This window comes from Bradyrhizobium vignae, assembly GCF_900324035.1.
Lineage (GTDB): Bacteria > Pseudomonadota > Alphaproteobacteria > Rhizobiales > Xanthobacteraceae > Bradyrhizobium > Bradyrhizobium vignae.
The window spans coordinates 5979626-6033990 of sequence record NZ_LS398110.1 but is presented as its reverse complement, the minus strand read 5'-3'; the positions used below and the strand labels follow the sequence as shown (position 1 = coordinate 6033990).

The window sequence follows — 54365 nt, the reverse complement described above, 5'->3', positions numbered from 1 at the left end:
GCACCTCGATGTCAGGCGACAGCTTCTGCAAGGTTGCGAGCGCCAGCGGCAGCCCGGCGATCACGCCGGACTGGCGCGCGACGAGGATCGCTTGTGCCCTGGTCGTTTCCGGAATCGTCGCAAGCGAGGTGATGTCGCCGGCGCGGCCGAGGTCCTCGTCGAGCGCGCGCTGGACGGCCGCATCGGTCGCGAGCGGAGAGAGAAAGGCATCGGAATTGAGTAGTGAGCTCGGGGTGATCATGGAGTCTCCTCAGGCGATCACGGATTGCGCAATGCGTGGCAGCGAATGCTCGTTCAGGCTCTCCGCGACCTCGCGCGCCGCGGCGAGCGTGGTCATCGTTCTCTGCGCCAGCGCAGAGTTATCGGCCGGATGATCCGAACGGAAATGTGCACCGCGGCTCTCGTGCCGCGTCCAGGCCGCAGCGGCGACGAGCAGGGCGGATGTCGCCATGTTGCGGACAGCGACGTTGCCGGCTTCGTGCTCGAGCGTGGCGAAGTGGCGCACCGCTTGCGCAAGCCCGTCACGGTCGCGGATCACGCCGACATGCGCGCTCATCATCGTGCGCAGCCGCTTCACCGCTGCAGCATCCAGCGTGCCAGAGCGCGGCGTCACCCATGCCTCTGGTAGGCGGGCGGGCGAGGGCACCGTGCGGCCCGCGATGTCGTCGGCAATGCGGGCGGCATAGACGACGGCTTCGAGCAGCGAATTCGAGGCGAGCCGGTTGGCGCCATGCGCCCCGGTCGAGGACACTTCGCCGGCGGCCCAGAGCCCGTCGATCGAGCTGCGGCCGCGCGCGTCCACGGCGATGCCGCCCATGTGGTAGTGCGCGGCGGGCGCAATCGGAATCGGGTGCGTCGCGGGATCGATGCCGGCTGCGATGCAGCTCGCATGCACGGTCGGAAACTTCGTCGCGAAGCGCGCGCCCAGCGCCTGCCGCGCATCGAGGAAGGCGCCGCGTCCGGCCGCGATCTCGGCGAACACGCCACGGGCCACGATATCGCGCGGTGCGAGCTCGGCGAGGGGGTGGCGCGCTCTCATGAATCGCTCGCCATTGCCGTCGATCAGCGTCGCGCCTTCGCCGCGCAGCGCTTCGGTGGCGAGCGGTGCCGGGTCGCGGCCGACCATGATGGCGGTGGGGTGGAACTGCACGAATTCAGGGTCGGCGATCACGGCGCCGGCGCGCGCTGCGATCGCAAGGCCCGAACCGCCCGCTTCCGGCGGGTTGGTGGTGACGGCGTAGAGATGGCCGAGACCGCCGGTCGCCAGCACGACCGTACGTGAGGCGAGCACGACCGGGGCTGCAGCGGGCTTGCCGGCCTCGCGCAATTGGAGGCCGGTGACCGCGCCGTCCTCGGTCAACAGTGCCTCGGCGACAAAACCTTCCATCAGGCGGATCGAGGGCGTGCGACGCACCGCCTCGCTCAGAACCGCGATGATCGCGGCGCCCGCCCCATCGCCGCGCACATGCACGATGCGACGGGCCGAATGCGCAGCTTCGCGTCCGACGGCAAGCCTGCCGTCGAGATCGCGATCGAACGGCACACCATAGGCGAGAAGATCATGGATGCGCGATGCAGCCTCGCGCGCGATCCCGAGTGCGACGGCTTCATCGACAAGTCCGCCGCCGACCGCGATTGTATCGGCGGCGTGCGCCTCCGGCGTATCGCCTTCGGCCACTGCTGCCGCGATGCCGCCTTGTGCCCATGCGGAGGATGCGCCCTGTCCGAGCGGTGCCGCCGAGATCAAGGTCACCGGCCGCGGCGCGAGCTTCAGCGCGCAGAACAGTCCGGCAAGGCCACCGCCGACGATGACGACGTCGTCGCTGCTGCGGATGAGGTTGTGGATGTTGCTTGTTGCCATGGTTTTCTCCAGTCACTCCGCTGTGGTCCCTGCGAAAGCAGGGGCCGATACCTCGCGCCAGAAGTTGCTGGGCGAAGCTCGTTGTTCTTCGCCAAACATCTTCCTGTGGTTATGGGGCCCGGATCTGCGCGCTTGTCCGGGACCACAGCTGCGTTTGTGGCTGCGTCTCAATTCCTGAGATTGATCATGCGCTCGACCGAGTGCCGCGCGCGTTGTGCAAGCGCGGGATCGATCGTCACCTCCTCGCGAAGCGTCAACAGGCTCTGCAGAATGTTCGCGAGCGTGATGCGCTTCATGTGTGGGCAGAGATTGCAGGGGCGGAGCATCTCGACGTCAGGCAGCTCGGCCCGCACATTGTCGGCCATCGAGCATTCGGTGATCATGACGAGCCGGCGCGGCCGCTTCGCGCGCACCCAGTTGATCATGTGCGCGGTCGAACCGGTGAAGTCGGCTTCCGCCAGCACGTCCGGCGGGCACTCCGGATGCGCGATGATTTGGACGGACGGATCGGCCTCGCGAAAGCTCCGCAGCTCCTCGCCCGTGAAGCGCTCATGCACTTCGCAGGCGCCTTTCCAGGCGATGATCTTCACGTCGGTCTTCGAAGCCACGTAAGTGGCGAGGTATCGGTCGGGCAGGAAAATCACGCTCGGCGCGTTCAGACTCTCGACCACCTGCACCGCGTTCGAGGACGTGCAGCAGATATCGACTTCCGCCTTCACCTCTGCCGAGGTGTTGACATAGGCAACGACGGGCACGCCGGGAAATTTCTCGCGGAGCAGCCGCACGTCCGCACCGGTGATGCTCGCGGCAAGTGAGCAGCCCGCGCGCGAATCCGGGATCAAGACGGTCTTGTCCGGATTGAGCAGCTTCGAGGTCTCCGCCATGAAGTGCACGCCGCACTGGACGATGACGTCGGCCTTCACCTTGGTGGCTTCGACCGCGAGCTGGAGCGAGTCGCCGCCGATATCGGCGACGCAGTGGAAGATCTCCGGGGCTTGGTAGTTGTGGGCGAGGATGACCGCGCCCCGCGCGCGCTTCAGCTCGTTGATCGCGTGAATCGTCGGTGCCATCAGCGGCCATTCGATCGGCGGGATCACGTGCTTCACGCGGTCGTAGAGCGGCGCGGTGGCGCGTTCGACCGCCGGTGTCCATTCCAGCGAGGGCATCGGCAATGTCGATCCCGCGGGCACGGGCGCCGCGCGGCGGGAGGTGTCGGGCTGGCCCTGCGGCCGGTTGGCAAAGTCGTCGGGACCGTAAATTCCAGTGATCGGCATTGAAGCCTCCCAAGCATGGTTGTTATGCTCATATTGAGAATATATGGGGTCCGAGAAATCCGGCCGAGAGGCCGGTCAAACGTCGTTGGGACCTAATATGCTCAATATGAGTAAATCCAAGATAGCACGCGCCGCCGCGTGCCGCTAGGTCCTGCCGCACACATTCCCGTCAATTCGCGGCTGATGCGCCAGGCGAGGGCGCATTGAAACGCAATGCTCCCGCGTCAGCTCCTCGTGGAATGCAACCGTTTTTGACTTGGGATTTTCATGCAGATGCATTAAACGGGCTCTCCCGCGGCTGCTGAGTTGCGGATCCGCGAATGACAGACGAGGACAACCATGTCGACACAGATCGGCGAGCTCGCTCCGGCCTCACGTTCCTCCAACTGGCGTAGCCCGGCCGTCATCATCCTTTGCGGTTGCGCGATCGGCATGCTCGGCTTCGGACCACGCTCGGCGCTCGGCTTCTTCGTGCAGCCGATGAGCCACGAATTCAGCTGGGGCCGCGACGTGTTTGGCCTCGCCATCGCCGTGCAGAATCTGTTGTGGGGGCTGGGCCAGCCGTTCGCCGGTGCGGTCGCGGATCGCTTCGGCCTGTTCCGGGTGATGTGCGTCGGCGCTTTGCTCTATGCCGGCGGCCTGCTCTTGATGCGCTACTCCTCGACGCCGCTGTCGCTCGACATCGGCGCCGGCGTGATGGTCGGCTTTGGCCTCGCCGGCTGCTCGTTCAATCTCGTGCTGTCGGCGTTCAGCAAGCTCTTGCCGGCCGAGAAGCGCGGCCTTGCCCTCGGTGCCGGCACGGCGGCGGGATCGTTCGGGCAGTTCCTGTTCGCGCCGATCGGCGTTGCGTTGATCGATAATTTCGGCTGGCAGCAGGCGCTCTCCGTATTCGGCTTCCTGATGCTGCTGATCATTCCGCTGTCGCTGGCGCTCTCGACGCCTCCGGTCGCGAATACGGCAAACGCGACGCCGGCGGATGAGCAGACCTTCACCAGGGCGCTGGCCGAAGCCTTCGGCCACCGCTCCTACGTGCTCCTGGTGCTCGGCTTCTTCACCTGCGGCTTCCAGCTCGCCTTCATCACCGTGCATCTGCCGGCCTTTCTGGTCGACCGCGGTGTCTCGACGCAAACCGGCGGCTGGGTGATCGCCGCGATCGGCCTGTTCAACATCATCGGCTCGCTCAGCGTCGGCTATCTGCAAAACTATCTGCCCAAGCGCTACATCCTCTCGGCCATCTACTTCACGCGCGCGCTTGCGACGCTCGCCTTCATCTCGTTCCCGATCACACCGTTCTCGGCAATCGCATTCGGCGCGATTTCCGGCTTGACCTGGCTGTCGACGGTGCCGCCGACCTCCGCGCTGGTGGCGCTGATGTTCGGTACGCGCTGGCTTGCGACGCTCTACGGCTTTGCCTTCGTCAGCCATCAGGTCGGCGGCTTCCTCGGCGTCTGGCTCGGGGGCATCGTGTTCGAGCGCTTCGGTTCCTACACGCCGATCTGGTGGCTCTCGATCCTGTTCGGCGTGCTCTCGGCGCTGATCAACCTTCCGATCGTGGAGAAACCCGTCGCACGGCTAGTGCCGGCGATTTGAAGTTCCTGCAGAGCAAGCCGCGAAATCGTTCAGGAACTTCAAATCGATAACCGGCACTAGGATATAATGTGTTTGCTGGCGCTCCTCTTAATTCCGAAGTTCGCTCGCGTGGCGCCGACGAGGTTTGCGAACTTCGGAATTGGAGCGCCAGTTGCGCAGCCGGCCTGATCGGTTAAACAATCCCGACAAACAAAGTCAGGGAGCGTAATCGTGGCCACATTCAAGGCGATCCGGATCGACAAGGCGGACAAGGGCACCACCGCGCAGCTCGCGCAGTTCGACGAAGCCGAACTGATGGAGGGCGACGTCACGGTCCGCGTCGAATGGTCGACGTTGAACTACAAGGATGGCCTTGCACTGACCGGCAAGGCGCCGGTGGTGCGCCGCTTCCCCATGATCGCCGGCATCGACTTTGCCGGCACGGTCGAAGCGTCCTCGCATCCGCAGTGGAAGGCGGGCGACAAGGTCGTCTGCACCGGCTGGGGCATGGGCGAGACCCATCTCGGCGCTTATGCCGAGAAGGCGCGGGTGAAGGGCGACTGGCTGGTCGCCTTGCCGCAGGGCCTGTCGGCGCGCGACGCCATGGCGATCGGCACCGCCGGCTTCACCGCGATGCTCTCGGTGCTGGCGCTGGAGAAGCACGGTCTCTCGCCAAAGAGCGGCCCCGTGGTGGTAACGGGCGCGGCCGGCGGCGTCGGCTCGGTCGCCACCGCCGTGTTGTCCAAGCTGGGCTACCACGTCATCGCCTCGACCGGCCGCGCGGCCGAAGCCGACTACCTCAAGCACCTCGGTGCTGCCGAGGTCATCGACCGCAACGAATTGTCGGCACCGGCAAAACCCCTCGCCAAGGAGCGCTGGGCCGGCGGTGTCGACAGCGTCGGCTCGACCACGCTGGCGAATCTCCTGTCGATGACGAAATACGGTGGCGCGATCGCCGCCTGTGGCCTGGCGGCGGGCATGGACCTGCCGTCCTCTGTCGCGCCTTTCATTTTGCGCGGAGTGTGCCTTCTCGGCATCGATTCCGTGATGTGCCCGCTTCCGCCCAGGAAAGCCGCCTGGCAGCGTTTGGCCTCCGATCTGGATCGGACGAAACTCTCTGAAATCACTCAGGAAATTTCGCTCGACGAGGTCCCCGGATGGGGCGCCAAAATCCTCGCCGGCCAGGTCCGCGGCCGCGTCGTGGTAAAAATTGTCTAACGGCGTTCAGACTTTACCAACCAAGCTGCTTCAATGTTGCCTTGGTTAGTATGGTAAGCAGCGGGTAAAGAGATAAGGCATCGCCCGCTGCGGGGGTTGGTTCGGAGTTGAGCATGCTTGCGCGTATTGTGTTGGGGGCTGTCACGGCGGCAGCGACGTTCGCGCCGGCCATTGCCGGAAGCATGAACGCCGACGAGGCGCGCCGCTTCGTGGCCGGCAAGGTGTTTGCCTTCACCTGTTTCGACGGCACCCGCGGTGCAGGCCGCATCCTCGACGATCTCGGCGCCGCCGGTGCAGTGCAGTTCTCGGGCTCAGGCCCGGTGAAGCATCTCCGACTCCCCGGCAATACCCTCCAAATCCGCGGCCAGAACGTCTGCGCCTCGATCAAGGGCATACCGTTCGAGCCCTGCTTCAACCTGGAAAAGACCGACGAGCGCAGCTTCCGCGGCTCGGTGTCGGGCATGGGCTTCGCCTATTGCGACTTCCATCACCAGGGCGGCAATCAGATGCTGATGGCGCGGGCTGCGGCGCGGCCACGCTCGCTGCGCTCCGCAGAGCACACCGGCTCGGTCGCCGCCTCGAACACCGAAGTCGCCGCACGCGTCGAGACGCCGCGTGTCGAGAGCAGCCGGCTCGAGCCGGTGAGGTCCGAAGCCAAGTCCGAGCCAGCGAAGAACGAGGGCCCGCTGGAGCTGCGTCGGTCGACCCAGTGAGCTGGCCTGCGCGGAACAATCCGCGCACTTTGTCGTCGAAGACGTCCATCGACGAAGCCGCCGTGCCGTAGTCATACGGACGGCGGCCTTCATGCGTTGGTAGCTCTTCGCGCTTCAGTTTGCGTGCGGCCGGGGGGCGGTCCCACGCAAGGGTTCAACGATGTCGCTCTATTTCTTCCGCATCAGCACCGGCCGCTATTCCGGCGCCGCCGACCTGCCGTACGAGTTCGAGGATCGCGCAGCCGCCTGGACCGAGATGACCGAGGTGTGCGCCAATCTGCTCGGCGGCATCGCGCGCAGCCTGAAGCCGAACGCCGCGTGGTGCATGGAGCTGCTCGACGAGAACAAGAAGCCGGTCTTTCGAATCAGCCTCGTCGGTGAGGCGGTCGGATGCAAGGCATCCTAGATCCGACTTGAAGCTGCAATTTACAACGATGACGAGATCATTTCCCTTCGCGCACCGCGGCCGTGGAGGAGCAGGGGGCGGCGACTCAGGAGATCTCTCGCAACATCCAGCACGCCGCGCAAGGCACCTCCGAAGTCTCGGCGAACATCAGCGAAATCCAGCGCGGCGCCGGCGAGACCGGAGCTGCGTCGGCACAGGTGCACGTCGTCGAGCTCATCAACACCATCGCGGGCCAGACCAACCTCCTCGCGCTGAACGCGACGATCGAGGCGGCGGGCGCAGGCGAAGCCGGCCGCGGCTTTGCCGTCGTCGCCTCCGAAGTCAAGGCACTGGCCGAGCAGACCGCGTGAAGAGGTGAGCATCTCGCCTGACGTTTACGATCCCGTCTGCGGAGCCGGCGGTGCGACCTGTCGCCGGAACAGGATGCGCTGGTAGAGCCAGCCGATCGCGACCAGCACGACGCCGAGGCACATGAACGAAAGCGCACGATAGACGCCGGTCAGCGTCGACATATCGATGACGAAGGCCTTCAGGATCGTCAGCGCAATGACCGCGGCCGATGCCAGCCGCGCCCGTTCCGAATTGACGAGGATGCCGACGCCGAGCAGCACCACGCCGAAAGCGAGCCAGCCGATCGAATAGGTGTATTGCTCGGCACCCGTGGTCGGTCCGGTAGACAGGATCGGGCCGTGATAGAAGCGGCGGATCTCCAGCGTGACATAAGCGAGCGCGAACACGAGCGCGCAACCAGCAATCGTATTGGCGTAGACCTTGCCACGCTGTTCTACCACGGCATAGGACAGCAGCAGCAGCAGCACCGCCGGCAGCGCGTAGCCGAGCAGCAGCAGATTGAACACCGCGCCGCCGACGTCGGTGCGCCACAGCAGCGGATTTTCAAGGATCAAGAGGCCGAACACGCTGACGAGTCCGGCGATCGCCGTCAGCACGACCGCGCCGACATTGTGCACGATGCTGCGGCTGCGCAGCCGCAGGCGCTCCAGCCCGATCGCCATCGCCAGCGTGACGCAGGCTTGCAGCGCGAACTCGAGCAGCGAGGGCGCCACCATCATGCGGCCACCGGTCGCAAAGTGCCGGATCTCCATGAAAGCAAGCAGTGCAGTGAACAGGATGGCGGCGGTCTCGACCATGCGCAGCGGCGCATCGTCGGCGCGGCGGCGCAGGAAGATGCTCGCGGCCCAGAACGATGCCGCCGGCAGGCCGTAGCCCCACAGCAGCCAATTGAAGATTGGCGTGGTGCCGACGGCATCGCCGACGATGCGGGGATCGTAGGCGATGCGCGCGGTGACGAGGCCGGCGAAGATGGCGGCGAGCCAGCGCAGGAACGGAATCGGCCGCTGCAACGAGATCCAGGCGGTGCCGAGCGACATCAGCGCCAGTGCGATCGTCAGCCAGCCCTTCTCCAGCGCGAAGGTCAGCGCCAGCGCCATTGCGCCGAGCGTGCCGGTCGCGAACAGGGCCGTGGAGATCGCGATACCCGGGCGGGTCTCGCGGCGCGTGAGCGCTTCGGTCGCCGCGCCGAAGGCAGCGGCGAGCAGTACCGCGAGAATTGCAAACGGGATCGAGCGGTCGAGATGAGCGATACGCGCGTAGAGCGCCACCAGGATCGCAATCGGCGTCGCGACTGCAGATGCGGACCACACGACCGGAATGATCGCCGAGTTCGAGCGGCCTTGCGCCAGGAAGCCGGCGATGCCGAAGCCGGCGGCGAAGATCGCGGCCGCCACCAGATGCAGCGTCACCGCGCTGTCGATCGCGGTCGGTCCGATGCCGGGCATGGCGCCGCCCGGCAGCACCAGCATGTCGGGATTGGCGCGCACCGCCCATTCGGCGAACACGATGAAGACGGTCGCCGCGGCGGCGCCGAGGGCGCCCGTGGCCGCTGGCGCACGCCAGGCGACGAACAGCGTGCCCGCGACGAGAAGCGTGAAGGCGATCAGCGCGAGATCCGCATGTGCGCTCGATAGCACGACCAGCATCGCAGCGAACAGATAAGCGCCGAACGCGCCCGACGAGACCGGCTCGATCTCGCCGTCCTCGAAGCTGGGTCCGAACATGAAGCCACACACCACGAGCAGTGCGGCGAGTACGAAGCCCGCGATCACATGGAAGGCGTGTGGCGCGACCTGTAACTCTTCCGTATCGAGACCCGGGAAGATCCAGAGCACAGCGAAGGCAATGGTCGTGACCGCAAGCCAGCGCCAGAGCCGGATGCGGGCGAGACCAAAACTCGCGGCGGTCACAATCGCAAGATAAATATAGAGCGCCCAATAATCCGGCTTGCCGCTGGAGACGAGGATCGGCGTCACGAAGGCGCCGACCACGCCAAGGCCGGCCAGCGCGGGCCCATGCAGCAGCGCTGCGGCCAGCGTGGCCATCGCAACGATGCCGAGCAACACGAAGGCCGTCGCCGGCACGAGCAAGCCGTAGAGCGCGTAGGCCGCGTAGATGGTCGCGAACGCCACTGCCGTGCCGGCTGCGGTGAGGATCGCGGGGATATTGGCGATCGGCAGCGCCTGGACGGTGGAGATGCTCTCCTTGCGCCGCGTCCATTCGCCGGCGCCCAGCAATGCAGCCGCGAACAGGCCGCCGAGGAGCACGCGCACGCCGGGGCCGAGGAGCCCGGCCTCGATCGAATAGCGCACCATGAAGAAGCCGCCGAGCGCGAGCGCAAGTCCGCCGATCCACACCACCCAGCGGGTGCCGAGGCGTTCCTCGAACCCTGGCGCCGCTTCCGTTACGCGAGGCGGCGCGTCGGCGCCCGTGCCCGGTTCAAGCGGAGGCGGTGATACATCTTCGGTGATGGGCGCAGGCGGTGCCGTTTCGGCTTCCGGCGCAAGCGGCGGCGGCTCAGCGGCTGTGGTCGTCGCGGGCGCTTCAGCCTGCACCTGCGCAGGCATCAGCGGCGGCGGTTGCACAGGCCGCAGCGCGTGAAACTTCTCTTCGAGCAAGTTCAGCCGGCGGCGCAGCTCGGTCGCCTGGCTGGACGCCTTGATCGCGATCAGGAAGGCGATGATCGCAATGATCAGCGCCAAGACGTCGAACGGGCCGTCGAACATGAAGCCTCCAGGTAACCGGCGGGCAGGGGCCGGTACCACAAATATCAGGATCTAGCGCCGGGAGCGTACGCGCAAGCCTGGTGCGGGCCGCTCCTGGAGCACCTCGCGGCGGAAGCGGTAGAGCGCCGCCGGCCGTCCGCCCGTCTGTGTCGACATCACCCCGGTCGGTTCGACCAAGGCTTCCATTTCGACCAGGCGGCGGAAATTCTGCTTGTGCAGATGCCGGCCGGAGATCGCCTCCACCGTGTGTTGCAATTCGGTAAGTGTGAATTCAGCTGGCAAAAGTTCAAAGACGACAGGACGATACTTCAGTTTTGCACGCAGCCGAGCGATCGCCGTGGCGAGAATCCGGCGGTGGTCGAACCGCATCGAGGTCCCGAGCGGAGGAAGCGACTTGCGCGCTAATGCCGCAGGACGGCCGTCCCGCCGCGCCTCCTCGATCAACCCGGCCTCGTACAAGAGCTCGTAGCGGTCGAGCACGCGCTCCTCGTCCCAAGGCGCGCCGTCGAGACCGAAATAGAACCTCACGCGGTCCTTCCTCGGCAGCGCGCGTGTCGTCTCCGGCGTCTCCTCCTCGGCCCACTTGGTCAGCGCCGGGATGATGTCGCGGGCGATGATCTCTGGCGGCTGCTCGCGCCAGTCTTCCCAGGGGAAGAAGCGGTACCATGGCGCGAAGCTCGCCGCGTTTGCTGCGAGTTCGCCGTCCACGGGGCGCGTCAGCGCGAGATAGCCGATCGACACCATGTGCGCGCCGGTGTCCCCGGCTTCGGCATGACGGCCGCGGTCGCCGAAGGTGTAGAGCTGCTCGACATAGCCGAGCCGCAGGCCCGCCTGTTGCTCGACCCAGGCGCGCAGGCCCATCTCGAAGGTGCGATGGCTCACTGCGTCGAACGGACCGAACGGCAGGCCGGCAAGCCCGTCAGCACCGCGCGCGGTGAGGATCAGCGGCTCGTGATCCTCGATCGCGACGATCGCGGCGGTGAGGCCAATCTCGATCGGCGTCAGCTGCGTGTCGCTCATGCGGTTAGGCTTGCAGGTGTTGCCACGTCATGCCCTGGCTTGTCCCGGGCATCGACGTTCTTCGGGCCGCGGGAAAGCTCGTGGATGGCCGGGACAAGCCCGGCCATGACGATGTGGATGCATCTGCGCATCAGAACGCGCGCAGTTCCGTTGCGGCTGCTATTCGACTCCCGCCTCATTCGAGCTCGATCACGAAGGGGCGTCCCTCCACCATCATCGCAGCGGGGCCCATCTCGTCGAGCGCGCGCAGCATGCGGCCGTTGCGCCCGAGTGCACGATCGGCGAGGCTGACGATGCGCCGGTTGGGTGAGGCGATCGGCGAGGCCGCGCGGATCTTCCTGGCGATCTCGATCTCGTCGCGATTGGGATTGAGCGCGCACACGGCCGCAAACGCGCTCGCGGTGGAGCGGCTGATGCCGGCATAGCAATGCACCACCAGCGGCGCGCTGCGGTCCCAGCCGCGCACGAAGTTCAGCACTTGCTCGATATGCGTCTCCGATGGCGCGATGAAGCCGTCCATCTCCTCGGTGATGTCGTCCATCGACACTTTGAGGTGGTTGGCGGGGAGCACCGACACCGGGCGCGCGACCTGCTCGACATTGGCCATCACGGTCAGCACATGGCTGGCGCCTGTGGTGCGGACAGTCTCGGGAAGCGCGGCGAGGGAACAGACATGGATCATGGCGGACCTTTTTGCCGGCGATTATAGCGAGCGCTTGTAGAGTGGGCAAAGGCGCATCGCGCCGTGCCCACCATGTCCAGTCGCGCGCATCTAGTTTGGTGGGCACGCTTCCGCTTTGCCCCCTCCAGGAAGGGATGATGCTACGCGAGCACCGCGCCAAAGCGCTCCAGAAACTGCTTCTCGGCCCGCGCCGCGGTCCAGGGCGTGAGATAGTCGCGCCGGACGCTGTCGGGTAGGCCGGGATCCTTGCCGAACAGGCGCCGCGCCTCGCTCTCGCTGAAACCCGCGAGCTCGGTTGCTTCGAGGTAGGCGGCGCCGCGATCGGCAGCCTTGATCGATTGCGTGATCTCCTCCGGCAGCACGGGCGGTAGCCCGAACCGGATATGGATGGCGCCGAGAAGCCGCTTCTCGACCGCCTTGTAATGACCGTCGAGTACGGCCTTGAAGGGCGAGATCATGTCGCCGATCACATATTCGGGCGCATCGTGCAGCAGGGCTGCGAGCCGCACGCGCTGATCGACACGTGGCATCTCGTGCCGCAGCACGGTCTCCACCAGCAACGTATGCTGCGCGACCGAAAAGATGTGCGCGCCAAGGGTCTGCCCGTTCCAGCGCGCCACCCGCGCCAACCCATGGGCGATGTCGGCGATCTCGATGTCGAGCGGAGAGGGATCGAGCAGATCGAGCCGCCGGCCCGACAGCATGCGCTGCCAGGCGCGGGCCTCCTCGTCGCGCGCCGCTTTCTTCGCCGTCATCTGGCCTTGAGGCGGGGCTTGCGCTGCGTCTTGCCGCAGGTCGCGTGACAGTGGCAGTCGACCAGGTGGTCGTTGACCATGCCGGTCGCCTGCATGAAGGCGTAGACGATGGTCGGGCCGACGAATTTGAAGCCGCGCGAGGACAGCTCCTTGGAGATCTGCACCGACAGCGGCGTCGAGGCCGGCACGCTTGCACTGGTCTTGAAATGGTTCACCTTGGGCTGTCCGTCCATGAAGTCCCACAGCAGTTTCGAGAAGCCCGGGCCTTTCTCCATGATGTCGAGATACGACTTCGCGCTCAGGATCGCGCCTTCGATCTTGGCCTTGTTGCGCACGATGCCGGCATCGTTCATCAGTGCGTGAATCTTCTTGGCGTTGTAACGCGCGATCTTCTCCGGCTGGAAATCGTCGAAGGCTTTGCGGAAATTGTCGCGCTTGCGCAGGATCGTGATCCAGGACAGGCCGGCCTGGAAGCCGTCGAGGATCAGCTTCTCGTACAGCGCGCGATCGTCATATTCCGGCACGCCCCATTCGGTGTCGTGATAGGCGACATAAAGCGGATCTTCGCCCGGCCAGGGGCAGCGGGTCAGACCATCCGGATGCAGACGGGGAGCGCGGCTCATGCGATGGGCTGCTTGGCTGGAATTCGAACGGTGTCCGGTTCAGCGAGCGTCAAACTCAGCCCCCCAGCGGTGAGCGGCTGACCCGCGTCGAGCGCATCGGCAACGCGGTCGATCCGCACCAAGGCAATGCCCTTGCCGCCGGCCGTCGAGCCGATCGTGCCGACAGGCTTGTCGCCGGCGAGAATGGTCGCGCCGATTTCGGGTGAAGGACCGTCGAGCAGCACCTTGACGCTGCGGGTGCGCGCGGTGCCGCGATGCTGCATCCGCGAGACGACCTCCTGGCCGACATAGCAGCCCTTGTCGAAATCGACGCCGGCGAGTCGATCCATGTTGGTCTCGTGCGGGAACGCATCGCCATACATGAAATCGAGCCCGCCGCGCGGCACGCCGAGCGCGATACGGTGCGCCTCGTATTCGGCCCCATCGACCAGCGCGGCGCCGATGAGGTCGGACAGCTTCTGCTTGAGATGTTCCGGGATCAGAATGCGGGTGCCGAGCCCGTCGTTCCGTGGATCGACGAAGGCAAGATCGGGCTGGATCGCGGGGCGGCCGTCCCAGGCCGCGAGCACACCGAGATCGTCGGAAAGGTTGTCCACCGTGACCTTGGCGCGCAATTTGTAGAATTTGAGCTTGGTGGCGAGGGTGTCCGCCAGCGCTTTCGGGCAGTCGATCAGGAACCCGCCGCCGTGACCGGCGGGCGCCTCCGTGATCAGGAAGTCAACGATGATCTTGCCCTGCGGCGTCAGCAGCGCGCCGAATCGCCCAAGGCCGGGCTTCAGCCTGTCGACGTCGGTCGTGACCAGGCCGTTGAGGAAGTTGCGCGCATCCTCGCCCGCGACCTTGACCACGCCCCGGTCGGGAAGAAACGCCGATTTCATGCGAAAATCTCTTGCGACATGTTGCTCCGGAACGTAAGCCCGCAACGCATAAACGACAAGACCTCGAGCCCTGCGCTTGGGGATGAGAGAGGCCTTCAGCCATGAGCCAGCGTTTCGATGCGATTCTCAAGGGCGGCACCGTGGTCAACCAGGACGGCGAGGGTGTTCGCGACATCGGAATCGCGGGCGGTCGCATCGCCGAGCTGGGCCCGCTGTCGCAAGGCTCAGCCGCCGAGGTGATCGACTGCAAGGGCCTGCACATCCTGCCCGGTGTAATGGACACGCAGGTGCATTTCCGCGAGCCCGGGCTGACGCACAAGGAAGACCTCGAGACCGGCTCGCGCAGCGCCGTGCTGGGCGGCGTCACCGCGGTGTTCGAAATGCCGAACACCGCGCCGCTGACGGTGACGGAGGCCGAATTCACCGGCAAGGTGAAGCGGGCCCATCACCGCATGCATTGCGATTTCGCCTTCTTCATCGGCGGCACCCGCGAGAACGTGCAGGACCTGCCGGTGCTCGAGCGCGCACCGGGCTGCGCCGGCGTCAAGGTCTTCATCGGCTCGTCCACCGGCGCGCTGCTGGTCGAGGACGACGAGAGCCTGCGCCGCATCTTCCAGGTGATCCGCCGCCGTGCCGCCTTCCACGCCGAGGACGAGTACCGCCTCAACGAGCGCAAATCGCAGCGCATCGAGGGCGATGCCCGTTCGCATCCGGTCTGGCGCGACGAGACCGCGGCGTTGATGGCGACGCAGCGCCTGGTCAAGCTCGCGCACGAGACGGGCAAGCGCATCCACGTGCTGCACATCTCGACCAAGGAAGAGATCGAGTTCCTGCGCGACCACAAGGACGTCGCCTCCTGCGAGGCGACGCCGCACCATCTCACGCTGGTCGCGCCCGAATGCTACGAGCGGCTCGGTACGCTCGCGCAGATGAACCCGCCGGTACGTGGGGCCGATCATCGCGCCGGCATCTGGCGCGGCATCGAGCAGGGCATCATCGATGTGCTCGGCTCCGACCATGCCCCGCATACGCTGGAAGAGAAGCAGAAGACCTATCCGGCCTCGCCTTCGGGCATGACCGGCGTGCAGACGCTGGTGCCAATCATGCTCGATCACGTCAACGCCGGACGCCTGTCGCTGGCAAGATTCGTCGATCTCACCAGCGCCGGTCCAGCACGCCTCTACAACATGGCCTGCAAGGGCCGCATCGCTGCCGGCTACGATGCCGACTTCACCATCGTCGACCTGAAGCGCAGCGAGACCATCACCAACGAATGGGTCGCGTCCAAAGCCGGCTGGACTCCCTATGACGGCGTCCGCGTCACCGGCTGGCCCGTCGGCACCTTCATCCGCGGCCGCCGCGTGATGTGGCAGGGCGAGCTGGTGACGCCCTCGCAGGGCGAGCCGGTGCGGTTTTTGGAGACGCTGAAGCAGTAAGCTTCTGGCGGGGGACGACGCACTATCCCGTCATTGCGAGGAGCCCTTGCGACGAAGCAATCCAGAAACCCGCCGCGGAAAGATTCTGGATGCTTCGCTGCGCTCGCAATGACGAGGGGAGAGACCCGTAGCCCGCACGAGCGCAGCGATATGCGGGACGTCGCCTTGGCGTGATTCTGCTTGAGACGTCCCCGAGTTTCGCTACGCTCACCCGGGCTACGGCTTTGTAATGCGAGGCGACAATGTCCCAGCCAGCCGCCCTCATCACCACCGAGCAACTCGCCGCGATGCTCGACGATCCCGATCTCCGCCTCTACGACTGCACGACGTACAACGAACCAGTTCCGCCGGGCAGCGACGTGCCCTATCGTGCGGTGCCCGGCGACAAGACTTTCGCGGCTGGTCACATCCCCGGCGCCGATTTCCTCGACCTGCAAGGTGAGTTCTCCGACACCTCGTCGCGACACTTCTTCATGATGCCCGATGTGGCCCAGCTGGAGGCTGCCTTCGGCCGCCATGGCCTCGATGCGGGCAAGATCATCGTGCTCTACAGCATCGGGACCATGATGTGGGCAACGCGGTTCTGGTGGATGCTGCGCTCGCTCGGCGTCGATGCCCGTGTGCTCGACGGAGGCTTCGATAAATGGAAGGAGGAGGGGCGGCCGATTGAGACGGGCGCACCGAGGGGCTATCCAGCCACGACCTTCAAGGCCGCGCCGCGCGTGGGCTTTTTCGTCGACAGGAATGTCGTGAAGGGGCGGATCGGCGATCCCTCGACAGTCATCGTCAACGCGCTCGGGCCCCAGTTTCATCGCGGCCTCGAGCCGAGCCGCTACGGCCGGCCGGGCCGCGTTCCCGGCAGCGTCAACGTTCCTGCAGCCATGCTCGTGAATGCCGACAAGACGCTGACGAGCCTTGCAGATGCGCAAGCGAAGTTCGCGGCCCGGGGCATCACGCGCGACAAGACCGTGATTCTCTATTGCGGAGGCGGCATCTCGGCCACGATCGACCTCTTCTTGCTGACGCAACTCGGCTACGACAAGCTGACGCTGTACGATGCCTCGATGGGCGAATGGGCAAGGGACCCGGCGCTGCCGATCGAGACGGATTGAGGGGGTGGCTCTTGGCCTCCGGGTAAGAGCCACGAGTAAACAAAATCGGGAACCTTTCCCCTGGGCCTGCATCCAATGGCCGGAACCAATGGAGACGAGGAAACCGCCATGCCAGGGACCGCAGCCGGCCTGTCGGCCGGCGCCAGGACTTCGGAAGCCGCGCTGGTCGACCGGGCGCGGCGCCGGGACGAGACCGCCTTGCGCGAGATCATGCAGGCCAATAACCGCAGGCTCTACCGCCTCGCGCGAGGCATCCTGCGCAGCGACAGCGAGGCCGAGGATGTGGTGCAGGAAACCTATGTCCGCGCATTCACGCATCTCGACGGCTTTCGCGGCGAGTCCGGACTGTCGACCTGGCTGTCGCGCATTGCCATCAACGAGGCACTTGGCCGGGCACGCAGCGCCAGACCGCATGTCGAGCTCGGCGCGGTGCCGGAACGGGCGCTCGAGGCGCAGATCATCAAATTCCCTGTTTCTCCTCCAGGCGATCCGGAAAGGACCATGGCCCAGCGTGAAATCCAGCGTGTGGTCGAACGCGCCATCGACGAATTGCCGGATGTCTTCCGCATGGTCTTCGTCGCCCGGGTCATGGAGGGGATGACGGTCGATGAGACCGCCGATCTGCTCGGTGTGAAGCCCGAAACTGTGAAGACGCGGCTGCACCGCGCTCGCACCATGCTGCGCGAGAACGTCGAGAAGGAGATCGGCCCGGTGGTTATGGATGCGTTCCCCTTCGCCGGGCGACGATGTGAGCACTTGACCGAGGCTGTGCTGAAGCGGCTCGGGTTCGGAGCCTGAAGTTTTCGGGAACGTTTGCGCGAAATGTCCATCCAACTCCTGTGAAGCAACGTGCCGGCCAAACGTCCGGCACCACAGGAGGATCAAGCCATGTTCATCCGATCGAGCGCGGCAATCGCCGCCGCCGTTCTGCTGTCGAGTCCCGTGCTGCCACAGGGCGCTCGTGCGGCCGATAAGCTCACCGATCCGCAGATCGCGCATATCGCCTACACCGCCGGCGTGATCGACATCAACGCGGCGAAGCAGGCGATGAAGAAAGCCAAGAACAAGGATGTGAAGGCGTTTGCCGAGGACATGGTGCGCGACCACGAGGCCGTGAACAAGCAGGCGCTCGCGCTGGTCAAGAAGCTGAACGTCACGCCTGAAGACAACGACACCAGCAAGGCGCTGTCGAAGCAGGCCAGCGAGAAGCTAGCCGAGCTCGACAAGCTGAGCGGCGCGGCCTTTGACAAGGCCTATGTCGCGAACGAAGTCGCCTACCACAAGACGGTCAACGGCGCCCTCGAAACCCAGCTCATTCCGTCCGCCAGCAATGCCGAGCTGAAGAACCTGCTGCAGACCGGCCTGAAGATCTTCCAGGGACATGAGCAGCACGCCGAACATGTCGCGGCCGAGCTGAAATAGGAGATGGGATGATGCCGGGACGTCTCGCTTCAACCGCGCTTGCAGTCGTCTTCCTGACGATGGTCGTCCCGGCAGACGCCGCGACCATAGAGATCACGATGGAGAATCTCGTGATCTCGCCGGCCGAAATATCGGCGAAGGTGGGCGATACCATTCAATGGGTCAACAAGGACGTCTTCGCTCATACCGCGACCGCGAGGAACGGCGATTTCGACGTGACGCTGCCGCCGAACAAATCGGCGGCGTCGGTTCTGAAGAAGGCTGGAACGGTCGAATATTACTGCCGCTATCATCCCAACATGAAAGCGATGCTCAAGGTCGAGCCTTGAGGAGGAAAGGAGCGCGTTCGCGATTGCAGCGGGAACATCTCCCGGTGATCGCGAGACCAATGCTTGTCCGGGTGATGCGCTAAAGCATGATCCGGAAAAGTGCGAAGCGGTTTTCCGGAAAGATCATGCGTAAACAACAAGCTAGAGCGCGATGACCAAATCTCATCGCGCTTTAGTTCAGCCGGATTTGCTTGAGCGCTGCGCGAACGCCGGGACTGTACGATCGGCTGCGATAGTAGTGCATCAAGGCTTCGTAGAGGCGCCAGGAGCCGGACCATTTTCCCGGTCCCTTGCCAATTCCGCTGGCCCATACTTCGACGTCGCCATAGAGCTGAATGTCATCGCACAGAAATGCTCTTTCCCGTGCCGTAGGCCGGGTCGATGCGCGCTTTGCGATCCATTTGTTGTCCCCGATCCCGTCATCCGGAATCTCGAATGCGACGCTTTTCGTTTCTTTGGGGACCTGCTCCAACCACATCTCCATACAGAGTTCAGGTGTTTTGCCCTTGGTCGCGCGGATGGGGTCGCCATTCTCTTTCGCCATAAGGACGGGGGCGGATGATGCGCGGTCTCGTCCGATGGCGCGTGATTGGTCTCTAAGTGCCTTCTTGATCTTCTCCGCGACCTTGTCGGGATTTTCGTGCTTCACGGCGTGAAATGATCGCAACGGAGTCGGAATTGCCGCGCCTTCCACGAGGATTGCAATCACCGGGATGCCGGCGCCCCTTGCAAGCGAATATTCGTAGGTGACCCATTCCGAACGTCTGCTGGCCTCGGTGACGAGAACGACGACACCACGGGAATCGCGAATACCGTCTTCAATGTCGTCAAACCATTTCGCGCCTGGGCTGATGCTGTGTTCATCCCGCCACACCGGCAATTTGTGGGCCTTCAGGCTGCGCTCAAGATCGCGAGCCAGGTCCTTGTCGTCCGAGGCATAAGACAAGAATAGACGCTTGATCATGGACTCAGCTCGTCGGGAAAAAATTCGATGAAAAACTTATGGTAGCGTATGCAAGTCGGTTCAGCCAGAAAGAATGCATCGCTGAACGCGCTGTATCCACAACGGCCGAATTTCATTTCAACATGAAGGCGACGCTCAAGGATCGCACCGTGATGGAAGGGGAAATTCCTGATCGTATCAAGAACATTTCCCGCTCATTGCAAGACTAATGCTTGTCCGCGGGGAACGGCTTTCATGCGATAAATCGCTGCAGACTTCGCGACGACTTTCGCAAAGTCATTCATCCGCCAACTGGCCCCGCCCACGTGGCGGGGATTTTCGACAGACTTACTGCCTGGAGATGCCGACCGAGAATTCGCCGTTGCGAATGCGGCCGGGAAAGCCCTCGACGAACTTCGCCACCGCGTCCTCGCCATAGGTGCCGACGAGCTCGGCCAATGCCGCGAACAGGCTCGCCTGCGCCAGGCAATCACCGTCGATGCCGTCATGGCGAGCCTCGGCCCAGGCCTCGTTGAGATAGTTCAGGGCAGCCTTTTTCTGCTCGTGATCGGGCAGCGGCGCGCGGGCGGGGGCGTAGGAAATCGGCTGGCTCATGAAACTCGATCAGGGCTGGGGCGCGATCCACGGCGATGCGCTGTGCGAGAGGTGTAGCACGGTCGTTAACGACGGCTAGGCCACATCTTTAAGAACGGTTAACGGCTATGAACAAAATCGATGACAGGGTTCCCGCACTGCGTGATTCCGCGGCGTGCGCCGCGCGAACCCGGAATGACGAGTAGAGAGAGCTCAGTTCGCGTAGCGCGCCGTGAGATCCCGCGAGATCTTCGAGCCTTCCTCGATGTAGCGGCGGATCGCGACCGTCGCGGCCGGCGTGCAGCTGCGGTAGGTCTGCTGAAAACCGTTATAGCCGCGGTTGAAGCCGGCGATCATGCGGGTGCGGCGCTCCCCGGAGGGAGTTTCGGCATCGATCAGCGCCTGCATCTCGTTGCGCCATTTGTTGCCCTCATTGGTCCCGCAGATGCCGCGCAGATAGTGCAGCCCGCCCAGGATCTCGGCCAGCCGCTGCAAATCGGCGTCAAACGGCGCCGCCACGTCCTGGGCCCGGGCAGGCCCGGCGGCGCAGGCAACAATCAGGGCAAAAATGGCCAGAGGTCGCGTCGACATCGGCGGCTGTATGCCCCCTTGGGATGGCCGGCGCAAGGCGGGCCGGTCAGGCGCCAAGCAGCCGGTGAGCGGACTGGATAACCTCCTCCAGCCCCCCGGTCAGCTTGAGGTCGCAGAGACTGCCAAGAGCATCCGGCACGATCCAGCGGTAATCGTCGAGCTCGTCGTTCAAGGCCGGTTCCTTCGCCCTCCAGCGGGCGGCAAAAGACATGATCAGGTAATGCCCGGCGCCGGCTGCGGCCGGCAGCACTTCGCGCCAGCCGGCGAGGCCGATGATCTCGATCTCGAGCCCGGTTTCCTCGTCGACCTCGCGGCTCAGGGCCTGATGCAACGATTCGCCGAACTCGACCCGGCCGCCCGGAAGCGAATAGAATCCCTTGGCCGGCGAGCGGGCGCGGCGGACCAGCAGCACCTTGCCGTCGCGGAAGATGGCCGCGCTGACCGCAAGCTGGGGATGGGTGGGCTGGACGACCGCGGCCAATCTCGTCACCTATCCGGCCGAATTCGCCATGATGGTGTCGACGTCGGCTTCCGCCCCGCCATTGATGATGCCGCCGCAGGCCGCAATCAGAGGCTTGACCCAGAGTGCGGCCTGCTCGGCGAGGCGGACGCGGGTCGTGTCCTTCTCGACCTCGCGCATGGCCGAACCCACCGCGGTCAGGATCGAGGTCATGGTATCCGTAATGTGGTCGAACTGGGCCCGGACGTTGGGATCGGCCTTCTCATAGGCCTCGATGGCGAGGTCCCGCGCCTTGAAATTCGAGGCCGTGAAATGCTCGGCATAGGACAGCGGCGTCCAGGTCAGGAAGTCTTCGGCGCATTCGGGCATATCAGGGACCATTTCGAGCAGCATCACGGCTTCATTGAAATGGTTGAGATAGTCGGTGGCAAGCCCGGTCCGCGGGTTGATGTTGGCCACGCGCAGCCGTTCGGCCCAGGCCTCGGCCTCAGGGCCCGTCTGTACATGCGTGCGCGCGGGTTTGGAGGCCGTTGAGCTCATCTGCCGCAGTGTTAGCTTTTGGGGTTAAAAGGACCTGAACGGACCCTATATAGATACCCTGCGATGTGTGGACGCTTCGTCATAACTTCGGCCCCCGCGGCTTTGCGGCAACTGTTCGGCTATGTCGAGCAGCCGAACTTCCCGCCCCGATACAATGTCGCCCCGACAGAGCCGATTCCGGTCGTATTGGCCGAGAACGGGGCGCGCCATTTCCGCCTGATGCGTTGGGGCCTGCTGCCGGGCTGGGTCAAGGATCCCCGCGGCTTTACGCTCCTGATCAACGCCCGCTCCGAGACGGTGCTGGAGAAGCCCGCCTTCAAGAACGCGATTCGTCGCCGGCGCGGCCTGATTCCGGCCGACGGCTATTACGAGTGGAAGTCGGAGGGCGGCCGCAAGCAGGCCTTCTTCATCCACCGTGCTGACGGCGCGCCGCTCGGCTTTGCCGCTGTGTTCGAAACCTGGCTCGGGCCGAACGGCGAGGAGCTCGATACCGTCGCGATCGTCACGGCGGCGGCGGGCGAGGATCTCGCCGCGCTTCATGACCGCGTGCCCGTCACCATCAGCCCGCGCGATTTCGAGCGCTGGCTCGACGTCAGCGGCGACGAGGTCGATGCGATCCTGCCGCTGATGAGCGGCCCGCGTATCGGCGAATTCGCCTGGCACCCGGTCTCCAGCCGCGTCAACCGCGTCGCCAACGACGACGAGCAGCTGCTCTTGCCGATCAGCGCGGAGCAGATGGAGGCGGAGGCAGAGGCTGCCAAGCCCAAGAAGGTGGCGAGGAAAGTTGCTGCTGCGTCATCAGACGACGGGCAGGGGTCGTTGTTCTGAACAGCGATGCCGGTGGGCAATGGCGCGCAACATGCCGCGCCCACCGTCCGTGCAATTATTTGACTCAAGCCGCTGCGACGGCCGATCCGAGCGCTGCGTTGCTATAGGCCTCGCCTCCAATGCCCCAGCCGCCATCGACGGCGTAGCTGACATTTGCAAAAATGTGCTCGCGCTTGATGCGTCCCTCGGCGGCCTTCTCGAGGATGGTCGTGCCCTCGGAGATCCAGGCGTCCTTCAGCTCCTGCGTCGGCAGCACGAATGACGGCACCTTGAGCTCGAACACGGCGATGTCGGCGGGCTTGCCGCCGGAATAGGTGCGCCGCTTCGGCACCACGGTCACCTCGCCGATGACGTTCGGCGTCATGAAGCGGTTGCCGGTGAGGCCGTGCAAACGCAGCAGCAGCTCGGTCAGCTTGCCGAACGCCTCGGCTTCTGCGGCCGGCGTCAGCGCGCCTTCGGGAACGATGATCTGGATGGGCATAGAGAGGTCTCCCTTTGAACCGTAACATAACGGTCGTTATATAAAACATAACGATCGTTATCCCGTCAAGCGTAATATAACGATCGCTATCGAGAGGTGACCGATGGCACGACCGAAGAAGAGCGACGGTGACGCGCGCGCGCGGCTGGCGGATGCGGTCGGGCGCGGCTTCCGCACCGGTGGATTCGGCGGCGCCGGCGTGGACGCGCTCGCCAAGGGTGCGGGCCTCACGTCGGGGGCGTTCTACGCCCATTTCGAATCCAAGGCGGATGCGTTCCGGCTTGCGGTAGCGGACGGGCTCGCCTTCCTGCGCGGCGGTATCGCGCAATTTCAGGCGCAGCACGGCAGCGGCTGGCGCGATCCGTTCGTCGATTTCTATCTGGGTGAGCGGATGGAGGTCGGCCTCGATGAGGCCTGCGCACTCCCCAGCTTTTCCTCTGACGTTGCGCGCTCGGACGCCGCAACGCGCGCCGTCTATCAGGGAGAGCTGGAGCGTCTGGCGGACCTCGTCGCGCAGGGTTTTCGCGGCACGCATGCGCGGCAGCGGGCGATAGCGCTGCTTGCAATCCTGACAGGCGCGGCCGACATGGCGCGCGCGGTGAAGGATGACGCCGTCAGGCGCGAGATCCTCGCCGCCGCGAAGGTCGCGGCGAAGGCAATCTAGTCCTCAGACGATCTCGCGCGCCCGCAGCGCCGCAATTTCCGCCGCGTCAAATCCGAGCTCGCCCAGCACCGCATCCGTATCCGCGCCCAGCTCCGGCGCCATCCGGTCCAGCCTGCCGCCGCCATGAGCGAGTTTGAACCCGCTGCCGGCAAAGCGCAGGCGGCCGTATTGCGTGTCGAGCTCCTGGATCGCGCCGCGCGCCTTGATTTGCGGATGGTCGATGACCTCCTCGACCTTCCAGATGCTGGCGCAGGGCGCGCCGGCGTCTTCCAGAATCGTCTCCCATTCGCGTGCAGGCTTCTTCGCGAGCGCCTCCTCAATGATGGCGCGCAGCGCGCCCTCGTTCTCGTTACGCGAAAACCAGTCGGCAAAGCGCGGGTCGCTCAGCGTGTCCTCGCGGCCGAGCGCGGACATCAGCCCGCGGTACTGCTTCTCGTTGTTGACCGCGAGCAGGATGTGGCCGTCGCCGGCCTTGAACAGGTTCGCGGTGGTCTTGCGGCTCACCGCCTGATTGCCCGAAAGCTGCTGACGATGGCCGGCAACCGACCAGTCCGCGATCTGGCCCGAGAGAAATGCCAGCGTCGCCTCCAGCATCGAGACGTCGATGAGCTGCCCCTTGCCGGTGCGGTCGCGCTGGTAGAGCGCGCTCGACACGCCGAACGCCGCCGTGGCGCCCGAAAGCACGTCGCAGACCGCAAAGCCCGCGCGGGTCGGCCCGGTCTCGGGATGGCCGGTGATGGCCATGATGCCCGACAGCGCCTGCATCTTGCCGTCGTAGCCGGGCCGCAGGCGGTCCGGACCGGTCTGGCCGAAGCCGGAGACCGCGCAATAGATCAGCTTTGGATTGATCGCCGACAGTGCCTCGTAGCCGATGCCGAGCTTGTCCATCACGCCCGGGCGAAAATTTTCCATGACGACGTCGATCTGGCTCGCGAGCTTCTTCACGACCGCGATCGCCTCCGGCTTCTGCAAATCGAGCGTCAGGCTGCGCTTGTTGCCGTTGATGGCCTGGAACGCCGGTGCCAGCCCGCGCTCGGCCCATTCGCGAGAGAGCGGCGTGCGGCGCATGTCCTCGCCCTCGCGCCGCTCGACCTTGATGACGTCTGCACCCAAGAGCGCGAGCTGATAGCTCGCATAGGGGCCGGCCAGCACTTGCGTGAAGTCCAGGATCTTCACGCCCTCGAACGGTCGCGTCACCTCGCTCTCCCTCGACTATTGTTGCTGGACGACGTCAGGCGGCGCGGTTTCCGCGCGCGATCTCCTTCTGCTTGTCGAATTCGGCGCGGCGGCGCGCCAGCTCCTCGGGCGAGAGCTGCGCGACATTGTTGTAGTCGAGCTTCCAGGAGGCGTCCTCGCTCCAGCGCAGCGGCGATCGCATCGTGGTCTGCGGGCCGCTCGCGCTCTCCAGCAGTCTCAGCGCGAGCTCGAGCGTCTGCGCCTGCGAGGCGACGTCGTGCGGCTTGCCGGCGGAATTGCCGAGCGGGAAGTCGCTGAACAGGAAGCGCGGTACCGCCGCGTGCTCGATGATGTCCTTGGCGCAGCCCATGATCACGGTCGCAATGCCGTTGCGCTCCAGATGCCGCGCCACCAGTGCCGTGGTCTGGTGGCAGACCGGGCAGTTCGGCACCAGCACCGCGACATCGACCTTGTCGGCCAGGCAGCGCGACAGAATCTCCGGCGCATCGGTGTCGAGCGTGACGCGATGGCTGCGGTTGGTCGGCGCGCCGAAGAAGCGCGGCGCGACTTCGCCGATGCGGCCTGCTGCGGATGCTTTCAAAAGCTGCGGCAGCGGAAACCAGGTCCCGCTGTCGGTCGCCGACGTGTGCTTGCGGTCGTAGCCGATGTGGGAGATGCGCAGGTCGTGCTGCCTGGACGTGTCGCCGTCATAGACCTGATAGAACTTCGCGCTGCCATTATACGCCGCGCCCGGCCCCTGGTCGCCCTTGGCCGGATCGTAAGGCGCGGCCGTCGTGATGATGGTGACACGTGACTTGGCCAGCGGCTTCTTCAGCGGCTGGAACGGCGCCTCCGTGTAATGCGCCCAGCGATATGGCGTGGTGTAGCCGATCGCTGCGTAATAGTCGCGGGTGCGCTGCATGTAGGGAACGGGGGAGTCGTAGTCGGGCGCAAAGCCGAATTCGTCGTCGCGCGGAGCGGACATGGCGCGTCTCCTGGTTCTTGGTTGGCGCCAGACTAGAGGTAGTTTTGGCGTTGCTCAACGGGGGGCGAGCTGACGCAGGACAGAATTGCAGATGAAGTTGGTCGGCATCGGTATTGCTGACCCTCTCCCACGAGGGCAGAAGGGTCTGCACCTTGCGTGCGAATAGGTCCCTTACCTGAACACATGCAGCGCCACGTATTGCAGCAGCATGATCGCCTTGGCGTCGATGATGCGGCCGTCGGCGATCATCGCCAGTGCCTCATCAATGGGAAGCTCCAGCACCTCGATGTCCTCGCCTTCGTGCTCGAGGCCGCCGCCGCCGCTCACCCGCATCTCAGGCTCGTATTCGGCGACGAAGAAATGCAGCTTCTCGGTGTTGGCGCCCGGGCTCATGAACGCCTCGAACACCTTGTGGACGTGATGCAGGCGATAGCCGGTTTCCTCCTCGGCCTCGGCGCGGATGCGCTCCTCGGGCGAGGCATTGTCCAGCACGCCGGCGGCCGCTTCGATCAAGAGATCGTCGTAGCCGCGGATGAACGCCGGCAGGCGGAACTGGCGCACCAGGATCACCGTGCGCCGGGCAAGGTTGTAGGGCAGCACGGCTGCGGCGTTGTCGCGCTCATAGGTCTCGCGGTGCTGCGTCTGCCACTCGCCATTGGCGCGGCGGTAGTCGAACGTCGTCTCCTTCAGGGGCGTCCAATTGTCGGAGAGCACGCGGACGTCCCTGATGCGGACGCGGTCGGAAATGGTCATGGCTCGATCTCAGTTGCTTGGCGTGGTCGCGCGGCCGTCGAGCCACTTCTGGAACATCACGGACGTCGACAGCTCGAATCCCAGCGAGCCATAGAACGCATTGGCCTCTGCATTCTCGCGCCGGACGAGGAGCTGCAGCTTCGGAATGCCGGCGCTCCGCAGCCAGTCCTCCGCCGCCGCCATGATGGCGCGACCGAAGCCGCGCTTCTGACAACCGGGATCGACCGCGACGTAATAGACCCAGCCGCGATGTCCGTCATGACCGACCATGACGGTGGCGACGATCGCGCCGTTGTCGCGGCCGACCAGCACGGTGGAATTGTCGCGCCGCCGCGCCAGCGCGATGTCGGCATGCGGGTCGTTCCAGGGCCGCGTCAGGCCGCAGCGCTGCCACAGCGCGACGACGCCCTCGACGTCGGCATCTCTGATGTCGTCAATCGCAGGCGCGGTCACAGCACCTTCCCCGGATTCATGATTCCCAGCGGATCGAGCATCGTCTTGATCGACCGCATCAGCTCGATCGCGGTCTTGTCCTTCACCTCGGGAAGCTCGTCGCGCTTGAGCACGCCGATGCCGTGCTCGGCCGAGATCGAGCCGCCCATGCGCAGCACGATCTCGAACACGACCGCGTTCATCTCGTGCCAGCGCGCCAGAAAATCCGCGGTGTCGGCGCCGATCGGCTGGCTGACATTGTAGTGCAGATTGCCGTCGCCGAGATGGCCGAACGGCACCGGCCGTGCGCCCGGGATCAGCTTCATCACCGCGGCATCGGCCTCGGCGATGAAGGCAGGCACCGCAGCGACGGGCACGGAGATGTCGTGCTTGATCGAGCCGCCTTCCGGTTTCTGCGCCGCCGACATCTCGTCGCGCAGCTTCCAGAACGCGCCGCGCTGGGCGAGGCTCGCCGCGATCACGGCGTCGTCGACGATCTCCTCCTCCATGGCGCGGGCGAGGATCGTCTCCAGCGGCGTGCGGGCATCCTCGCTGGGTGAGGACAATTCCATCAGCACGTACCAGGGATGCTTCTGTGCGAGCGGGTCGCGCACGTCGATGCCGTGACGGATCGAGAAGTCGACCGCCATCTCCGACAGCAGCTCGAAGCTCGTCAGCGCATTGGCGGCTTCGCCTTGCGCGATCGTGAGCAGCTTGAGCGCCGCTGCCGGCGACTTCAGCCCGACGAAGGCCGTCTCGATCGCCCGCGGCTTGGGAAACAGTTTCAGCGTTGCCGCGGTGATGATGCCGAGCGTGCCTTCTGCGCCGATGAAGAGGTTGTGCAGGTTGTAGCCGGTGTTGTCCTTCTTCAGCTTCGACAGCGCGTTCAGCACACGCCCGTCGGCGAGCACGACCTCGAGCCCCAGCGCCATCTCGCGCGCGACGCCATAGGCGAGCGCGGCGGTGCCGCCGGCATTGGTCGAGAGATTGCCGCCGATGGTGCAGCTGCCTTCCGCGCCCAGCGACAGCGGAAACAGCCGGTCCACCTCCGCCGCCTTCGTTTGCGCGACCTGCAGCACCACGCCGGCCTCGCAGGTCATGGTGTTGGAGGCGGTGTCGACCTCGCGGATCTTGTCGAGCCGGCGCAGCGACACCACCACCTCGCCATTGTGCGGCGTCTGCCCGCCGACCAGCCCGGTGTTGCCGCCCTGCGGCACCAGGGCGATGTTGTGCGCCGAGGCGAGCTTGCAGATCGCGGAGACTTCCGCGGTCGAGCCCGGGCGCAGCACCAGCGGCGAGCGGCCGTGGAACAGGTTGCGCTCCTCGGTGACGTAGGGCTCGATATCGGTCGCATCGGTGATCGCATGGCGCTCGCCGACGATCTTGCGGAATTGGTCGATCAGCTCGGGCGCAAGCGGCGGGGTCGCGGACTTATTGACGTTCATTCTCGTATCTCTTCTCAAGCTTCTTATCGGGCAACTGCCGCCCGGCGCAGCCGGTCGTTGATCGCTTCGCCAAGTCCTTCTTCGGGGATCGCCATCACCGCGATCGCCCGCGGCGCTCTCGCATCGAGGCTGCGAAGATAACCGAACAGATTGGCCGCGGCTTCATCGAGATCACCGGTGGGCGACAGATTCATGACGGCGGCGGCAGCATCAATGCCGGGCAGGCGCGACGGCCCGAACGCCAGCAGCGCCTCGCCCGGCGCGACATCATGCGCATTGAGCCGCACATTGGCGCGCGGCGCGTAATGCGAGGCCAGCATGCCCGGCGCAAGCGGCTGGCTGTCGTCGCTTTCGGCTTCCATAGCGGGTCGCGCGAGCGGGGCGCCCAGCACCGCCTCGATCCGCTCGCGCGACAGTCCGCCGGGACGGAGCAGCATCGGCATCTCGAAGCAGCCGACGATGGTCGATTCGACGCCGACCTCGACCGGCCCGCCATCGACGATCAGGTCGATCCGCCCCGCAAGGTCGCTCTCGACATGGCCGGCCAGCGTCGGCGAGACGTGGCCGGAGATGTTGGCGGACGGCGCCACCACCGCCCCGCCAAAGGCGCGCAGGATCGCCTGCGCCACCGGATGGGCGGGAATGCGGATCGCGACCGTGTCGAGGCCGGCGGTGGCGAGATCCGCTACCGGGCAGCCCTCGGTCTTCGGCACCACCAGCGTCAGCGGCCCCGGCCAGAACGCCTCCGCAAGCTTCAACGCGCGCGCGTCGAAGCGTCCGATCCGCCGCGCGGCCGCGATATCAGCGACATGCGCGATCAGCGGATTGAACGCCGGCCGGCCCTTGGCGGCGTAGAGATGGGCGATCGCCGCAGCGTTGGCCGCATCCGCCCCGAGCCCGTAGACCGTCTCGGTCGGAAACGCGACCAGCCCGCCGGCCGCCAGGGTCCGGGCGGCGGCTTCCGCGCCGGCCTCGCCGGCCGGCAAAATCAGCGTTTCAACACCCGTTTTCACAGGGATAAAATTCCTCATCTCGGCCGCTTGCAGTGCGTCAAACCCGACGCTATAAGCCGCCTTCTTGTCGGAGTGTGGCTCAGCCCGGTAGAGCACTGCGTTCGGGACGCAGGGGTCGCAGGTTCGAATCCTGCCACTCCGACCATTCTTCCAAAAGTCGACGTTCTCCTGAAGGCTTGGCGGACCGGTAGCCGGCGCCTCGGGAGCGCCTTTTTTGCAACGATTTTCGGGGCGGGTCCACGGCCGATTTGGCCCTCGCAGGGCGGCTTGTTGCGGTGGCATGGCTTGCCAGCTTCAGGATGACCCGGCCGCCCGGGGCTCGAACGAGACCGCGACCCGCCTGGCCTTGATCCGGCCGTGCACCCCATAGCTGGATTCGAAGCTCGGTGTTGTGCCGTCGGGATCGATTTCGATGCCGAGCGAGAAGATGATTCCCGCTTCCGTGAAGTCGAACAGCTGGACCTCGATCGGCTCGAAGATCGTGAAGGTGACGTCCACATGCTTGCTCAGCACGAAATAGCCGCGTGCATCGACCTTCGAGGTCATCTGGGAAGGCGTGGGCGACCAGCCGGCTTGGTGCGCCCTGGCCAAGCTCCAGCTCCCGCAACGTCGCATCGTGGAATGAAGGTACGCCCTCGCACCAGGCACACAGCGCTGTGCCACCTTCCAGATCGCCAATGTTTGCCTTCGCCATGGAACATCTCTCGCACGCAAATGTGTCGCGCAAGCTATCGGGAATTCGACGACGGAGCATCTGCGTGCAGACTTGACCGCCGAAGCCCCTGCGCGCGATCAAATCGCTTCGTTCGGCAACCAGTTGCCATTCCGTCGGGCCGGCGGCTAGATGAGCGCATAGTCGGTCGCGCGTTCGAGAGCGTGATTCGCCGAGAAGGAGAACAGGGTTGGAAATCATGAACAAGACTATCGTCGCGCTCGTTGCAGCGTTTGGTTTTGCTGCTTGCGGGCCGGCATGGGCCGCGTGGCCAGACGAGAAGCCGATCGAAGTCGTCGTCGGCTTCGCGCCCGGCGGCGGCACCGACGTCATGGCCCGCAAGCTTCTTCCCTTTGTCGAGCGCGCGCTGGGCGGCAAGGCGAAGTTTGTCGTCCTGAACAAGCCCGGCGCCGGTGGGGAGATCGCGTTTGCCGCGATTGCGCGCGCCGCGCCCGACGCTTATTCCATCGGCGTCGTCAACGTGCCGGGCTACAACTTCCTGCCGATGACCCGCAAAACCCAATACACCACGGATGAAATCCGGCTGGTCGCACGGGTCGTCGAGGATCCGAACGTCGTCGTGGTGCCTGCGGACAGCCGATTCAAGAATCTGCCGGATGTCGTTGTGGCATTGCGCAGCAAGCCCGGCTCGGTGACCTTTGGTCACAACGGCGCCGGCACCAACGGTCATCTGGCCATTCGCATGCTCGCTTCCGTCGCGAAGGTCGAGCCCAACGAGATCTCCTACCGAGGAACGGCGGCGCAGCGGACTGACCTCTTGGGCGGGCATCTGGATGTCGGGATGGTCACTCTCAGCGAGATTCCCGAACTGCATGGCGCCAACAAGGGGCCGCTTCGCGTCATCGCGATCCTGTCGAAAAAGCGCTTTCCATCGCTGCCCGACGTTCCGACGGCAGAGGAGGTGGGCTTTCCAGTGGTGACGACGGCCGAGCGTGGCTTCGCGGTCCCCAAGGGCGTTCCGGACAACCTCGTCAAGAAGCTGGAAGCCGGGATCGCCGAAGGCCTGCGCAATCCAGAGTACCTGACGGGTTCTCCGGGGGATGAGCCGGTGATCGCCTTCCTGCCTGGTGCAGAGTGGCAGAAGCGCCTCGACGAGATGTCGGAGGCCCTGCGTCCGTTCGCCGACCAGATGCGGGCAAGCGAACAGAAGTAGTGCTGTTGCAAGCGGCTCTGGCGCGCCTACCTTCGCGCCACCAGCGCCCCCACCAGAAACGCCACCAGCAGCGAGGGCAGCGGGGCTTCGCGCACCATGCCGCGGACGATGTCTTGCCAGTGCTGCTCCGGCACCAGTCTTGGCGATCGCACGTGGGGCGCCGGCTCGATGCCCCAGCTTGAGGCAAGCTCGGCGATCTCGCTTTGCGCGAGGCGCACGCCGTCACGGACGCGGAAGACGGCGGCATCCGTTCGTTTGCGCGGCGCGAGCCGCATCAAGGTCTCGACGGCCGTGCGCAGCGTCATCTCGCCGTAGCCTTGCAGCCGCACCGACTCCTCGGGGTCGGATGTCATGCGAAATCCCTCACAGCGCCAAATTCTTCATAACGCAAAGTGGCGCGCGATGGTGAAGACCGCCGCCGCGCATAGGACCAGCGTGGATACCGCGCCGGCCACGCCACGCGCGAGATGGGCTCGCGTCAGGTGCCTGCTCATGATCTTGCTCCATGCTCTGCATGAAAATGGCCGCCGTGGAGCTTGGTTCCTTGCGCGCGATCCGAATCAGCGGGCGCCGGCTACTTCCGCAGCAGCTCGCTCAAGGCTGCTGTCGCCTCGGCGCAGCGGATGTCGTCGATCTCGCGCGACAGGCTCAGCACGCTCGCCCTCAGCTCTTCGAGCTTCCAGCTGTCAGGATGCTGGTTTTCGAGCTGACCCAGCCGCTTGTTCAGATCGTCCAGTCTCGATTGAAGCTGCCCGATGCTGGCGGCCCCATTCACTTTCCAAACACGTTGTGCACGCATCGTCATTCCCCTGGTAGTCTCACGGCCTTGTGAGAGCGGTTCGTGGCCGGAATGGGAGTTTGTTTTGTCCGGCTTCAGACTGTGTGGAACCGTTGCAGATCGGCAACGAAGTTCCGGTATTGTCGGCGAGCCGTCGCACGATGGTCCCGCCAGGCATGGGATTTGATTGCGCCATCGGCGGAAGACCGAGGCGGCTGCGCGCAGTGGCTGGGTAGCTCCAGGTCCGACGCAATCAGAAACGTAAGGGAATGAGTCGTGGCGAGATTTGTGACCATCGCAGCCGGCCAGCTCGGCCCGATTGCGAGGAGCGAGACCAGGACCGCGGTCGTGGCGCGGCTGATGGCGTTGATGCGCGAGGCGCGCGCTTGCGGCTGCGACCTGATCGTCTATCCCGAGCTGGCGCTGACCACGTTCTTTCCGCGCTGGTTCTTCGAGGACCAGGCCGAGATCGACAGCTTTTTCGAGCGCGAGATGCCGGGCCCCGAGACGCAGCCGCTGTTCGATCTCGCGCGCGAACTCGGGATCGGCTTTTGCCTTGGCTATGCCGAGCTCGCGGTCGAGGCCGGAATCGTCAGGCGCCACAACACGTCCATTCTCGTCGACAAGAGCGGCGCGATCGTCCTGAAGTATCGCAAGGTCCATCTGCCCGGTCATGCCGAGCACGAGCCGTGGCGCGAATTCCAGCATCTGGAAAAGCGCTACTTCGAGCCGGGCAGCGGCTTCGGCGTGGTCGATGCCTTCGGTGGCATCATGGGCATGGCGATCTGCAACGACCGCCGCTGGAGCGAGACCTATCGGGTGATGGGCCTGCAGGGCGTCGAGATGGTGCTGATCGGCTACAACACGCCGGTGCACAATCCGCCCGCACCCGAGCATGACGATCTCTCGCTGTTTCACAATCGTCTGGTGATGCAGGCCGGCGCCTATCAGAACGGCACTTTCGTCGTCGGGGTCGCCAAGGCCGGCCGCGAGGAGGGCGTCGATCAGATCGGCGGCAGCTGCATCATCGCGCCCTCGGGCGAGATCATCGCGGCCTGCACCACCAAGGGCGACGAGATCGCGCTGGCGCGCTGCGACCTCGATCTCTGCAATTCCTACAAGCGCACCACCTTCAATTTCGACGTCCACCGCCAGCCGCGGGCTTACGGGATGATCGTCGAGCGGAAAGGCGTGACGACGATGGCGGATGGGACGCTGGTGCTGTCGAAGGGGTTGATGCTCCCGTAGCCCGGAATGGAGCGGAAAGCGAAATCCGGGGCCGCTCGCGGCATCTTGCACTTCCCGGATTGCGCTGCGCTCGATCCGGGCTACAGGTCCGGGCTTGTTTCGCTTCTCTGTCAACCCACCGGCGCGAAAATATTCCACTTACCGAAATTCGGATTTGTCGTATGTGTCGCGCATCCCGGCTCATTCTCGAGGGGCGATCATGAGGTCGTCATAGTCGCGAGCCGGGCTTGCGGTGGACGCAGCAGCGTCGGGCGCGAACAGCCAGGGGCAGGGCGGATTGCTCTCCGTGAGCCCTAAGGCATCGTGCGGACGAACGGCGCTGTCAGGTTCGTCTCGTCATACTTCGATGGCAACGTGCACAACGCCATCGGACCCTGCGGCGAAATGGCGAACCGTGCGCACGGCAAAACCGTGTGGTCCTGGCCGTCGTTGCTACGGTCAAGCGCTTGCGAATGCGGCAGTCGCGTCAACCGGCGCGGCTGCCGGTGAATTCCGCGAGCGCGAGGGAGGCCAGAAGGAATTCGGCTCCCAGGAGAGCGCGGCATAAGCCGTCCGACCATCGCGCAGGGAAGGCCGAGTGATTGGCACCACCTGTATGCTGCTGTGCGGTCTCCTTTGCGCGATCCTTTCGCGCAGCAGACCGCGGGTGCGAGGTCAGCACCCGGTCTTCCCCATAGGCGTTAAGGTAGCGCGAGCATCGATTGATACGGACGTTTTCGAGGAGGCTCGCGCAGGTGCCGCCCAAGCGCTCGCTTTCTGCGGCGAAAGCAACGGATGGTTGGTTGTGGAATGATCGCTTGTAGCAAGGATGCAACGAGTTGTTGCAAAACACGCCAAGCGCCAGGTGCCGTCAGGCGGCCTGCGTCCAGCGGGGAGAGTCCTCGAAGTCGCGGGCAAGCGGCTCGAGCAGCAGGATGATCAAGAGGTGTGCCAGCAAGTAGGGCTTGGCGGAGCGCGGATCGGTTCCAGGTGGCGTCTTGAGACCAATCAGACTCTTCAGTCGCTTGAAGCCAAGTTCGATGCGCCATCGCAGTCGATAGAGCGCGAGTACATCCTTGGTGGAGAACTCGTCCCGCGCGAGCGACGTGACCAGAATGACCCAATCCGCGGCTTCCAGAGTTTCTTTGGAGATGACGCGGTTTTCGTCTTGTGCGTCGCGCCGGGCTTTACGGCGCGAAGCCGCGACTGCACCGGCGGGCTTCTTGACTGCGACCAGACGCATAGCCAGAGGCGCACCGTCCTTGCGTTTGATCCAAATCCTCCGATCGATCAGTCCGTGCGCCTTCGCCGCACGCAATTGGGCCATCAGATCGAACGCAAGGCCTTTGGCATCAAGCCAACGTGCGTTCTTCCAGCCCGCTCGGATCAAAACGTCTGCCCCGGCGTCGCGCACAGCGGCGATGCGGTCAGGTTGTAGATAAGCGCGGTCAGCAATGCGGATCTCGTTCTTGACCACCGGTATCCGGTCAAACGTTTCGCCTTCTTGCTGATCTGTCAGCTCGAAGTGACCAAAGCGCTCATATGGCAGATCGAATGCACTATGAACGCGCCAAAGCTCACTGTTCCTGCGCGCAGCCGGTCCTGCCTGAGGCACTGTCGTCGCATCGATAATGCGGATCAGGCGGCCTCGGCTCGCTTTCGGGGCTGCCGCAGCGAGCAAGCCCTCCACCAGCACTGCAAACCAATCGCCACATTGACGCAGGCGATAGAACAACGCCACGCTGCTGAGGTCGGCAAGGCCAACAGAAGCGGCCCACGCGGCTGTCGATCTCAACCCTCTTTCACCCAGACAATAGGCCAGCATCAGCCGAAGTAACGCCACCGCATCTGGAATTTGGCGCCGCCGCACGAAAGCCTTCGTCTGGCGCGCACTTATTTCAAGCTGCGCAGCCCCGCCGAGCTGCGTAACCACTCTCGTCCAGTCCTCGTTCAGAAGCGATTCGTCTGCCATCCCGCCTTGGAATCACGTGTGATTCCAACACTCAAGAACAAACTTAACGCCTATGCGGTCTTCCCTGCGCCCTTGTGTCCCCGAAATCTGCCAGAATGTGGCAACGGGCGGTTGGATCAGAACCGCCCGTTGCCGGAACTGAGCCCGTTGCGCCCAAAGGCGACAGAGCCTGCTAAAGAGCAAGGGACAGCTCCGGTGTCTTCCTGAACCCGAACAGTTGCAAGGGCTGCGAGCCCGTACCAGGCAAGGAAGGGAGTGGATGATGACACAAGACGATCTGGTTGTCGTCGGCATCGATGTCGCTAAAGACAAGATTGATGCGTGCATTCGGACCGTAACGGAGCGGAAGACTTGCCCAACAACCGCGGCGGGGCGACGGAGCTTGATTGCATGGCTTCGCAAGCATCAGGTCGGCAAGGCAGTAATGGAGGCAAGCGGCGGCTACGAGCGGGTATGGGCCAAGGCGTTGCGCCAAGCAGGGCTGGAAGTACGGATCGTCGATCCCAAACGGGTTCGCCACTTTGCGGAATCGGCGGGACGCCTTGCGAAAAATGACAAGATCGACGCGGAGATGATCTCCTGGTTCGCCGAGACATTCGGCGAGGCTCCCAGCCAAGTCGACAATCCCGCTCACGAGGAGATGAAGGCACTGGTGAAGGGACGCCAAGGCCTGCTTGACGTCAGGGCTCGCCTGGAAATGCAGAAGGAGCATGAGGCGCCGGCCCTTGTTCAGAAGGCTCGCGCGCGTCTTCTTAAGAAGCTGGCTGACGAAATCGCCGCGCTCGAGACCGCGATCGCGGCGACGATCAAGACAACGCCGGACTTTGCCAAACGCGCCGAGATCATCCAGAGCGTACCAGGCTTTGCTGAGGGGACCGCAATGGCGCTGCTTGGAGGACTACCGGAGCTGGGGCAGGTGAGCGACGAAGTTGCCGCCGCGTTGATGGGCGTTGCTCCTTATGACGATGATAGCGGCAAACGTCGAGGTGAACGCTGCATCAAGGGTGGCCGCCGCTGGGTGCGAAATGCCCTCTACATGCCCTGTGTCGGTGCCGCAACGCTGAACAATCCGGTGTTCAAGGCCTTCTACGAACGGCTGATTGCCAAGGGCAAGCCGCCAAAGGTCGCGATCGTCGCCTGCATGCGCAAGCTGATCATCATCCTCAACACCATGATCGCGCGCGGCGAGACGTGGGATCCGAAGAAATACAGGGTGGCCTGACGAGCGCGCCTATCTCGCGCTCGGACCTCGGCCGAGCGCATGCAAAGCCAACAGACCGGTGAGCGGACGGGGTCAAGGCCGTCAGCCGCCGCAGGCGGGGGCGCGCCAGCGCCAGCCTTGAGGCCGGCCGATCGCCGGGCTACTTCGCCACAGTTGCTCTTGGCTTTCAGAGGGTGAAGCGACGAAGCAAAGCTCGGGCGAGTTGCGCCGCGAGGACGCGAAGGCATGTCTGCAGCCACGCATTCGCCGTCATCGCCCGCGAAGGCGGGCGATCCAGTACGCCGAGACGGCAGTGGTTCAATCGAGAGGCTGCGGCGTACTGGATTTGCCCGCCCCAGTGCGCGATTGCGCACAAGGGGGAATGACAGCGTCACTTGGAGCACCAAGCTGTCAACTCACACTCCGTCATTGCGAGCGCAGCGAAGCAATCCAGAATCTTTCCGAGGCGGGATTCTGGATTGCTTCGTCGCAAGGGCTCCTCGCAATGACGAGGAGGAGAGAGCGTGTACCACACGCCTCTCTCGTGCCCCGTCGCCGCACCGTGCCGTGTTGCTCGCGGTCCCGGCTCTGCCCCCAACGCTTCGCGGCTTGCAACTGGTTCCGGGACGCGAAAGTGCGACGCCGTCATCAACCACCCGTTCACAACCACGTGTCTTTATTCGGGAACAATCATTCCCTATTATGCCGCAATGCAAAAGACCGCCCGCCGATCTCCGTCTGCCCGTCCGCCCGGCCGCCCCCGGGAATTCGACATGGACACCGCCCTCGACAGGGCCGTGCGGGTGTTTCGCGAGCGCGGCTACCATGCCACCTCGATCGGCGACCTCACCGCGGCGATGCGGCTCGCTACGGGAAGCATCTACAAGGCGTTTCGCGACAAGCATGCGGTGTTTCTCGCCGCCTTCGAGCGCTATACGGTGCTGCGCCAGGAGCAGACCCGCAACGCGGCCTCGCGCGGCGCAAACGGCCGCGAGCGAATCCGTCACGTGTTGCTGTCCTATGTCGAGCATTCCCAGGGCAGCGAGGGGCGGCGCGGTTGCCTCGTCGTCGGCGGCGCGGTCGAGCTGTCCGCGCTCGATCCAGTCGTTGGCGCCCGCGTCAATGCGCAGCTCAAGAGCAACGAAAGCTTCATTGCCGGCCTCATCCGCGAGGGGCAGGCCGATGGCTCGATTCCCCGCCATGTCGATGCCGATGACACCGCGCGGCTGATGATCTGCATCACGCAAGGTCTGCGCGTCCTTGGCAAGGCCCGCCTGCCGCTCGACGGGGAGCGCCTCGTCGGCGTCGCGATGAAACTGCTCGCCTGAGTTTTTTGTCGAAAAAGGGAATGATCATTCCCTATCCTTACCTGGAGTCCACGTGAATGACGATGAATGCCACGATCGAGACCGCGCCCGGGCCGGATGCGGTGTCGCAGCGCCTGACCTTCGTGCTTGCCGCGGCCTGTGGCATGGTCGCCGCCAACATCTACTATGCCCAGCCGTTGATCGCCCCGATCAGCGCCGCGCTCGGCCTGTCGCATGCAGCGGCGGGACTGATCGTCACCATGACGCAGATCGGCTACGGCACCGGGCTGCTGCTGATCGTGCCGCTCGGCGATCTCGTCGAGAATCGCGCGCTGATCTGCTCGGTGATCACGCTTGGCGCCGCGGCGCTGCTCGCCGCCGCCTTCGCGACCCACGCGCTGCCGTTCCTGATCGCCGCGCTGTTCATCGGGCTCGGCTCGGTCGCGGTGCAGATCATCATCCCCTATGCGGCACATCTGGCGCCTGAAGCCATCCGCGGCCGCGTCGTCGGCAACGTCTCGACCGGTCTGATGCTCGGCATCATGCTGGCACGTCCGGTATCGAGCTTCGTCACGGCCGTGCTGTCGTGGCATGCAGTGTTCTTCTGCTCCGCCGCGCTGGTGATCGTGCTCACGGCCGTGCTCTGGATGACGCTGCCGAGGCGCAAGCCTGTCACGCGCATGCACTACGGCGAATTGTTGCTGTCGATGCCGCATCTGGTGCGGGCCACGCCGCTGCTGCGGCGCCGTGCACTCTACCAGGCGAGCCTGTTCGGCGCCTTCACCCTGTTCTGGACGGTGGCGCCGCTCCAACTCGCCGCCGAGTTCGGCTTCTCCCAGCGTGGCATCGCGCTGTTCGCACTGGCCGGGGTTGCCGGCGTGTTCGCGGCGCCGATCGCAGGACGCCTCGCCGATCGCGGCCATAGCCGCATCGCGACGCTGGTCGCGATGCTGCTTGCGGCCGCCGGATTCCTCGTGACCTATATTGGCACGCCCGGCTCGATGCTGAATCTCGCCTGTCTCGTGGTGGCCGCGATTGCCATCGATATCGGTGTCCAGGGCAATGTCGTGCTCGGCTTCCGCGCCATATTCGTGCTCGGCCACGAGCACCGCAGCCGCCTCAACGGTCTCTACATGGCGACGTTCTTCGCCGCCGGTGCGGCCGGCTCCGCGATCGGAGCCTTCGCCTTCGCGCAAGGCGGCTGGGCGCTCGCATCGGCCATTGGCGGCGCTCTGCCCATCGCGGGCCTGCTCTATGCGGCGACCGAATAGCCGCCGGCATGGGCGGAATTGTGCGATGTGGCCCGTTTACCAACCCGGCGAGGACGCACTTTCCGTCTCGCAGTCCCGGCGCCGCTGTAGTACTTTGGTCGCAAACGCACCTGGTTAACGGGTGGCAGGGGGAGGCTCATGAGACGTACGGGGCTGTTTGGCGTACCGCGGGTACGGCCGTGGTCGTGGCAGGCGTTTTTGCTCGGGCTGATCGTCGTCGCAATGTCGGCCGCGCTTCAGGGCATCTGCGTCGCGCTCGGGGCAAAGCTCTATTTCGTGGTGTTCCTGCCCAGCCTGTTCGTGCTTGCATTCGTTGCCGGCGCGCCGGCGGCGGTATTTGCCGCGCTGCTCACTGTTCCGCTGGTGTGGTGGGCGTTCATACCGCCCGTCTTCCAGTTCAACTCGCTGACCAGCGCAAATGCCGATTCCATCAACCTGTTCTGCCTCCTGGCCGTGCTCCTGATCGGCCTTGCCGATCTCTGCCGCGAGACGATGACGATCATCAGAAGCGGCGGGCTGAAACCTTCGGGCGAGAGCGCCGCAACGAATTCGCAATAGATCGCGCCGCGCACGTTGCGCTCGCGCAACAGTCCGGCAACCATCCGCGAACTTGCCGCGCGCCGCTAACTTTTCGAAAAAGATTTGGCCGCAGTTTCTCCCGCGGGAATGACGAGGGAGTTTTCGGACATGAACGGTCACGCCATCTTGGAGAACGTGCGCCGCTACCGCGGCATTGCATCGCTCTATCGCCAGACCGCTGCATTCCGCCCGGGCCAGAGCTGGTCGCTGCTGGAGCAGGCGAGGGATTGGGAAGCGCGGGCGCTGTCGGAGCTGGAGGCCTATTTCGCCACGCGCACCGACTGCACCGCTCCGCTCGCGGCCTGATCGCCAGCCGTCGGCGTGGACGTGAACCGGCTCGCCGATGGCGCGACCGCCCACGGGGCAATTACGGAGTTGCCCCCGCACTCTTCTGTGCTAGCAACGGGCCGATCGAGACATTCTTCACGTCGGCCGGGGCACGCGATGAGCACCTTCAACCGCATCTTCACGACGGAGCGTCTGCTCCAGATCATCGTGATACTGGCGGCAACCGTCGCCATGAAGCTGATGAGCTGAGCGCCGGCCGGCTACTGCCCGCCGAGTTCGGGCACATCGGGCAGATAATTCGATCCTTCCGAGCCCAGGAAATCGAACATCGCCTGTGCCGGCGGCAGCAAAACCTTATCGCTGCGGCGGATCACGTACCATTGCCGTACGATCGGCAGCCCTGCAACGTCGAGCACGACGAGCCGGCCCTCGGCAAGCTCATGCGCCACGGTGTGGGCCGAGATGAAGGCGATGCCGAGGCCGGCGATGACGGCCTGCTTGATGGTCTCGTTGCTGCTCATCTCCATGCCGATGATCGGCTCGAGATCCGACTTCTGGAACATGCCCTCCATCAGTGTCCGCGTGCCCGAGCCGGGCTCGCGCGTGAGGAAGGTCTCGTGCACGAGGTCGGTGAGGTTGAGGCCGGAATCCTTCTCCAGCCAGTGGCCCTTGCGCGCGACGATGATGTGCGGATTGCGTCCGAGCTGACGGACGTCGACGCTGACGTCGGCCGGTGGCCGACCCATCACCGCGAAATCGAGGTCGTAGCCGTGCATGGCCTCGCGGATCTCCTCGCGATTGCCGATGGTCAGCTTGATCTCGATCTTGGGATAGCGCTTGGAGAACGCCGCGATCGCGTGCGGCACGAAATATTTCGCGGTCGACACCGCGCCAAGCTGCACCGTGCCGCCGGTCCGGCCCGCCAGCAGGTCCAGTGCGCCCTGGCAATCCGTGATGGCGGCCTCGACCCGCTCGGCCAGCGCCAGCACCTCCTTGCCCGCCTCCGTCAGCAGCATGCCGTCGCCGGTCCGCTGCACCAGCGGCAGGCCGGCAAGATCCTGAAGCTGCCGGAGCTGCTGGGTCACGGCCGGCTGCGTCAGCCCGAGATGGCTGGAGGCCGCCGTGACGCTGCCCTTGGCCGACAGCGCCGCAAGCGAGCGCAGCTGCCGGATCGTCAGATGCCGAAGCTGGGTCGCCGCATGGCCGGGGCCATTATAAGAAAATTCTTTGAGGCTCATTATGATTAGAAATTTTCCTTATTAGGCTGCCCCTGTCAATCTCCTGATGCCGGGACCGACCGCGCCAACCTCCAGAGGGGAGGGAAACTGGATGCGGCGCCGGCACAGGGATGGACGCAGATGACCGGGCGACTCAGGCTGGACGACCATCTTCAACGGTATTCCGAGACCGCACCTCACGCGCTCGCGGTGGCGGGCGCCGTCGATGCCATCGCAGCGGCCGCGATCGAGATTGCCGACCTCATCGCCTCCGGCGATCTCGCCGCCGGCTCCGGTCTGACCAGGGGCCGCAACAGCGACGGCGATGTCCAACGGGATCTCGACGTCCAGGCCGACGCGATCCTGCGCCGCTGCCTCGGTCGGCTGCCGATCGCGGCGCTGGCGTCCGAAGAAATGCGCGAGGCCCAGATCGTCGACCGCGAGGGCCGCATCTGCATCGCGATCGATCCGCTCGACGGCTCCTCCAACATCGACATCAACATGACCGTCGGCACGATCTTCTCGATCCTGCCGGCGCCTGATGATCTCTCGCTGGCCTTCCATCAGCGCGGCTCGGCACAGCTCGCCGCGGGCTTCGTCACCTACGGCCCGCAGACCTCGCTGGTGCTGACGCTCGGCGTCGGCGTCGACATCTTCACGCTCGACCGCAAGGCCGGCTGCTTCCGCCTCGCGCGCAGCGGTGCGCAGATTTCCGAGACCTGCGAGGAGTTCGCGATCAATGCGTCGAACCGCCGGCATTGGGACCCGCCGGTGCGCGCCTTCATCGATGAATGCCTCGCCGGCGTCGAGGGGCCCGCCAACCACGATTTCAACATGCGCTGGATCGGCTCGCTGGTCGCGGAAGCCTATCGCATCCTCACCCGCGGCGGCGTTTTCCTTTATCCCTCGGACGCGCGCCCCGGCTACGGCGACGGCCGCCTGCGCCTCACCTATGAGGCGCATCCGATGGCGATGATCATCGAGCACGCCGGCGGCTCGGCCTCGACCGGGCGCGAGCGCATCCTCGATCTGTCCGCGCAGAGCCTGCACCAGCGCGTGCCGCTGATCATGGGCTCCAGCAACGAGGTGCGGCGCGTCGAGGAGCTGCATTGCGATCCGCTGCTGGTCGCCAGCGTTTCAGCGCCGCTGTTCGCGCGGCGTGGATTCTTCCGGCTGTAGGAGGACGAGCATGTCAAGGAAGCATCCGATCATCTCCATCACCGGCTCGTCCGGCGCCGGCACCACCTCGGTCAAGAAGACGTTCGAGCAGATATTTTTCCGCGAGAAGGTCAACGCCGTCTACATCGAGGGCGACGCCTTCCATCGCTACGACCGCGCCGAGATGCGCGCGCAGATGGCGAAGGAGGCCGAGCGCGGCAACAAGCACTTCAGCCATTTCAGCCCCGAGACCAACCTGTTCGAGGAGCTGGAGCGCGCCTTCCGCGACTACGGCGAGACCGGCACGGCGGTGACGCGGCATTACGTTCACGACGCCGAGGAATCGGCGCTGCATGGCGCCGCGCCCGGCACCTTCACCGACTGGAAGCAGCTGCCGGAGAACTCCGACCTGCTGTTCTACGAGGGACTGCACGGCGCCGTGGTCACGGATAAGGTGAATGTCGCGCGCTATGCCGACCTCAAGATCGGCGTCGTGCCCGTCATCAATCTCGAATGGATCCAGAAGCTGCACCGCGACCGCAGCGCGCGCGGCTATTCGACCGAGGCCGTCACTGACACGATCCTGCGGCGGATGCCCGACTACATCCACTACATCTGCCCGCAATTCACCGAGACCGACATCAATTTCCAGCGCGTGCCGACGGTGGATACCTCCAATCCGTTCATCGCGCGCTGGATCCCGACGCCGGACGAATCGATGGTCGTGATCCGCTTCAAGAATCCGCGCGGCATCGACTTCCCTTATCTGCTCTCGATGCTGCCGCAGAGCTGGATGTCTCGCGCCAATTCGATCGTCTGCCCCGGCGCCAAGCTCGATCTCGCGATGCAACTGATCCTGACGCCGCTGATCATGCAGCTGATCGAGCGCAAGCGCAGCTTGAAGTGAACAGGGAGAGGATCCGATGAACATCTCCGTCCATGCTGAAGCCGACCTCACGGCCGTCACGCACAACGATCTCGCCAACGCTGTCCGCTTCCTCGCGGTCGATGCCATCGAGACATCGCAGTCGGGCCATCCCGGCCTGCCCATGGGCATGGCCGATGTCGCAACCGTGCTGTTCTCGCGCTTCCTGAAATTCGACTCGGCGCATCCCAACTGGCCGGACCGCGACCGCTTCGTGCTGTCGGCGGGCCACGGCTCGATGCTGCTCTATGCGCTGCTGCACCTGACCGGCGGCGATGTCAGCCTCGACGACATCAAGGCCTTCAGGCAATGGGGCTCGAAGACGCCCGGGCACCCCGAATATGGTCATACGCCGGGCGTCGAGACCACGACGGGCCCATTGGGGCAGGGGATCGCGACCGCGGTCGGCATGGCGCTCGCCGAGCGCATGGCCAATGCGCGGCATGGTGACGGGCTTGTCGATCACTACACCTATGTCATCGCGGGCGATGGCTGCCTGATGGAAGGCATCAGCCAGGAGGCGATCTCGCTTGCCGGCCATCTCGGGCTCGGCCGGCTGATCGTGCTGTTCGATGATAATGGCATCTCCATTGACGGCCCGACCTCGCTCGCAACGTCGGACGACCAGCTCGCGCGCTTCGCCGCCTCTGGCTGGTCGGCGCGCCGGGTCGATGGGCACGATCCCGAAGCCGTTGCGCAGGCGATTGCTGAAGAGCGCGAAACCGCAAAACCCTCGCTGATCGCCTGCCGCACCATCATCGGCTATGGCGCGCCTGGTAGACAGGGCACCGAGAAGGCGCATGGCGCGCCGCTCGGCACCGAGCAGACGGCAGCGGCGCGGCGGACGCTTGGTTGGGACTATCAGCCCTTCGTGGTGCCGATCCCGGTGCTCAAGGCGTGGCGGATGATCGGGCAGCGTGGGCAGGTCGATCGCCTCGCCTGGCTCGATCGCTACGAAGGTGCGACGCCAGAGCAGCGCGATCTGTTCGTCGAGGGCAAGGCCGTGACTCTGCCCGCCGCCTACGCGCTCGCCGCGGCGAAATTGCGCGAACGCTTCGCCAGCGAGCGGCCAAAGCTCGCGACGCGGCAGGCCTCGCAACAGGTGCTCGATGCCATCGCCGGGACGATTCCCGGCCTGGTCGGCGGCTCCGCGGACCTGACGCATTCGAACCTGACGCATGCCAAGGCGCAGGCTCCGGTCAAGAGCGGTGCGTTCGCCGGCGACTACATCCATTACGGCATCCGCGAGCACGGCATGGCCGCCGCGATGAACGGCCTCGCGCTGCATGGCGGCTTCATCCCCTACGGCGGCACGTTCCTCGCGTTCTCCGATTACAGCCGGCCCGCGATCCGCCTTGCGGCCTTGATGCGGCTGCGCGTGATCCATGTGATGACGCACGACTCCATCGGTCTCGGGGAGGACGGGCCGACGCATCAGCCGGTCGAGCATCTCGCGGCGCTGCGCGTCATTCCGAACCTGCTCGTGTTCCGGCCGGCTGATGCCGTGGAGACGCTGGAGGCCTGGGATTGCGCGCTTATGGCGGAGCACCGTCCATCCGTGTTGTGCCTGTCGCGGCAGGCCCTGCCGACCTTCCGCAGCGATGCGCGCGGCAAAAACCGCGTCGCGCGCGGTGCTTACCTCGTTGTCTCCCCGGACGGCGGCCGCGATGTGACGCTCATCGCAACCGGCTCCGAAGTGTCGATTGCAATGGAAGCCGCGCGTCTGCTCGCGACCGAGCACATTCGCGCCGCTGTGGTCTCTGCACCTTGCTTCGCACTGTTCGAGCAGCAGCCGGAAGATTACCGCGCCTCCGTGCTCGGCACTGCGCCGCGCGTCGGCATCGAGGCGGCCGTGCAGAGCGACTGGTCGCGCTGGATCGGGATGGACGGCGAATTCGTCGGCATGCGCGGCTTCGGCGCCTCAGCGCCCGCGCCCGTGCTGTATCGCGAATTTGGAATCACGCCGCAGAGCATTGCGAAAGCCGCCCGCCGGGCGATCGCCCGCAAGAGCCAATAAGGAGGACGACCCTTTGGCCCGTATCACCCTTCGCCAATTGCTCGATCACGCCGCGAGTCACGGCTATGCCGTGCCGGCGTTCAACATCAACAACATGGAGCAGGGCATTGCGATCATGCAGGCGGCGGCCGAGGTCGACGCGCCCGTGATCATCCAGGCTTCGCGCGGCGCGCGCAGCTATGCTGGCGATCTCATGCTCTCGCATATGATCGACGCGCTGGAGCGGACCTATCCCGATATCCCGCTCTGCATGCATCAGGACCACGGCAATGACGAGGCGACCTGCGCCTCCGCCATCGCCCATGGCTTCACCTCGGTGATGATGGACGGCTCGCTCAAGGCCGATGCAAAGACGGCGGCCGACTATGACTACAATGTCGCGATCACCCGCCGCGTCGTCGATCTCGCCCATTGGGTCGGCGCTTCGGTCGAAGGCGAACTCGGCGTGCTCGGCTCGCTGGAACACGGCGGTGGCGAGCAGGAGGACGGTCATGGTGTCGAGGGCAAGGTCAGCCACGACCAGCTGTTGACCGATCCGGACCAGGCCGTCGACTTCGTCGGTGCGACGAAGGTCGACGCCTTGGCGATCGCGATGGGCACCTCGCATGGCGCCTACAAGTTCAGCCGCAAGCCCGATGGTGACATCCTGGCAATGCGAGTGGTCGAGGAGATCCATCGCCGGCTGCCGAATACACATCTCGTCATGCATGGCTCTTCGTCGGTGCCGCAGCCGCTGCAGGACATGTTCAACGAGTTTGGCGGCGAGATGCCGCAGACCTGGGGTGTGCCGGTCGAGGAGATCGTCCGCGGCATCAAGAGCGGCGTGCGCAAGGTCAATATCGACACCGATTGCCGGCTGGCGATGACCGCCGTGTTCCGGAAAGTGGCGGCCCAGGCGCGCTCCGAGTTCGACCCGCGCAAGTTCCTCAAGCCCGCGATGGACGCGATGCGAGAGCTGTGCCGCGAGCGGTTCGAGCAGTTCGGCACGGCGGGCCATGCGAGCAAGATCAAAGTGGTCCCGATGAGCGAGATGGCGCGGCGCTATCGCGCCGGCGAGCTTGATCCGCGCATCGACGCCCGCGAACCGGTCGCAGCCTAGTCATTCAGAGAGAGAAGAGCAGGAGAGAGCCATGAACGCACATGCAGGCACGGTCCGCGGCAAAGAGCGCTATCGCTCCGGCGTGATGGAATACAAGCGCATGGGCTATTGGGAGCCCGATTACACGCCGAAGGACACGGACGTGATCGCGCTGTTCCGCGTCACGCCGCAGGAGGGCGTCGACCCCATCGAGGCGTCGGCTGCCGTTGCCGGCGAATCCTCAACCGCGACCTGGACGGTGGTGTGGACCGATCGCCTGACAGCGGCCGAGAAATATCGCGCCAAGTGCTACCGCGTCGATCCCCTCCCGGGCTCGCCCGGCTCGTATTTCGCCTACATCGCCTACGATCTCGACCTGTTCGAGCCGGGTTCCATCGCCAATCTTTCGGCTTCGATCATCGGCAACGTGTTCGGCTTCAAGCCGCTCAAGGCGCTGCGCCTCGAAGACATGCGCTTTCCGGTCGCCTATGTGAAGACGTTCCAGGGACCGGCGACCGGCATCGTGGTCGAGCGCGAGCGGCTCGACAAGTTCGGCCGGCCACTGCTGGGCGCGACGGTGAAGCCGAAGCTTGGTCTGTCCGGCCGCAACTACGGCCGCGTGGTCTACGAGGCGCTGAAGGGCGGGCTCGATTTCACAAAGGACGACGAGAACATCAACTCGCAGCCCTTCATGCATTGGCGCGACCGTTTCCTCTACTGCATGGAGGCGGTCAACCGCGCGCAGGCTGCCTCGGGCGAGGTGAAGGGCACCTATCTGAACATCACCGCGGGCACCATGGAGGACATGTACGAGCGCGCGGAGTTCGCCAAGGAGCTCGGCTCGGTCATCGTCATGATCGACCTCGTGATCGGCTACACCGCGATCCAGTCCATGGCCAAATGGGCCCGGCGCAACGACATGATCCTGCATCTGCACCGCGCCGGCCATTCGACCTATACGCGGCAGAAGAGCCATGGCGTGTCGTTTCGCGTCATCGCCAAATGGATGCGCCTCGCCGGTGTCGACCACATCCATGCCGGCACAGTGGTCGGAAAGCTCGAAGGCGATCCCAACACCACGCGCGGCTACTACGATGTCTGCCGCGAGGACTTCAACCCGACCAAGCTCGAGCACGGCCTGTTCTTCGACCAGCACTGGGCGAGCCTCAACAAGATGATGCCGGTCGCTTCCGGCGGTATCCATGCCGGCCAGATGCACCAGCTGCTCGACCTGCTCGGGGAGGACGTCGTGCTGCAGTTCGGCGGCGGCACCATCGGCCATCCCATGGGCATTGCGGCTGGTGCGACCGCCAATCGCGTGGCGCTGGAAGCGATGATCCTCGCCCGCAATGAGGGCCGCGACTATGTCCACCAAGGGCCGGAGATCCTCGCCAAGGCGGCCCAGACCTGCACGCCGCTGAAGGCCGCGCTCGAGGTCTGGAAGGACGTGACTTTCAACTATCAATCCACCGACACGCCGGACTTCGTGCCGACCGCGCTGGAAACCGTCTGAGGAGAATGGAGATGAAGATCACCCAGGGCTGCTTCTCGTATCTGCCCGATCTGACCGATGACCAGATCTCCAAGCAGGTGCAATACTGTCTCGCCAATGGCTGGGCGGTGAATATCGAGTTCACCGATGATCCGCATCCCCGCAATACCTATTGGGAGATGTGGGGCCTGCCGATGTTCGATCTCCAGGATGCCGCCGGCGTGATGATGGAGCTCGCCGAGTGCCGCAGGGTCTACGGCGACCGCTACATCCGCATCAGCGGCTTCGATTCCAGCCACGGCTGGGAATCGGTGCGGATCTCCTTCCTCGTCAACCGGCCGAAGCAAGAGGCGGAGTTCGAGCTCGTGCGGCAGGAGGTGGGGGGCCGCGCAATTCGCTACACCACGGTGCGCCGGCCGGCCGCGCACGCGTCAGCTTGAGTCTTTCGCTTCCGCGCGGAGCTCTCCCTGCTCCGCATCCTTGGCGGACCACTGCTTCGTCGCTCCCCTGCGGCGAAGCCCTTTTATTCGAGGTGCCGATGCTCGATGTGCCCCACGCAACCACGACCGAACACAGCGAGACCCAATTCGATCTCCGCAAGGAGGCTGAAGCGGCTGGGATCACCGATACGCTGCAACAGCTCGATCAGGAGCTGATCGGGCTCAAGCCGGTGAAGAACCGCGTGCGCCAGATCGCCTCGTTGCTGCTGATCGAGCGCATCCGGCAGCGCGCGGGCCTTGCCGCCGCACCGCCGACGCTGCACATGTCGTTCACGGGCAATCCCGGCACAGGCAAGACGACCGTCGCGCTGCGCATGGCCAAGATCCTGCACGGCCTCGGCTTCGTGCGCCGCGGGCAGGTGATTTCGGTGACGCGCGACGACCTCGTCGGTCAGTATATCGGTCACACCGCGCCGAAGACCAAGGAGATCTTGAAAAAGGCGATGGGCGGCGTGCTGTTCATTGATGAGGCCTATTACCTGCATCGTCCCGACAACGAGCGCGACTATGGCCAGGAATCGATCGAGATCCTGCTCCAGGTGATGGAGAACCAGCGCGAGGACCTCGTCGTGATCCTCGCCGGCTATGGCGAGCGGATGACGAGCTTCTTCGCCTCGAATCCCGGCTTCCGCTCGCGGATCGCCCACCACATCGAATTTCCGGATTATTCGGAAGCCGAGCTGCTCGTCATCGCCGAGCTGATGCTGAAGGAGCGGGGTTATCGCTTCTCGGCAGCGGCACGCGAGGCGTTCGAGAAATACATCGCGCTGCGCCGGACCCAACCGTTCTTCTCCAACGCGCGCTCGGTCCGCAACGCGGTCGATCGCATCCGCCTGCGGCAGGCCGATCGCCTGGTGTCCGATCTCGACCGCATGCTCGATGTCGCCGACCTCGAAACCATCGACCCGGCGGATGTCCTCGCAAGCCGCGTCTTCAGCGGTGGTCCGGTTGCGGAAAGGAGCGTGAGGGCATGAGCAGCGAGATCCTTGTTGCCCCCTCGATCCTGGCCGCCGACTTCGCGCGTCTCGGTGAGGAGATCGCGGCCATCGATGCCGCCGGCGCCGATTGGATCCATTGTGATGTGATGGACGGACATTTCGTCCCGAACATCAGTTTCGGCGCCGATGTGATCAAAGCGATACGGCCGCTGACGAAGAAGGTTTTCGACGTGCATCTCATGATCGCGCCGGTTGATCCCTACCTCGAGGCGTTCGCGAAGGCAGGCGCTGACGTCATCACGGTCCATGCCGAAGCGGGGCCGCATCTCGACCGCTCGCTCCAGGCGATCCGCGCACTCGGCAAGAAAGCGGGCGTCGGCCTGTGCCCCGCGACGCCGGAAAGCGCGATCCAATACGTACTCGACCGTATCGATCTCGTGCTGGTCATGACGGTCAATCCTGGCTTCGGCGGTCAGTCCTTCCTCGAGTCCCAGATCGAGAAGATCAGACGAATTCGAACAATGATCGGCGACCGGCCGATCCGGCTCGAGGTCGATGGCGGCATCACGCGCGACAATGCCGCTGCCGTTGCCGGAGCGGGCGCCGACACGCTGGTGGCGGGATCCGCGGTGTTTCGTGGCAGGGATGGCACTGAATACGCCGCCAATATTGCGGCCATCCGCCTCGCGGCCAAGACGGCGCGGGTTGCAGGATTGCACGACATTTCCGCGCAGCCGGCACGTGCCAGGGAGTCTGCGCGTATCCGGTAGATTACGGATGACACGCGGCCTCAGCGCCGCTCTGCTCTGAGGAAATCTTTCCGGCGGACGTGGCCCGCATGGTCACCGAGCAGGACCGCCGGGTTATCGCGAGCGGCATGCCGATGTTCCTCGAGGAGCATCTGCTCGAAGTCGGCGAAGGCCGCGACCGCGTCGTCAATTCACGCAAAATGCTGATCGCGGATGGCGACGGGAATCCGCAATACTTGGTTGGCGTGATCGAGGACGTCACGGAGCGCGTCACCACCCGGCAGCGCATCAGCCATCTCGCGCATCATGACGTGCTGACTGACCTGCCGAACCGCAGCGCCTCCAATGCGGCGCTCGCCGAGCGGTTGAAGCGGGCGGGGGAGGCGGCGACCAGTTTTGCCGTGCTGAGCCTCGATCTCGACCGCTTCAAGGAGGTCAACGACGTGTTCGGTCACCCCGTCGGCGACCTGCTGATGCGAGCGGCGGCTGACCGACTTGCCACGGAAGCCGAAGGCGCCTTCGTCGCCCGCATCGGCGGCGACGAGTTCGTGGTCTTGATGCCCGAGGACGCGCGCCGTGAGGACGTTCTGGTGCTGGCTGAACGCCTGGTCGAGACGATCGGCAGGGAGCTGGAGGTCGACGACTATCTCTCCAACGTAGGCCTCAGCATCGGCATCGCGTTCTGCAGTCGTTCCCGTTCGACAAGATCAAGCTCGAGGTTCCAGGCGTCCGCCAGCGCTATTTGGAACTTGGGCCTGACGACCAAGTTCAAGTGCGGGGGCGCAGCAAATCTTTTGCACAACCGCCATCGACCTGACGCAAATCAGGGCAATAACCCTAGCAAGCGAGGGAGGGTCTCATGGAGAACGTACGTCGCTACCGGGCGCTGGCGTCCCTCTGTCGCCAGCAGGCGGCCTATCGGCCGCTCCAGAATTGGGAACTGCTCGGCCGAGCCGAACATTTCGAACATCTCGCCGAAATCGAGCTGAAGGCGCATTTCGACGCCTGCAATGTGCAACGCGACAAGGACGCCGCCGCGCCCACGACATGGGAAACTCCCGTCGCAGCGTGATGGCGCCATCTGGCACGGCTCAATGCGACATCAGCGTCGGGACCGTCATGGCATCCAGCATAGCGCGGGTGACGCCGCCGAGAACGCGCTCCTGCAACCGCGAGTGGCCGTACCCGCCCATCACCAGGAGATCGAGACTCTCGTCCGCCGCCAGTGACAGGATGGTCGGTTGAATGTCGGCGCGCGTTGCCGAGAGGGCGACCGTGCGGGTCGACAGTCCGCGCCGGCGGAGATGTTTTGTCAGACTGTTCGCTGACGCTTCGTTGGAGGCGGCGTCGGTCTCGTTGATGGTGATGATCACGATTTCTGCGGCGCGCGCCAGGAACGGTGCTGCGTCGCGCACCGCGCGGGCAGCGAGGCGGCTGCCATCCCAGCAGATGCCGATCCGGTTTGCCTTGAAGGCTCCACGGAAGGTGTAGGGCAGGAACAGGACCGGGCCGCCCGCCTGGAACAGGATCTCGCGTGGCATGTCGTTGTCGAACGAGCCTTGCGTCGGATCAGGCTGAAGCACGACGCTGAGGTCGTGCAGTCGCGCCATCTCGCCGAGCGAGCCGGCTGCATCCGCCGGGATCGCGCCGAGTGCGTGGCTGGCGTAGGAGATGCCGGCGTTCGCCGCCTCGCTCTTGAACACCGCGAGCGCGGCCTCGGCCCGCTCCACGGCGCGCTCGCGTTCCAGTTCGAACACGGCCGCCACCGCGGCGCCGCCTTCCATCACGTAAGCTGCACTGGTTGCGACATAGCCGACCGCGACCGCGTCGAGATGCGCGTTGAGTTTCGCCGCGAGCGAGATCGAGCCGTCGATCGCCGAACGCATGGGACGTTCGGTGGGAATGTGGACGAGAATGTCTTTGTACATGGCGCGCCTCCAGTGGACATCATCCGGTGGTTGCAGTTTTTCACTGCGCGAAGGACCCGTGTTGAGCTGCATCAAACGGCCAGCGACCGTTTGCTTGCTGCGCCTGCTCCCCCATTCTTTGCCGAGATTTAATCGGGTGGACGGGACGCCGTAAGGTAGCAACGACCATGTTGACGGCAAGGCGACACCAGCTCAACATGGACATTTCGACATGAACGATCGCATCAATTCCAACACTACCACGTCTCGCAAGATCTTGCGGCCGCGCCGGCTCGTGCTGCTCGGCACCGTGGCCGCGCTGGGCGTGGCCGCCCTGTCAGTTGCCCCAGGCACTTCGCCGTTCGGGATGAACTCCTTCATTGCACCGGCTCAGGCTGCGGAAGCCGTCGCAACACCGCCGGGCTTCGGCGATCTGGTCAGCAAGGTCAAACCCGCGGTGATCTCGGTGCGGGTCAAGATCGACCGGGACAACGACAAGAGCGCGATGTTGCAGCAGAACCGGATGGACAAGGACGAGACTTCTCCGTTCGACCAGTTCTCGCGGGAGTTCGGCTTCCGCTTCCCGGGTGGCACGAACGGCGTGCCGCACCGCCACCAGGTCATCACCGGCGAAGGCTCCGGCTTCTTCATCTCCGCTGACGGCTATGCCGTGACCAACAACCACGTCGTCGACCATGCCGAGTCCGTCCAGGTGACGACCGATGACGGCACCATCTACACCGCAAAAGTGGTCGGCACCGATCCGAAGACCGACCTTGCCCTGATCAAGGTCGACGGCAAGAAGGACTTTCCGTTCGTCAAGTTCTCCGACGAGAAGCCGCGCATCGGCGACTGGGTGGTCGCGGTCGGCAATCCCTTCGGTCTTGGCGGCACTGTGACCGCCGGCATCGTCTCGGCCAGCGGCCGGGATATCGGCAACGGTCCCTATGACGACTTCATCCAGATCGATGCGCCCATCAACAAGGGCAATTCCGGCGGGCCGGCTTTCGACATGAACGGCAACGTCATCGGCGTGAACACTGCGATCTTCTCGCCCTCGGGCGGCTCGGTCGGTATCGGCTTTGACATTCCGGCTTCGACCGCCAAGCTCGTCGTCGCGCAGTTGAAGGAGAAGGGCGCGGTGACGCGCGGCTGGCTCGGCGTTCAGGTGCAGCCGGTGACGGCCGAGATCGCCGACAGCCTCGGCCTGAAGCAGGCGCGCGGCGCCATCGTCGACAATCCGCAGGACGGCAGCCCGGCGGCCAAGGCCGGCATCGAAGCGGGCGACGTCATCACCGCCGTCAATGGCACCACGATCAAGGACTCCCGCGATCTCGCCCGCACCATCGCCACCTTGGCACCGGGCACGTCCGTGAAGCTCGATATCTTCCGCAAAGGCGACAGCAAAACGGTGACCCTGACGCTCGGCGAGCTGCCGAACGAACAGCAGGCCGCGAACAAGGCCGATGACGGCAAGATGCAGCCGAGCGCCGGTACGCCGCGCCTCGGGCTTGGTCTGGCTCCAGCCGGCGAGGTGCAGGGCGCCGGCCAGAAGGGCCTCGTCGTCACCGAGGTTGACCCGCAAGGGCCGGCGGCGCAGCGCGGCATCCAGACCGGTGACGTCATCCTCAATGTCGGCGGCAAGGCGGTCAGCAATGTCGGCGAGATGCGTTCGGAGCTGGCGCAGGCCAAAGCGTCGGGCAAGCGCAGCGTTCTGTTGCAGGTCAGAAGCGCGGATGCCACCCGCTTCGTCGCGGTGCCGCTCGCGTAAGGCGAAGCTCGACCGGCGCAAGTCCAGAAAGGCGGCCCTCGGGCCGCCTTTCGCATACGCAATCAAGCTCGCCAAGGCCCGATAACATTCTCGTTAACGGCAGGGACGATGACCCGGTGCGTCCGAAAAAGCCGTGTTCACTGGTCACAGTTCCTCTGTGCTCTGCTGCGACGTAGCCGCGGAGCCCAGTTGCAAGCCTGGAACTTCGAACCTTCCCGGCGCCTTATGGAACTGGCCGGTGGTTCACATTTGATCGGTGCCGACATGGATCGATTGAAGCTCTCGCTGAGGAGTGCGCTGCTCCTGGCGCCATTGGTGCTCTGGCACGGAAACGCGCTCGGGCGCGACGACGGCCGCTACGCCGACTCGCCCCTCAAGCCCTGGTTCGACAGCCTGCGTAGCCATCTGGGTCCGTGCTGCTCGGATGCGGATGGGGTCGCCGTTGCCGATCCAGACTGGGAGTCGCACAACGGGCGTTACCGGGTGCGTCTCGATGGACAGTGGATCGAGGTGCCGGACGAAGCCGTCATCACCGAGCCGAACCGTGCAGGCCGCACCATGGTGTGGCCGGTGAAGACTGCGTTCGGGATTTCGATCCGCTGCTTCATGCCGGGGAGCATGATCTGAGACTGATCAGCGTCAGCGCTTGCTGGATTTGCGCTTCGACGACTTCTTCGACGACGTCCTGGAGGTCTTCTTGGCGCTCTTGCGCTTCGACGCCTTCTTCGGGACCTTCTTGCCCTTCTTGCGTGCCTTCGACAGTCCGATTGCGATCGCTTGCTTGCGGCTCTTCACGCGGCCGCCGCGTCCCCCACGGCCGCTCT

Annotated in this window: 57 protein-coding genes, 1 tRNA gene and 2 pseudogenes (2 of these 60 running past the window's edge); 32 read left to right on the top strand and 28 right to left on the bottom strand. The window is 64.9% G+C overall.

The genetic code is table 11. The features are described from left to right. The 3 genes from nadC to nadA all read right to left on the bottom strand — a co-directional run. Positions 1–241: the 5' end (the start) of a carboxylating nicotinate-nucleotide diphosphorylase gene (gene nadC / locus BRAD3257_RS29420; protein ID WP_122404784.1), read on the bottom strand. Its footprint begins 638 nt before the window's first position; only the first 241 of its 879 coding nucleotides appear in the window; the start codon lies at positions 239–241; its stop codon lies off the left edge, out of view. A 9-nt stretch (positions 242–250) separates the two neighbouring features. Then, complete coding sequence (locus BRAD3257_RS29415; protein ID WP_122404783.1) at positions 251–1861, bottom strand: L-aspartate oxidase; 1611 nt, start codon at positions 1859–1861, stop codon at positions 251–253. A gap of 167 nt (positions 1862–2028) precedes the next feature. Continuing rightward, positions 2029–3135 (bottom strand): quinolinate synthase NadA, encoded by a 1107-nt coding sequence (gene nadA, locus BRAD3257_RS29410; protein ID WP_122404782.1) that lies wholly within the window; start codon positions 3133–3135, stop codon positions 2029–2031. 339 nt (positions 3136–3474) lie between these two features. On the opposite strand from nadA, the gene BRAD3257_RS29405 reads away from it, so the two are divergent. The 5 genes and pseudogenes from BRAD3257_RS29405 to BRAD3257_RS42300 all read left to right on the top strand — a co-directional run. Then, on the top strand, positions 3475–4725 hold the full coding sequence (locus BRAD3257_RS29405; RefSeq protein ID WP_122404781.1) for an MFS transporter: 1251 nt from the start codon (positions 3475–3477) through the stop codon (positions 4723–4725). A gap of 210 nt (positions 4726–4935) precedes the next feature. After that, complete coding sequence (gene acuI / locus BRAD3257_RS29400; protein ID WP_122404780.1) at positions 4936–5922, top strand: acrylyl-CoA reductase (NADPH); 987 nt, start codon at positions 4936–4938, stop codon at positions 5920–5922. 113 nt (positions 5923–6035) lie between these two features. Next, complete coding sequence (locus BRAD3257_RS29395) at positions 6036–6635, top strand: hypothetical protein (protein WP_122404779.1); 600 nt, start codon at positions 6036–6038, stop codon at positions 6633–6635. A gap of 160 nt (positions 6636–6795) precedes the next feature. Next, positions 6796–7041 carry a DUF6894 family protein gene (locus BRAD3257_RS29390; RefSeq protein WP_122404778.1) on the top strand — a complete coding sequence of 82 codons (246 nt, stop codon included), beginning with the start codon at positions 6796–6798 and terminating at the stop codon, positions 7039–7041. Positions 7042–7241: 200 nt separating this feature from the next. Beyond that, positions 7242–7388, top strand: a pseudogene (locus BRAD3257_RS42300) (methyl-accepting chemotaxis protein); the annotation flags it as partial. Between the two features lie 27 nt (positions 7389–7415). Here the strand turns inward: BRAD3257_RS42300 and BRAD3257_RS29380 are convergent. The 6 genes from BRAD3257_RS29380 to ygfZ all read right to left on the bottom strand — a co-directional run bounded on the left by BRAD3257_RS29380 (position 7416) and on the right by ygfZ (position 14076). Next, positions 7416–10118 carry a DUF2339 domain-containing protein gene (locus BRAD3257_RS29380; protein WP_122404776.1) on the bottom strand — a complete coding sequence of 901 codons (2703 nt, stop codon included), beginning with the start codon at positions 10116–10118 and terminating at the stop codon, positions 7416–7418. 51 nt (positions 10119–10169) lie between these two features. Beyond that, positions 10170–11138 carry an NUDIX hydrolase gene (locus BRAD3257_RS29375; protein WP_122404775.1) on the bottom strand — a complete coding sequence of 323 codons (969 nt, stop codon included), beginning with the start codon at positions 11136–11138 and terminating at the stop codon, positions 10170–10172. Positions 11139–11313: 175 nt separating this feature from the next. Next, complete coding sequence (locus BRAD3257_RS29370) at positions 11314–11820, bottom strand: tyrosine phosphatase family protein (RefSeq protein WP_122404774.1); 507 nt, start codon at positions 11818–11820, stop codon at positions 11314–11316. Positions 11821–11960: 140 nt separating this feature from the next. After that, the gene (locus tag BRAD3257_RS29365; protein ID WP_122404773.1) at positions 11961–12575 is read right to left on the bottom strand and encodes a YfbR-like 5'-deoxynucleotidase; all 615 of its coding nucleotides are present in this window, start codon (positions 12573–12575) and stop codon (positions 11961–11963) included. After that, complete coding sequence (locus tag BRAD3257_RS29360; protein WP_122404772.1) at positions 12572–13198, bottom strand: DNA-3-methyladenine glycosylase I; 627 nt, start codon at positions 13196–13198, stop codon at positions 12572–12574. The genes BRAD3257_RS29365 and BRAD3257_RS29360 overlap by 4 nt, the downstream gene beginning before the upstream one ends. Next, positions 13195–14076, bottom strand: coding sequence for a CAF17-like 4Fe-4S cluster assembly/insertion protein YgfZ (gene ygfZ / locus BRAD3257_RS29355; protein WP_122404771.1), 882 nt, complete (start codon positions 14074–14076; stop codon positions 13195–13197). The genes BRAD3257_RS29360 and ygfZ overlap by 4 nt, the downstream gene beginning before the upstream one ends. A gap of 101 nt (positions 14077–14177) precedes the next feature. On the opposite strand from ygfZ, the gene BRAD3257_RS29350 reads away from it, so the two are divergent. From BRAD3257_RS29350 to BRAD3257_RS29330, 5 genes are all read left to right on the top strand, one after another. Further along, positions 14178–15512 (top strand): dihydroorotase, encoded by a 1335-nt coding sequence (locus BRAD3257_RS29350; RefSeq protein WP_122404770.1) that lies wholly within the window; start codon positions 14178–14180, stop codon positions 15510–15512. Between the two features lie 242 nt (positions 15513–15754). After that, positions 15755–16624 carry a sulfurtransferase gene (locus tag BRAD3257_RS29345; RefSeq protein WP_122404769.1) on the top strand — a complete coding sequence of 290 codons (870 nt, stop codon included), beginning with the start codon at positions 15755–15757 and terminating at the stop codon, positions 16622–16624. A gap of 108 nt (positions 16625–16732) precedes the next feature. Continuing rightward, positions 16733–17422, top strand: a complete 690-nt coding sequence (locus tag BRAD3257_RS29340; RefSeq protein ID WP_162500398.1) for an RNA polymerase sigma factor — start codon at positions 16733–16735, stop codon at positions 17420–17422. Between the two features lie 90 nt (positions 17423–17512). Continuing rightward, a complete protein-coding gene (locus BRAD3257_RS29335; protein WP_122404767.1) occupies positions 17513–18046 on the top strand; it encodes a DUF4142 domain-containing protein in 534 nt (177 codons plus the stop codon). 8 nt (positions 18047–18054) lie between these two features. Then, positions 18055–18375 carry a cupredoxin domain-containing protein gene (locus BRAD3257_RS29330; RefSeq protein WP_122404766.1) on the top strand — a complete coding sequence of 107 codons (321 nt, stop codon included), beginning with the start codon at positions 18055–18057 and terminating at the stop codon, positions 18373–18375. Positions 18376–18547: 172 nt separating this feature from the next. Here BRAD3257_RS29330 and BRAD3257_RS29325 read toward each other — a convergent pair whose 3' ends face one another. From BRAD3257_RS29325 to BRAD3257_RS29305, 5 genes are all read right to left on the bottom strand, one after another. Further along, positions 18548–19339, bottom strand: a complete 792-nt coding sequence (locus BRAD3257_RS29325) for a toll/interleukin-1 receptor domain-containing protein (protein ID WP_122404765.1) — start codon at positions 19337–19339, stop codon at positions 18548–18550. 327 nt (positions 19340–19666) lie between these two features. Next, on the bottom strand, positions 19667–19933 hold the full coding sequence (locus BRAD3257_RS29320) for a hypothetical protein (protein ID WP_122404764.1): 267 nt from the start codon (positions 19931–19933) through the stop codon (positions 19667–19669). 192 nt (positions 19934–20125) lie between these two features. Next, positions 20126–20503, bottom strand: coding sequence for a TIGR02301 family protein (locus BRAD3257_RS29315; protein ID WP_122404763.1), 378 nt, complete (start codon positions 20501–20503; stop codon positions 20126–20128). A 46-nt stretch (positions 20504–20549) separates the two neighbouring features. Continuing rightward, positions 20550–20984: an NUDIX hydrolase gene (locus BRAD3257_RS29310; RefSeq protein WP_122404762.1), complete on the bottom strand. Its 435-nt coding sequence runs from the start codon at positions 20982–20984 to the stop codon at positions 20550–20552. A 9-nt stretch (positions 20985–20993) separates the two neighbouring features. Continuing rightward, positions 20994–21503, bottom strand: a complete 510-nt coding sequence (locus BRAD3257_RS29305; protein ID WP_122404761.1) for a hypothetical protein — start codon at positions 21501–21503, stop codon at positions 20994–20996. 63 nt (positions 21504–21566) lie between these two features. Here BRAD3257_RS29305 and BRAD3257_RS29300 point away from each other — a divergent pair, with 63 nt between their 5' ends. Next, positions 21567–22331: an SOS response-associated peptidase gene (locus BRAD3257_RS29300; protein WP_122404760.1), complete on the top strand. Its 765-nt coding sequence runs from the start codon at positions 21567–21569 to the stop codon at positions 22329–22331. Positions 22332–22395: 64 nt separating this feature from the next. Here the strand turns inward: BRAD3257_RS29300 and BRAD3257_RS29295 are convergent, their stop codons facing one another. Continuing rightward, a complete protein-coding gene (locus BRAD3257_RS29295; RefSeq protein ID WP_122404759.1) occupies positions 22396–22812 on the bottom strand; it encodes a Tautomerase enzyme in 417 nt (138 codons plus the stop codon). Positions 22813–22915: 103 nt separating this feature from the next. Here BRAD3257_RS29295 and BRAD3257_RS29290 point away from each other — a divergent pair, with 103 nt between their 5' ends. Next, on the top strand, positions 22916–23476 hold the full coding sequence (locus tag BRAD3257_RS29290; RefSeq protein WP_122404758.1) for a TetR family transcriptional regulator: 561 nt from the start codon (positions 22916–22918) through the stop codon (positions 23474–23476). A gap of 3 nt (positions 23477–23479) precedes the next feature. On the opposite strand, the gene BRAD3257_RS29285 is transcribed toward BRAD3257_RS29290, so the two are convergent. From BRAD3257_RS29285 to BRAD3257_RS29260, 6 genes are all read right to left on the bottom strand, one after another. Beyond that, positions 23480–24673 carry a CaiB/BaiF CoA transferase family protein gene (locus BRAD3257_RS29285; protein ID WP_122404757.1) on the bottom strand — a complete coding sequence of 398 codons (1194 nt, stop codon included), beginning with the start codon at positions 24671–24673 and terminating at the stop codon, positions 23480–23482. Positions 24674–24707: 34 nt separating this feature from the next. After that, on the bottom strand, positions 24708–25637 hold the full coding sequence (locus BRAD3257_RS29280; RefSeq protein ID WP_122404756.1) for a glycine/sarcosine/betaine reductase selenoprotein B family protein: 930 nt from the start codon (positions 25635–25637) through the stop codon (positions 24708–24710). Between the two features lie 171 nt (positions 25638–25808). Continuing rightward, positions 25809–26390 carry an NUDIX domain-containing protein gene (locus BRAD3257_RS29275; protein ID WP_122404755.1) on the bottom strand — a complete coding sequence of 194 codons (582 nt, stop codon included), beginning with the start codon at positions 26388–26390 and terminating at the stop codon, positions 25809–25811. 9 nt (positions 26391–26399) lie between these two features. After that, a complete protein-coding gene (locus tag BRAD3257_RS29270) occupies positions 26400–26843 on the bottom strand; it encodes a GNAT family acetyltransferase (RefSeq protein ID WP_122404754.1) in 444 nt (147 codons plus the stop codon). Next, the gene (locus BRAD3257_RS29265) at positions 26840–28267 is read right to left on the bottom strand and encodes an FAD-binding oxidoreductase (RefSeq protein ID WP_122404753.1); all 1428 of its coding nucleotides are present in this window, start codon (positions 28265–28267) and stop codon (positions 26840–26842) included. The genes BRAD3257_RS29270 and BRAD3257_RS29265 overlap by 4 nt, the downstream gene beginning before the upstream one ends. Positions 28268–28290: 23 nt before the next feature. Further along, positions 28291–29280, bottom strand: a complete 990-nt coding sequence (locus BRAD3257_RS29260) for an L-threonylcarbamoyladenylate synthase (RefSeq protein WP_122406817.1) — start codon at positions 29278–29280, stop codon at positions 28291–28293. A 68-nt stretch (positions 29281–29348) separates the two neighbouring features. On the opposite strand from BRAD3257_RS29260, the gene BRAD3257_RS29255 reads away from it, so the two are divergent. Beyond that, positions 29349–29425: transfer RNA gene (locus BRAD3257_RS29255), tRNA-Pro, on the top strand. Between the two features lie 149 nt (positions 29426–29574). Here BRAD3257_RS29255 and BRAD3257_RS29250 read toward each other — a convergent pair. After that, the gene (locus BRAD3257_RS29250) at positions 29575–29871 is read right to left on the bottom strand and encodes a hypothetical protein (protein WP_145987042.1); all 297 of its coding nucleotides are present in this window, start codon (positions 29869–29871) and stop codon (positions 29575–29577) included. Between the two features lie 320 nt (positions 29872–30191). On the opposite strand from BRAD3257_RS29250, the gene BRAD3257_RS29245 reads away from it, so the two are divergent. Then, on the top strand, positions 30192–31166 hold the full coding sequence (locus BRAD3257_RS29245) for a tripartite tricarboxylate transporter substrate binding protein (protein WP_122404751.1): 975 nt from the start codon (positions 30192–30194) through the stop codon (positions 31164–31166). Between the two features lie 26 nt (positions 31167–31192). Here BRAD3257_RS29245 and BRAD3257_RS29240 read toward each other — a convergent pair whose 3' ends face one another. Next, positions 31193–31519: a hypothetical protein gene (locus BRAD3257_RS29240; protein ID WP_122404750.1), complete on the bottom strand. Its 327-nt coding sequence runs from the start codon at positions 31517–31519 to the stop codon at positions 31193–31195. A gap of 221 nt (positions 31520–31740) precedes the next feature. Next, positions 31741–31965: a hypothetical protein gene (locus BRAD3257_RS29235; protein WP_122406816.1), complete on the bottom strand. Its 225-nt coding sequence runs from the start codon at positions 31963–31965 to the stop codon at positions 31741–31743. A 255-nt stretch (positions 31966–32220) separates the two neighbouring features. Between BRAD3257_RS29235 and BRAD3257_RS29230 the strand changes: the two genes are divergently transcribed. After that, complete coding sequence (locus tag BRAD3257_RS29230; RefSeq protein WP_122404749.1) at positions 32221–33192, top strand: N-carbamoyl-D-amino-acid hydrolase; 972 nt, start codon at positions 32221–32223, stop codon at positions 33190–33192. Between the two features lie 850 nt (positions 33193–34042). On the opposite strand, the gene BRAD3257_RS29220 is transcribed toward BRAD3257_RS29230, so the two are convergent. Further along, complete coding sequence (locus BRAD3257_RS29220; protein WP_122404748.1) at positions 34043–35143, bottom strand: IS4 family transposase; 1101 nt, start codon at positions 35141–35143, stop codon at positions 34043–34045. A gap of 259 nt (positions 35144–35402) precedes the next feature. Here BRAD3257_RS29220 and BRAD3257_RS29215 point away from each other — a divergent pair, with 259 nt between their 5' ends. From BRAD3257_RS29215 to BRAD3257_RS29190, 5 genes are all read left to right on the top strand, one after another. Next, on the top strand, positions 35403–36365 hold the full coding sequence (locus tag BRAD3257_RS29215; protein WP_244607735.1) for an IS110 family RNA-guided transposase: 963 nt from the start codon (positions 35403–35405) through the stop codon (positions 36363–36365). A gap of 689 nt (positions 36366–37054) precedes the next feature. Next, positions 37055–37672, top strand: coding sequence for a TetR/AcrR family transcriptional regulator (locus BRAD3257_RS29205; RefSeq protein WP_122404746.1), 618 nt, complete (start codon positions 37055–37057; stop codon positions 37670–37672). 56 nt (positions 37673–37728) lie between these two features. Further along, a complete protein-coding gene (locus BRAD3257_RS29200) occupies positions 37729–38922 on the top strand; it encodes an MFS transporter (RefSeq protein ID WP_122404745.1) in 1194 nt (397 codons plus the stop codon). Between the two features lie 138 nt (positions 38923–39060). Continuing rightward, positions 39061–39480: a DUF4118 domain-containing protein gene (locus BRAD3257_RS29195; protein WP_122404744.1), complete on the top strand. Its 420-nt coding sequence runs from the start codon at positions 39061–39063 to the stop codon at positions 39478–39480. A 129-nt stretch (positions 39481–39609) separates the two neighbouring features. Further along, entirely contained in the window at positions 39610–39807 is a 198-nt protein-coding gene (locus BRAD3257_RS29190; RefSeq protein ID WP_027570913.1) for a hypothetical protein, read from the top strand. A 242-nt stretch (positions 39808–40049) separates the two neighbouring features. Here the strand turns inward: BRAD3257_RS29190 and BRAD3257_RS29185 are convergent, their stop codons facing one another. Next, complete coding sequence (locus tag BRAD3257_RS29185) at positions 40050–41027, bottom strand: LysR family transcriptional regulator (protein WP_122404743.1); 978 nt, start codon at positions 41025–41027, stop codon at positions 40050–40052. A 120-nt stretch (positions 41028–41147) separates the two neighbouring features. Here BRAD3257_RS29185 and BRAD3257_RS29180 point away from each other — a divergent pair, with 120 nt between their 5' ends. The 10 genes and pseudogenes from BRAD3257_RS29180 to BRAD3257_RS42040 all read left to right on the top strand — a co-directional run bounded on the left by BRAD3257_RS29180 (position 41148) and on the right by BRAD3257_RS42040 (position 50935). Further along, positions 41148–42185, top strand: coding sequence for a class 1 fructose-bisphosphatase (locus tag BRAD3257_RS29180; protein WP_122404742.1), 1038 nt, complete (start codon positions 41148–41150; stop codon positions 42183–42185). Positions 42186–42195: 10 nt separating this feature from the next. Next, positions 42196–43071, top strand: a complete 876-nt coding sequence (locus BRAD3257_RS29175) for a phosphoribulokinase (RefSeq protein WP_027570916.1) — start codon at positions 42196–42198, stop codon at positions 43069–43071. Positions 43072–43087: 16 nt separating this feature from the next. Next, positions 43088–45106 carry a transketolase gene (gene tkt, locus BRAD3257_RS29170; RefSeq protein WP_122404741.1) on the top strand — a complete coding sequence of 673 codons (2019 nt, stop codon included), beginning with the start codon at positions 43088–43090 and terminating at the stop codon, positions 45104–45106. 13 nt (positions 45107–45119) lie between these two features. Further along, positions 45120–46205 (top strand): class II fructose-bisphosphate aldolase, encoded by a 1086-nt coding sequence (gene fba, locus BRAD3257_RS29165; protein ID WP_122404740.1) that lies wholly within the window; start codon positions 45120–45122, stop codon positions 46203–46205. A 31-nt stretch (positions 46206–46236) separates the two neighbouring features. Further along, complete coding sequence (locus BRAD3257_RS29160) at positions 46237–47697, top strand: form I ribulose bisphosphate carboxylase large subunit (protein WP_122404739.1); 1461 nt, start codon at positions 46237–46239, stop codon at positions 47695–47697. A gap of 11 nt (positions 47698–47708) precedes the next feature. Beyond that, positions 47709–48116, top strand: a complete 408-nt coding sequence (locus BRAD3257_RS29155; protein WP_122406815.1) for a ribulose bisphosphate carboxylase small subunit — start codon at positions 47709–47711, stop codon at positions 48114–48116. Positions 48117–48214: 98 nt separating this feature from the next. Further along, positions 48215–49150: a CbbX protein gene (gene cbbX, locus BRAD3257_RS29150; protein WP_162500397.1), complete on the top strand. Its 936-nt coding sequence runs from the start codon at positions 48215–48217 to the stop codon at positions 49148–49150. After that, on the top strand, positions 49147–49884 hold the full coding sequence (gene rpe, locus BRAD3257_RS29145; RefSeq protein ID WP_122404737.1) for a ribulose-phosphate 3-epimerase: 738 nt from the start codon (positions 49147–49149) through the stop codon (positions 49882–49884). Before cbbX ends, rpe begins: the two co-directional genes overlap by 4 nt. Positions 49885–49928: 44 nt before the next feature. Beyond that, positions 49929–50552 (top strand): annotated as a pseudogene (locus BRAD3257_RS29140) (diguanylate cyclase domain-containing protein); the annotation flags it as partial. Positions 50553–50722: 170 nt separating this feature from the next. Continuing rightward, positions 50723–50935 (top strand): hypothetical protein, encoded by a 213-nt coding sequence (locus BRAD3257_RS42040; protein WP_122404736.1) that lies wholly within the window; start codon positions 50723–50725, stop codon positions 50933–50935. Positions 50936–50954: 19 nt separating this feature from the next. Here the strand turns inward: BRAD3257_RS42040 and BRAD3257_RS29130 are convergent, their stop codons facing one another. After that, on the bottom strand, positions 50955–51791 hold the full coding sequence (locus BRAD3257_RS29130; protein ID WP_162500396.1) for a universal stress protein: 837 nt from the start codon (positions 51789–51791) through the stop codon (positions 50955–50957). Positions 51792–52002: 211 nt separating this feature from the next. Here BRAD3257_RS29130 and BRAD3257_RS29125 point away from each other — a divergent pair, with 211 nt between their 5' ends. Both BRAD3257_RS29125 and BRAD3257_RS29120 read left to right on the top strand, forming a co-directional pair. Then, positions 52003–53541 (top strand): Do family serine endopeptidase, encoded by a 1539-nt coding sequence (locus BRAD3257_RS29125; protein ID WP_122404734.1) that lies wholly within the window; start codon positions 52003–52005, stop codon positions 53539–53541. Between the two features lie 264 nt (positions 53542–53805). Continuing rightward, positions 53806–54168, top strand: a complete 363-nt coding sequence (locus BRAD3257_RS29120) for a hypothetical protein (protein ID WP_122406814.1) — start codon at positions 53806–53808, stop codon at positions 54166–54168. 12 nt (positions 54169–54180) lie between these two features. Here the strand turns inward: BRAD3257_RS29120 and BRAD3257_RS29115 are convergent, their stop codons facing one another. Then, on the bottom strand, positions 54181–54365 hold the 3' portion of the coding sequence (locus BRAD3257_RS29115; RefSeq protein ID WP_122404733.1) for a DUF6496 domain-containing protein. 91 nt of this gene lie beyond the right edge of the window; the window shows 185 of its 276 coding nt (coding positions 92–276); its start codon lies off the right edge, out of view; it ends in the stop codon at positions 54181–54183.

What these genes read in the sequence shown, in the direction of transcription:
- BRAD3257_RS29415 (WP_122404783.1), bottom strand. Translation starts at nt 1,861, where the DNA reads ATGGCAACAAGCAACATCCACAACCTCATCCGCAGCAGCGACGACGTC.
- nadA (WP_122404782.1), bottom strand. Translation starts at nt 3,135, where the DNA reads ATGCCGATCACTGGAATTTACGGTCCCGACGACTTTGCCAACCGGCCG.
- BRAD3257_RS29405 (WP_122404781.1), top strand. Translation starts at nt 3,475, where the DNA reads ATGTCGACACAGATCGGCGAGCTCGCTCCGGCCTCACGTTCCTCCAAC.
- BRAD3257_RS29395 (WP_122404779.1), top strand. Translation starts at nt 6,036, where the DNA reads ATGCTTGCGCGTATTGTGTTGGGGGCTGTCACGGCGGCAGCGACGTTC.
- BRAD3257_RS29390 (WP_122404778.1), top strand. Translation starts at nt 6,796, where the DNA reads ATGTCGCTCTATTTCTTCCGCATCAGCACCGGCCGCTATTCCGGCGCC.
- BRAD3257_RS29380 (WP_122404776.1), bottom strand. Translation starts at nt 10,118, where the DNA reads ATGTTCGACGGCCCGTTCGACGTCTTGGCGCTGATCATTGCGATCATC.
- BRAD3257_RS29375 (WP_122404775.1), bottom strand. Translation starts at nt 11,138, where the DNA reads ATGAGCGACACGCAGCTGACGCCGATCGAGATTGGCCTCACCGCCGCG.
- BRAD3257_RS29370 (WP_122404774.1), bottom strand. Translation starts at nt 11,820, where the DNA reads ATGATCCATGTCTGTTCCCTCGCCGCGCTTCCCGAGACTGTCCGCACC.
- BRAD3257_RS29365 (WP_122404773.1), bottom strand. Translation starts at nt 12,575, where the DNA reads ATGACGGCGAAGAAAGCGGCGCGCGACGAGGAGGCCCGCGCCTGGCAG.
- BRAD3257_RS29360 (WP_122404772.1), bottom strand. Translation starts at nt 13,198, where the DNA reads ATGAGCCGCGCTCCCCGTCTGCATCCGGATGGTCTGACCCGCTGCCCC.
- ygfZ (WP_122404771.1), bottom strand. Translation starts at nt 14,076, where the DNA reads ATGAAATCGGCGTTTCTTCCCGACCGGGGCGTGGTCAAGGTCGCGGGC.
- BRAD3257_RS29350 (WP_122404770.1), top strand. Translation starts at nt 14,178, where the DNA reads ATGAGCCAGCGTTTCGATGCGATTCTCAAGGGCGGCACCGTGGTCAAC.
- BRAD3257_RS29345 (WP_122404769.1), top strand. Translation starts at nt 15,755, where the DNA reads ATGTCCCAGCCAGCCGCCCTCATCACCACCGAGCAACTCGCCGCGATG.
- BRAD3257_RS29340 (WP_162500398.1), top strand. Translation starts at nt 16,733, where the DNA reads ATGCCAGGGACCGCAGCCGGCCTGTCGGCCGGCGCCAGGACTTCGGAA.
- BRAD3257_RS29335 (WP_122404767.1), top strand. Translation starts at nt 17,513, where the DNA reads ATGTTCATCCGATCGAGCGCGGCAATCGCCGCCGCCGTTCTGCTGTCG.
- BRAD3257_RS29330 (WP_122404766.1), top strand. Translation starts at nt 18,055, where the DNA reads ATGATGCCGGGACGTCTCGCTTCAACCGCGCTTGCAGTCGTCTTCCTG.
- BRAD3257_RS29325 (WP_122404765.1), bottom strand. Translation starts at nt 19,339, where the DNA reads ATGATCAAGCGTCTATTCTTGTCTTATGCCTCGGACGACAAGGACCTG.
- BRAD3257_RS29320 (WP_122404764.1), bottom strand. Translation starts at nt 19,933, where the DNA reads ATGAGCCAGCCGATTTCCTACGCCCCCGCCCGCGCGCCGCTGCCCGAT.
- BRAD3257_RS29315 (WP_122404763.1), bottom strand. Translation starts at nt 20,503, where the DNA reads ATGTCGACGCGACCTCTGGCCATTTTTGCCCTGATTGTTGCCTGCGCC.
- BRAD3257_RS29305 (WP_122404761.1), bottom strand. Translation starts at nt 21,503, where the DNA reads ATGAGCTCAACGGCCTCCAAACCCGCGCGCACGCATGTACAGACGGGC.
- BRAD3257_RS29300 (WP_122404760.1), top strand. Translation starts at nt 21,567, where the DNA reads ATGTGTGGACGCTTCGTCATAACTTCGGCCCCCGCGGCTTTGCGGCAA.
- BRAD3257_RS29295 (WP_122404759.1), bottom strand. Translation starts at nt 22,812, where the DNA reads ATGCCCATCCAGATCATCGTTCCCGAAGGCGCGCTGACGCCGGCCGCA.
- BRAD3257_RS29290 (WP_122404758.1), top strand. Translation starts at nt 22,916, where the DNA reads ATGGCACGACCGAAGAAGAGCGACGGTGACGCGCGCGCGCGGCTGGCG.
- BRAD3257_RS29280 (WP_122404756.1), bottom strand. Translation starts at nt 25,637, where the DNA reads ATGTCCGCTCCGCGCGACGACGAATTCGGCTTTGCGCCCGACTACGAC.
- BRAD3257_RS29275 (WP_122404755.1), bottom strand. Translation starts at nt 26,390, where the DNA reads ATGACCATTTCCGACCGCGTCCGCATCAGGGACGTCCGCGTGCTCTCC.
- BRAD3257_RS29265 (WP_122404753.1), bottom strand. Translation starts at nt 28,267, where the DNA reads ATGAACGTCAATAAGTCCGCGACCCCGCCGCTTGCGCCCGAGCTGATC.
- BRAD3257_RS29245 (WP_122404751.1), top strand. Translation starts at nt 30,192, where the DNA reads ATGAACAAGACTATCGTCGCGCTCGTTGCAGCGTTTGGTTTTGCTGCT.
- BRAD3257_RS29240 (WP_122404750.1), bottom strand. Translation starts at nt 31,519, where the DNA reads ATGACATCCGACCCCGAGGAGTCGGTGCGGCTGCAAGGCTACGGCGAG.
- BRAD3257_RS29235 (WP_122406816.1), bottom strand. Translation starts at nt 31,965, where the DNA reads ATGCGTGCACAACGTGTTTGGAAAGTGAATGGGGCCGCCAGCATCGGG.
- BRAD3257_RS29220 (WP_122404748.1), bottom strand. Translation starts at nt 35,143, where the DNA reads ATGGCAGACGAATCGCTTCTGAACGAGGACTGGACGAGAGTGGTTACG.
- BRAD3257_RS29215 (WP_244607735.1), top strand. Translation starts at nt 35,403, where the DNA reads ATGATGACACAAGACGATCTGGTTGTCGTCGGCATCGATGTCGCTAAA.
- BRAD3257_RS29205 (WP_122404746.1), top strand. Translation starts at nt 37,055, where the DNA reads ATGCAAAAGACCGCCCGCCGATCTCCGTCTGCCCGTCCGCCCGGCCGC.
- BRAD3257_RS29200 (WP_122404745.1), top strand. Translation starts at nt 37,729, where the DNA reads ATGACGATGAATGCCACGATCGAGACCGCGCCCGGGCCGGATGCGGTG.
- BRAD3257_RS29195 (WP_122404744.1), top strand. Translation starts at nt 39,061, where the DNA reads ATGAGACGTACGGGGCTGTTTGGCGTACCGCGGGTACGGCCGTGGTCG.
- BRAD3257_RS29190 (WP_027570913.1), top strand. Translation starts at nt 39,610, where the DNA reads ATGAACGGTCACGCCATCTTGGAGAACGTGCGCCGCTACCGCGGCATT.
- BRAD3257_RS29185 (WP_122404743.1), bottom strand. Translation starts at nt 41,027, where the DNA reads ATGAGCCTCAAAGAATTTTCTTATAATGGCCCCGGCCATGCGGCGACC.
- BRAD3257_RS29180 (WP_122404742.1), top strand. Translation starts at nt 41,148, where the DNA reads ATGACCGGGCGACTCAGGCTGGACGACCATCTTCAACGGTATTCCGAG.
- BRAD3257_RS29175 (WP_027570916.1), top strand. Translation starts at nt 42,196, where the DNA reads ATGTCAAGGAAGCATCCGATCATCTCCATCACCGGCTCGTCCGGCGCC.
- tkt (WP_122404741.1), top strand. Translation starts at nt 43,088, where the DNA reads ATGAACATCTCCGTCCATGCTGAAGCCGACCTCACGGCCGTCACGCAC.
- BRAD3257_RS29160 (WP_122404739.1), top strand. Translation starts at nt 46,237, where the DNA reads ATGAACGCACATGCAGGCACGGTCCGCGGCAAAGAGCGCTATCGCTCC.
- BRAD3257_RS29155 (WP_122406815.1), top strand. Translation starts at nt 47,709, where the DNA reads ATGAAGATCACCCAGGGCTGCTTCTCGTATCTGCCCGATCTGACCGAT.
- cbbX (WP_162500397.1), top strand. Translation starts at nt 48,215, where the DNA reads ATGCTCGATGTGCCCCACGCAACCACGACCGAACACAGCGAGACCCAA.
- rpe (WP_122404737.1), top strand. Translation starts at nt 49,147, where the DNA reads ATGAGCAGCGAGATCCTTGTTGCCCCCTCGATCCTGGCCGCCGACTTC.
- BRAD3257_RS42040 (WP_122404736.1), top strand. Translation starts at nt 50,723, where the DNA reads ATGGAGAACGTACGTCGCTACCGGGCGCTGGCGTCCCTCTGTCGCCAG.
- BRAD3257_RS29130 (WP_162500396.1), bottom strand. Translation starts at nt 51,791, where the DNA reads ATGTACAAAGACATTCTCGTCCACATTCCCACCGAACGTCCCATGCGT.
- BRAD3257_RS29125 (WP_122404734.1), top strand. Translation starts at nt 52,003, where the DNA reads ATGAACGATCGCATCAATTCCAACACTACCACGTCTCGCAAGATCTTG.
- BRAD3257_RS29120 (WP_122406814.1), top strand. Translation starts at nt 53,806, where the DNA reads ATGGATCGATTGAAGCTCTCGCTGAGGAGTGCGCTGCTCCTGGCGCCA.